Annotated in this window: 51 protein-coding genes and 1 tRNA gene (1 of these 52 only partly in view); 30 read left to right on the top strand and 22 right to left on the bottom strand. The window is 44.3% G+C overall.

The window, feature by feature from the left end; genetic code table 11:
- The first annotated feature begins 111 nt into the window (after window positions 1-111).
- The 5 genes from JQC93_RS06695 to JQC93_RS06715 all read left to right on the top strand — a co-directional run bounded on the left by JQC93_RS06695 (window position 112) and on the right by JQC93_RS06715 (window position 5,254).
- The gene (locus JQC93_RS06695; protein ID WP_205157697.1) at window positions 112-1,260 is read left to right on the top strand and encodes an extracellular solute-binding protein; all 1,149 of its coding nucleotides are present in this window, start codon (window positions 112-114) and stop codon (window positions 1,258-1,260) included.
- Entirely contained in the window at window positions 1,257-2,414 is a 1,158-nt protein-coding gene (locus JQC93_RS06700; RefSeq protein WP_205157698.1) for a CaiB/BaiF CoA transferase family protein, read from the top strand. The genes JQC93_RS06695 and JQC93_RS06700 overlap by 4 nt, the downstream gene beginning before the upstream one ends.
- On the top strand, window positions 2,411-3,544 hold the full coding sequence (locus JQC93_RS06705; protein WP_205157699.1) for a CaiB/BaiF CoA transferase family protein: 1,134 nt from the start codon (window positions 2,411-2,413) through the stop codon (window positions 3,542-3,544). The genes JQC93_RS06700 and JQC93_RS06705 overlap by 4 nt, the downstream gene beginning before the upstream one ends.
- A 34-nt stretch (window positions 3,545-3,578) precedes the next feature.
- Window positions 3,579-4,373 carry an enoyl-CoA hydratase/isomerase family protein gene (locus JQC93_RS06710; protein WP_205157700.1) on the top strand — a complete coding sequence of 265 codons (795 nt, stop codon included), beginning with the start codon at window positions 3,579-3,581 and terminating at the stop codon, window positions 4,371-4,373.
- 188 nt (window positions 4,374-4,561) lie between these two features.
- Window positions 4,562-5,254: a FadR/GntR family transcriptional regulator gene (locus tag JQC93_RS06715; protein WP_205157701.1), complete on the top strand. Its 693-nt coding sequence runs from the start codon at window positions 4,562-4,564 to the stop codon at window positions 5,252-5,254.
- Window positions 5,255-5,281: 27 nt separating this feature from the next.
- Here the strand turns inward: JQC93_RS06715 and JQC93_RS06720 are convergent, their stop codons facing one another.
- From JQC93_RS06720 to JQC93_RS06745, 6 genes are all read right to left on the bottom strand, one after another.
- Window positions 5,282-5,665 (bottom strand): cupin domain-containing protein, encoded by a 384-nt coding sequence (locus JQC93_RS06720; protein ID WP_205157702.1) that lies wholly within the window; start codon window positions 5,663-5,665, stop codon window positions 5,282-5,284.
- A 55-nt stretch (window positions 5,666-5,720) separates the two neighbouring features.
- On the bottom strand, window positions 5,721-6,698 hold the full coding sequence (locus JQC93_RS06725) for an ABC transporter permease (RefSeq protein WP_205157703.1): 978 nt from the start codon (window positions 6,696-6,698) through the stop codon (window positions 5,721-5,723).
- Window positions 6,699-6,735: 37 nt separating this feature from the next.
- Window positions 6,736-7,698, bottom strand: coding sequence for a sugar ABC transporter substrate-binding protein (locus JQC93_RS06730; RefSeq protein WP_205157704.1), 963 nt, complete (start codon window positions 7,696-7,698; stop codon window positions 6,736-6,738).
- 12 nt (window positions 7,699-7,710) lie between these two features.
- Entirely contained in the window at window positions 7,711-8,754 is a 1,044-nt protein-coding gene (locus JQC93_RS06735; protein WP_205157705.1) for an ABC transporter permease, read from the bottom strand.
- 9 nt (window positions 8,755-8,763) lie between these two features.
- A complete protein-coding gene (locus JQC93_RS06740; RefSeq protein WP_205157706.1) occupies window positions 8,764-10,335 on the bottom strand; it encodes a sugar ABC transporter ATP-binding protein in 1,572 nt (523 codons plus the stop codon).
- 130 nt (window positions 10,336-10,465) lie between these two features.
- Entirely contained in the window at window positions 10,466-11,917 is a 1,452-nt protein-coding gene (locus tag JQC93_RS06745; RefSeq protein WP_205157707.1) for an aldehyde dehydrogenase family protein, read from the bottom strand.
- An 825-nt stretch (window positions 11,918-12,742) separates the two neighbouring features.
- Between JQC93_RS06745 and JQC93_RS06750 the strand changes: the two genes are divergently transcribed.
- The 4 genes from JQC93_RS06750 (at window position 12,743) to JQC93_RS06765 (ending at window position 18,192) form a co-directional block, all read left to right on the top strand.
- Window positions 12,743-13,747, top strand: coding sequence for a TRAP transporter substrate-binding protein (locus JQC93_RS06750; RefSeq protein ID WP_205157708.1), 1,005 nt, complete (start codon window positions 12,743-12,745; stop codon window positions 13,745-13,747).
- An 84-nt stretch (window positions 13,748-13,831) separates the two neighbouring features.
- Entirely contained in the window at window positions 13,832-14,350 is a 519-nt protein-coding gene (locus JQC93_RS06755; RefSeq protein ID WP_205157709.1) for a TRAP transporter small permease, read from the top strand.
- Window positions 14,347-15,657, top strand: coding sequence for a TRAP transporter large permease (locus tag JQC93_RS06760; RefSeq protein ID WP_205157710.1), 1,311 nt, complete (start codon window positions 14,347-14,349; stop codon window positions 15,655-15,657). The genes JQC93_RS06755 and JQC93_RS06760 overlap by 4 nt, the downstream gene beginning before the upstream one ends.
- A 564-nt stretch (window positions 15,658-16,221) precedes the next feature.
- On the top strand, window positions 16,222-18,192 hold the full coding sequence (locus JQC93_RS06765) for a methyl-accepting chemotaxis protein (protein WP_205157711.1): 1,971 nt from the start codon (window positions 16,222-16,224) through the stop codon (window positions 18,190-18,192).
- A gap of 57 nt (window positions 18,193-18,249) precedes the next feature.
- Here JQC93_RS06765 and JQC93_RS06770 read toward each other — a convergent pair whose 3' ends face one another.
- A complete protein-coding gene (locus JQC93_RS06770) occupies window positions 18,250-19,242 on the bottom strand; it encodes a LacI family DNA-binding transcriptional regulator (protein WP_205157712.1) in 993 nt (330 codons plus the stop codon).
- A 349-nt stretch (window positions 19,243-19,591) separates the two neighbouring features.
- On the opposite strand from JQC93_RS06770, the gene JQC93_RS06775 reads away from it, so the two are divergent.
- From JQC93_RS06775 to JQC93_RS06805, 7 genes are all read left to right on the top strand, one after another.
- Window positions 19,592-20,647, top strand: a complete 1,056-nt coding sequence (locus JQC93_RS06775) for a sugar phosphate isomerase/epimerase family protein (RefSeq protein WP_205157713.1) — start codon at window positions 19,592-19,594, stop codon at window positions 20,645-20,647.
- Between the two features lie 11 nt (window positions 20,648-20,658).
- Complete coding sequence (locus JQC93_RS06780) at window positions 20,659-21,816, top strand: Gfo/Idh/MocA family protein (RefSeq protein ID WP_236009384.1); 1,158 nt, start codon at window positions 20,659-20,661, stop codon at window positions 21,814-21,816.
- Entirely contained in the window at window positions 21,817-23,361 is a 1,545-nt protein-coding gene (locus JQC93_RS06785; RefSeq protein WP_205157714.1) for a sugar ABC transporter ATP-binding protein, read from the top strand.
- 13 nt (window positions 23,362-23,374) lie between these two features.
- Window positions 23,375-24,379 carry an ABC transporter permease gene (locus JQC93_RS06790; protein ID WP_205157715.1) on the top strand — a complete coding sequence of 335 codons (1,005 nt, stop codon included), beginning with the start codon at window positions 23,375-23,377 and terminating at the stop codon, window positions 24,377-24,379.
- A gap of 37 nt (window positions 24,380-24,416) precedes the next feature.
- Window positions 24,417-25,391: a substrate-binding domain-containing protein gene (locus JQC93_RS06795; RefSeq protein ID WP_205157716.1), complete on the top strand. Its 975-nt coding sequence runs from the start codon at window positions 24,417-24,419 to the stop codon at window positions 25,389-25,391.
- Between the two features lie 635 nt (window positions 25,392-26,026).
- A complete protein-coding gene (locus tag JQC93_RS06800; protein ID WP_205157717.1) occupies window positions 26,027-26,974 on the top strand; it encodes a DUF4382 domain-containing protein in 948 nt (315 codons plus the stop codon).
- 207 nt (window positions 26,975-27,181) lie between these two features.
- Entirely contained in the window at window positions 27,182-27,967 is a 786-nt protein-coding gene (locus JQC93_RS06805; RefSeq protein WP_236009385.1) for a family 16 glycosylhydrolase, read from the top strand.
- Window positions 27,968-28,124: 157 nt separating this feature from the next.
- Here the strand turns inward: JQC93_RS06805 and JQC93_RS06810 are convergent, their stop codons facing one another.
- Entirely contained in the window at window positions 28,125-29,027 is a 903-nt protein-coding gene (locus tag JQC93_RS06810; protein ID WP_205157718.1) for a ParB/Srx family N-terminal domain-containing protein, read from the bottom strand.
- Window positions 29,028-29,229: 202 nt separating this feature from the next.
- Between JQC93_RS06810 and phnD the strand changes: the two genes are divergently transcribed.
- The 6 genes from phnD to JQC93_RS06840 all read left to right on the top strand — a co-directional run bounded on the left by phnD (window position 29,230) and on the right by JQC93_RS06840 (window position 33,456).
- Window positions 29,230-30,066 carry a phosphate/phosphite/phosphonate ABC transporter substrate-binding protein gene (gene phnD / locus JQC93_RS06815; RefSeq protein ID WP_205157719.1) on the top strand — a complete coding sequence of 279 codons (837 nt, stop codon included), beginning with the start codon at window positions 29,230-29,232 and terminating at the stop codon, window positions 30,064-30,066.
- A 9-nt stretch (window positions 30,067-30,075) separates the two neighbouring features.
- On the top strand, window positions 30,076-30,876 hold the full coding sequence (gene phnC / locus JQC93_RS06820; RefSeq protein WP_205157720.1) for a phosphonate ABC transporter ATP-binding protein: 801 nt from the start codon (window positions 30,076-30,078) through the stop codon (window positions 30,874-30,876).
- Entirely contained in the window at window positions 30,836-31,639 is an 804-nt protein-coding gene (gene phnE, locus JQC93_RS06825) for a phosphonate ABC transporter, permease protein PhnE (RefSeq protein ID WP_205157721.1), read from the top strand. Before phnC ends, phnE begins: the two co-directional genes overlap by 41 nt.
- Window positions 31,640-31,797: 158 nt before the next feature.
- Window positions 31,798-32,235 carry an antitoxin Xre/MbcA/ParS toxin-binding domain-containing protein gene (locus JQC93_RS06830; protein WP_205157722.1) on the top strand — a complete coding sequence of 146 codons (438 nt, stop codon included), beginning with the start codon at window positions 31,798-31,800 and terminating at the stop codon, window positions 32,233-32,235.
- A gap of 2 nt (window positions 32,236-32,237) precedes the next feature.
- Window positions 32,238-32,714 carry an RES family NAD+ phosphorylase gene (locus JQC93_RS06835; RefSeq protein WP_205157723.1) on the top strand — a complete coding sequence of 159 codons (477 nt, stop codon included), beginning with the start codon at window positions 32,238-32,240 and terminating at the stop codon, window positions 32,712-32,714.
- Between the two features lie 274 nt (window positions 32,715-32,988).
- Entirely contained in the window at window positions 32,989-33,456 is a 468-nt protein-coding gene (locus tag JQC93_RS06840; RefSeq protein ID WP_205157724.1) for a DUF3316 domain-containing protein, read from the top strand.
- A gap of 102 nt (window positions 33,457-33,558) precedes the next feature.
- Here JQC93_RS06840 and JQC93_RS06845 read toward each other — a convergent pair whose 3' ends face one another.
- The gene (locus JQC93_RS06845; protein ID WP_205157725.1) at window positions 33,559-34,461 is read right to left on the bottom strand and encodes a LysR family transcriptional regulator; all 903 of its coding nucleotides are present in this window, start codon (window positions 34,459-34,461) and stop codon (window positions 33,559-33,561) included.
- Between the two features lie 125 nt (window positions 34,462-34,586).
- Between JQC93_RS06845 and JQC93_RS06850 the strand changes: the two genes are divergently transcribed.
- The 6 genes from JQC93_RS06850 to JQC93_RS06875 all read left to right on the top strand — a co-directional run bounded on the left by JQC93_RS06850 (window position 34,587) and on the right by JQC93_RS06875 (window position 40,067).
- Window positions 34,587-35,000 (top strand): VOC family protein, encoded by a 414-nt coding sequence (locus JQC93_RS06850; protein ID WP_205157726.1) that lies wholly within the window; start codon window positions 34,587-34,589, stop codon window positions 34,998-35,000.
- Between the two features lie 30 nt (window positions 35,001-35,030).
- On the top strand, window positions 35,031-35,564 hold the full coding sequence (locus JQC93_RS06855; protein ID WP_205157727.1) for an NADPH-dependent FMN reductase: 534 nt from the start codon (window positions 35,031-35,033) through the stop codon (window positions 35,562-35,564).
- A gap of 58 nt (window positions 35,565-35,622) precedes the next feature.
- Window positions 35,623-37,020 carry an MATE family efflux transporter gene (locus tag JQC93_RS06860; RefSeq protein ID WP_205157728.1) on the top strand — a complete coding sequence of 466 codons (1,398 nt, stop codon included), beginning with the start codon at window positions 35,623-35,625 and terminating at the stop codon, window positions 37,018-37,020.
- Between the two features lie 285 nt (window positions 37,021-37,305).
- A complete protein-coding gene (pfkB, locus tag JQC93_RS06865) occupies window positions 37,306-38,259 on the top strand; it encodes a 1-phosphofructokinase (protein WP_205157729.1) in 954 nt (317 codons plus the stop codon).
- A 198-nt stretch (window positions 38,260-38,457) separates the two neighbouring features.
- Window positions 38,458-39,258, top strand: coding sequence for a class I SAM-dependent methyltransferase (locus JQC93_RS06870; RefSeq protein ID WP_205157730.1), 801 nt, complete (start codon window positions 38,458-38,460; stop codon window positions 39,256-39,258).
- Between the two features lie 524 nt (window positions 39,259-39,782).
- On the top strand, window positions 39,783-40,067 hold the full coding sequence (locus tag JQC93_RS06875; protein WP_205157731.1) for a hypothetical protein: 285 nt from the start codon (window positions 39,783-39,785) through the stop codon (window positions 40,065-40,067).
- On the opposite strand, the gene JQC93_RS06880 is transcribed toward JQC93_RS06875, so the two are convergent.
- The 9 genes from JQC93_RS06880 to JQC93_RS06920 all read right to left on the bottom strand — a co-directional run bounded on the left by JQC93_RS06880 (window position 40,047) and on the right by JQC93_RS06920 (window position 53,253).
- Entirely contained in the window at window positions 40,047-41,375 is a 1,329-nt protein-coding gene (locus JQC93_RS06880; RefSeq protein ID WP_205157732.1) for an McrC family protein, read from the bottom strand. The genes JQC93_RS06875 and JQC93_RS06880 overlap by 21 nt on opposite strands.
- A complete protein-coding gene (locus JQC93_RS06885) occupies window positions 41,375-44,071 on the bottom strand; it encodes an AAA family ATPase (RefSeq protein ID WP_205157733.1) in 2,697 nt (898 codons plus the stop codon). Before JQC93_RS06885 ends, JQC93_RS06880 begins: the two co-directional genes overlap by 1 nt.
- A gap of 60 nt (window positions 44,072-44,131) precedes the next feature.
- Entirely contained in the window at window positions 44,132-44,971 is an 840-nt protein-coding gene (locus tag JQC93_RS06890) for an HNH endonuclease (RefSeq protein WP_205157734.1), read from the bottom strand.
- Window positions 44,968-45,681, bottom strand: a complete 714-nt coding sequence (locus JQC93_RS06895; RefSeq protein WP_205157735.1) for an OmpA family protein — start codon at window positions 45,679-45,681, stop codon at window positions 44,968-44,970. The genes JQC93_RS06890 and JQC93_RS06895 overlap by 4 nt, the downstream gene beginning before the upstream one ends.
- Before the next feature lie 2 nt (window positions 45,682-45,683).
- Window positions 45,684-47,288 carry a hypothetical protein gene (locus tag JQC93_RS06900; protein ID WP_205157736.1) on the bottom strand — a complete coding sequence of 535 codons (1,605 nt, stop codon included), beginning with the start codon at window positions 47,286-47,288 and terminating at the stop codon, window positions 45,684-45,686.
- A 273-nt stretch (window positions 47,289-47,561) separates the two neighbouring features.
- Window positions 47,562-48,128, bottom strand: a complete 567-nt coding sequence (locus JQC93_RS06905) for a condensin complex protein MksE (protein ID WP_205157737.1) — start codon at window positions 48,126-48,128, stop codon at window positions 47,562-47,564.
- Window positions 48,125-49,537 carry a hypothetical protein gene (locus JQC93_RS06910; RefSeq protein WP_205157738.1) on the bottom strand — a complete coding sequence of 471 codons (1,413 nt, stop codon included), beginning with the start codon at window positions 49,535-49,537 and terminating at the stop codon, window positions 48,125-48,127. Before JQC93_RS06910 ends, JQC93_RS06905 begins: the two co-directional genes overlap by 4 nt.
- Window positions 49,530-52,469 (bottom strand): hypothetical protein, encoded by a 2,940-nt coding sequence (locus tag JQC93_RS06915; protein WP_205157739.1) that lies wholly within the window; start codon window positions 52,467-52,469, stop codon window positions 49,530-49,532. The genes JQC93_RS06910 and JQC93_RS06915 overlap by 8 nt, the downstream gene beginning before the upstream one ends.
- The gene (locus tag JQC93_RS06920) at window positions 52,462-53,253 is read right to left on the bottom strand and encodes a hypothetical protein (protein WP_205157740.1); all 792 of its coding nucleotides are present in this window, start codon (window positions 53,251-53,253) and stop codon (window positions 52,462-52,464) included. The genes JQC93_RS06915 and JQC93_RS06920 overlap by 8 nt, the downstream gene beginning before the upstream one ends.
- Before the next feature lie 206 nt (window positions 53,254-53,459).
- Between JQC93_RS06920 and JQC93_RS06925 the strand changes: the two genes are divergently transcribed.
- Window positions 53,460-54,320: a helix-turn-helix transcriptional regulator gene (locus JQC93_RS06925; RefSeq protein WP_205157741.1), complete on the top strand. Its 861-nt coding sequence runs from the start codon at window positions 53,460-53,462 to the stop codon at window positions 54,318-54,320.
- A gap of 360 nt (window positions 54,321-54,680) precedes the next feature.
- Here JQC93_RS06925 and JQC93_RS06930 read toward each other — a convergent pair.
- A tRNA-Ser gene (locus tag JQC93_RS06930) sits at window positions 54,681-54,768 on the bottom strand.
- Between the two features lie 190 nt (window positions 54,769-54,958).
- Between JQC93_RS06930 and JQC93_RS06935 the strand changes: the two genes are divergently transcribed.
- Complete coding sequence (locus JQC93_RS06935) at window positions 54,959-55,525, top strand: UPF0149 family protein (protein WP_205157742.1); 567 nt, start codon at window positions 54,959-54,961, stop codon at window positions 55,523-55,525.
- Between the two features lie 109 nt (window positions 55,526-55,634).
- Here the strand turns inward: JQC93_RS06935 and JQC93_RS06940 are convergent, their stop codons facing one another.
- From JQC93_RS06940 to ybgF, 3 genes are all read right to left on the bottom strand, one after another.
- Window positions 55,635-55,898, bottom strand: coding sequence for a DUF4282 domain-containing protein (locus JQC93_RS06940; protein ID WP_084887468.1), 264 nt, complete (start codon window positions 55,896-55,898; stop codon window positions 55,635-55,637).
- A gap of 249 nt (window positions 55,899-56,147) precedes the next feature.
- On the bottom strand, window positions 56,148-57,212 hold the full coding sequence (gene nadA / locus JQC93_RS06945) for a quinolinate synthase NadA (protein ID WP_205157743.1): 1,065 nt from the start codon (window positions 57,210-57,212) through the stop codon (window positions 56,148-56,150).
- 147 nt (window positions 57,213-57,359) lie between these two features.
- Window positions 57,360-57,671, bottom strand: the end of a protein-coding gene (gene ybgF, locus JQC93_RS06950) for a tol-pal system protein YbgF (protein WP_205157744.1). Its footprint extends 471 nt past the window's final position; 312 of the gene's 783 nt are visible here — the last part of the coding sequence; its start codon lies beyond the right edge, outside the window — the gene reads right to left on this strand; the stop codon is at window positions 57,360-57,362.

A 57,671-nucleotide genomic window follows, 5' to 3' on the forward strand; every position in this document is an offset into this window, starting at 1 on the left:
CTTCGCTTTGCCACGCCTATAAAATGAGCATATATTTTAAATTGGTACTACCAATTTAATCTTTCAAATTTTATTAGTCGTTAGAGAACGCTTCACCAAGGAAAAACTTATATGATCACTTTAAAAGGCATTACTTGGAACCACACTCGTGGCTTCACGCCTCTTGTCGCAACAGCACAGCGCTTTGAAGAACTGAACCCAAATGTACAAATCATTTGGGAGAAACGGTCGCTTCAAGCGTTTGCTGATGAACCCATTGACCAACTCGCAAAGCGATATGATTTGCTGATCATCGACCACCCTTGGGCAGGGTTTGCAGCTAAAACTGGAGTCATCGAAGCACTAGATAACCTTCTGCCCAGCGCATTTTTAAGTGATCAAGCAGACAACGCTGTAGGTTACTCCCATGAAAGTTACCGCTACAACAATCAGCAGTGGGCACTGGCTTTAGACGCCGCGACACCTGTTGCGTCGGCACGTATGGACCTACTTGCCGAAGAAAAAGTATCAATGCCACAAACTTGGGACGACCTGATGGTCTTGGCCAAACGAGGCAAAGTAGCCGTACCTTCGATACCTCAAGACACACTGATGAATTTCTACATGCTCTGCTGCACGTTGGGTGAGCCTCCCTGTCAATCTAATGAATTTGTGATCAGTGAAGAAACAGGAACGAAAGCGTTGCTGGCTTTACGCGAACTGTCTATTCATTTGGATCGCCGCTGTTTCGACTGGAATCCTATAAAAGTCTACGAGGCCATGACACTATGTGATGATTATGCGTATTGTCCTTTTGCATATGGGTACAGCAATTACGCCAAGCCAAATTACGCGCGAAAAACACTTAAGTTTTCCGATACTGTTGACCTCAATGGTTTAGGCCGCTTGATCACAACGATTGGTGGAACAGGCTTCGCTATTTCGTCCAACTGCCAACATAAGGAAGTCGCAGCCCAGTACGCAGAATTCACCGCAAACCCTGACATGCAAGCAGGGTTCTTCACTGAGTTTGGTGGCCAACCTGGGCATCGCAAAGCATGGGAAAGTACGTCGGCCAATGCGGTATCAGATCACTACTTTACTGACACATTGCCCACTTTAGAACGTGCATTCTTACGTCCAAGATACGCAGGCCATATGTATTTCCAAGACAATGCTGGCGCCCCAATTCGAGACTATTTAATGCACGGTGGGGATGTCGCGACCTTACTTGCTTTGCTTAACGACTTATATTTAACGTCAAAAGAGATCACACTATGAAGCTCCCCCTCGAAGGACTGACCGTTCTTGAGTTTAGCCAATATATGGCCGGCCCTTATGCAGGCTTGAGGTTGGCTGACCTGGGAGCGAGAGTTATAAAAGTCGAACGTCCCATTTTAGGTGATGCATGCCGATCGTTGGTCACCAAAAATATGAAAGTCGGTGATGACAGCGTGTTATTCCATACTGTTAATCGAAACAAAGAGTCCTTTCAAGCAAACTTAAAGGATCCTGATGATGTTGAGGTGATCAAGCGCCTCTTACCTAAAGTTGATGTAATCACACATAATTTTCGACCTGGAATTATAGAGAGGTTAGGGTTAGATTTTGACACCGTATCGCAAATTAACCCTCAGTTAATTTACGCGCAAATCAGCGGCTACGGTGACAGTGGTCCATGGAAACGAAAACCTGGACAAGACCTACTCGCACAATCCATGTCGGGGCTTACTTGGCTCAGCGGAAACAAAGACGACGATCCTATTCCTTTTGGGGCAGCGGTTGCCGATATGGTGTGTGGGTCAAATATGGTTCAAGCCATTCTGGCAGCACTGCTTCGACGTCGTAAAACGGGTCAAGGAGCCAAAGTTGATGTGAGTCTAATGGAATCTATACTCGATTTTCAGTTTGAGGGATTAACGGCTTATCTCAATGACGACAGCAACCCTAGCAATGAACTGCCAACACGCAGTGAAACCGCCAGTGCGCATGCTTACCTTGGTGCTCCTTATGGTATTTACCCAACCCAAAATGGATATATCGCGTTGGCGATGGGATCCATTGAGACGCTATCAAAACTGCTTGGTTTAAATGAACTCGCGGACTATTCGTCAAACAATCGCTACTACCTAGATAGAGACTCGGCGAAGTCCGTCATTGCCAAACACCTTGTGACTCAAACAACCGAGCATTGGATTGCCAAATTGGAGGCCGGTGAATACTGGTGTTCTGATGTTTTGACCTACAACCAACTCGTCGAGACCGATGGCTACAAGTCGCTTGAAATGGAGATGACCATTACTCGCCATGATGAGATCTCGTTAGTTACAACTCGTTGCCCAATTCGACTCAATGGCAACAAAATCTACCACCCAAAAGCAGCACCGATACTTGGTGACCACACCACCAACATCAAGCAGGAGTTTAACTTATGAATAAGCCTTTAGACGGTTATATTGTCGCCGATTTTAGCCAGCTCCTATCTGGCCCTGCGGCCACATTACGTTTAGCTGACTTGGGCGCCCGAGTCATTAAAATTGAGCACGCCGAGCAAGGGGATCTGTCGCGATCACTCTATGGCGAAAGTGTGCCACTTTGCGGTGACTCTGCATTTTTCCAAGCGATTAATCGCAACAAAGAAAGCGTAGCACTAAATCTAAAAAGCGCCCAAGGTAAAGCACAGGCTGAGGCCATCATAAAACAAAGTGATGTGGTCATTCACAATTTTCGACCGGGCGTCATGGATCGATTGGGACTGAGTTTCGATGCACTACGAGATCTCAACCCCAACATTGTAGTCGGCACCATTTCTGGATATGGCAATGAAGGTCCGTGGGCTAAAAAACCAGGCCAAGACTTACTCGTACAGTCTCTTTCAGGCTTTGTTTGGCAAACTGGAAGTGACACGCAGGGCCCAGTTCCGGTGGGGTTGGCTCTCGCTGACATGTTTGCAGGTTCCCAGTTAGTACAAGGCGTATTAGCCGCACTTATATCCAATCAAAGTACTCTTGTCGAAGTCAGCATGCTCGAAGCCATGCTTGATTTCCAGTTTGAGCCCCTCACTCTGTTTTACCAAGACGGTGGACAACCTGTTAAGCGTGGCAATGTAAACGGTGCGCACCCACTTGTTGCTGCTCCCTACGGTCTATATAAAACGCAATCAGGTTATTTGGCATTGGCAATGGGCTCGATCTCGGTTCTTGCCACGCTTTTAGGCAGTGATGAGCTGGCGAAATTCGATGACCCTACCTTGTGGTATCCACAGCGAGATGAGATTAAGCAGGTTCTGGTAGAGCTTTTAAAGACAAACACAACATCACATTGGCTGTCCATTTTGGAGCCTGCAGATATTTGGTGTGCAGAAATATTGAACTGGGAACAAATGGTCAATCACCCAGGGTTTAAAGTCCTTAACATGCTGCAAAGTGTCACCTCGGGTAATGGTCATGCTTATACCACAACCCGTTGTCCAATCCGCATCGATGATCAATTGCTCACATCGTTGAAAGGTGCCCCAACGCTTGGACAGCACAACCAAAAAGTCTCAGAGCAGTTTCACGCTTAGATAATGACCTCACCTTAAAAGAGAGCTTACGCAAATGACACAAGTGTATTATCAGCGACAACACAACGCGGGTGTGATCACCCTAAACCATGCACCTGCCAACGCTTATGACATAAATTTTCAATTACAGTTTTCACACGCAATTGAAGAAGCAAATAACGACCCGATGACTAACGCTGTGATCATCAGAAGTGGTTTAGCCAAGTTTTTCTGCGCTGGCGCTGATATCAAAGTATTTCAGACCAACACGCCAGAACAAAATCAAACCATGGTCGACCTTGCGCGACGCAATCTTGATGCTTTGGAAAACAGCGACAAAATCTACATTGCTCAGCTGGAAGGCCACACCATGGGTGGCGGCCTTGAAATCGCACTCGCATGTGATGTTCGCTTTGCCACGACAGCGTCATTTCTCATTGGGATGTCAGAGATAAAGTTAGGGTTGATTCCCGGTAATGGCGGTACTCAACGCTTAACCCGCTCAATTGGTGTTACAAGGGCTATGGATCTACTTTTGGGTGGAGATAATATTGCCTCACAAAAGGCATACCAACTAGGCTTAATCAATACACTCATTGATCAAACTGACGACCACCAAGCACTTGAACGCTACTGCTTAGAGTACGCAAACAAGCTTTCTGATGGCCCTTCACAAGCCATCGCAGCCACTAAGCGCTGCATCTATGCATCCGTCGACAAAACCATAGAAGATGGACTCGCAATGGAGCGAAATTTAGCCGATAAGCTAGCCCGCTCCGAAGACGCCAAAGAAGGGTTTTTAGCGTTTGTGCAAAAACGATCGCCAAACTACCGACAGAGCGAAACCTAATACGGCAATTCACGCACCAGTGGTGTATTCGAGGTTTGTGGCTAGTTTATAGATAGTGTCGATCATGATATGCTGATTTTGACATTACACTATTGATTCATAATCATAAATTAGTGTTGTGAGTGCGGCTAAATAAGTTGAACCACACTCCTACTCTTTAGCGCCCAAGTCAGTAAAAGGCACACACAATGAGCAAGACAACCGCAACCGTTACAGAAGACATCATTGACTCCATTGGCGAGCAAATCGTAAAAGGTGATTATCAACCTGGCGAAAAGCTCCCCAATGAACGTGATCTCGCGGACCATTTTGGGGTTGCTCGTGGGCGCATTAGAGAGGCATTGCGTGGATTGGCCATGGCTGGTCTTGTCGAGATAAAGCGAGGCAATGGTAGTTTTGTTAAACATGCGGATGAATGGGTTGACTCGACGACCGTACGATGGGCATTTAGCACGCCTGACGCCAGTATGGAAGAACTGCTGGTTGTACGTGATGTACTTGAGAAAGGCATTTATGAACAAGCGTATAACTATTGCAATAACATTGATTTAGACAATATTGGTCATCGCCTTGTCGAACTGCAAGATGCCATACCACAAGAACTGACCGTTTTTGCGGATGCCATCGACCGATTTGATCTGGAAATGGCAAGAATCTCGCGCAACACATTGTTTTTAAGACTTTTTCAGGCGCTATTGATTTTAAGACGCGATAAGGTAGAGCAGATCCTTGAAGTCGAAGGCAGTCGCGTACAAAGTTTGCGACTGCGTGAACGTATATACTCAAGTTTTAAAGACCGAAATAAGCAAAGCGCTATAGAAGCAATAGACGACTTCTTTGTGCAAGCTCGCAGCTTTGCTAAGCAACTTCCCAAGAATTAACGGTATAAGTCGTTTTGGTTTCTAAGGCTACGAGGCCACTTTGACAAATAGAATCTGGGTATGCACCTGATCATTTCGCCACGCATGAGGTGTTCCAGCCTCGAACGTGATGTAGTCTCCCGCCACAAAATGTTGTTGGCATAGCTCGTTATCAGGCTCTGAGCCACCAAGTAACACGCCACTCCCAGTAACGACTACCGCCAACCATTCGGCAGGGTCGGTGTGCAATGGGTAAGGCTGTGCTCCAGGCTCGATATCGAACATAAAAGAAAATAACCCTGACGCCTCAACCGCCCTACCTCGCCAGCCTTGAAAGTCTAAGGGTACGAATTCGCTATTTGGCTCGACAGTGATAAAGCTCGTCGCGTTTGGGGTATTGCCATTGAGTTTTGTCTTAATGTGATTACTCATCGTTGCTCCTTAGGTTGATAGTGTCGTTAAACGGATAAGGTATTTGCTTAACAGTCTATCGCTCGCGACCCAGCTTCATAGCGAGACCATTACCAATAAAAATTAGCGCTCCTTGTATGATCAATTGGTCATAAAAAGGGATCCCTAAAAGGTTTAAACCACTAGTAAGAATCGCCAAGATAGCAACCCCGAGGAGTGTTCGAAAAATAGAGCCCTCTCCTCCAAACATGCTGGTACCACCAAGCACAACCCCACCAATAATAATGAGTAGAATGGTATCTCCCACGCCAGGAATGGCATTCCCTAGATTAATAATGCTGATCATGCCCGCTATGCCTGCCAACAATCCGGCAAGCACATAAACCGACGCTTCGGTTCGCTCTGTTTTTATCCCTGTGTATCTCGCCGCTGAGCGATTCGCCCCCAATAGATATACATGACGTCCCCAACTGGTCATCCCCAAAATGGCAATCATTAACGCTGTGATCACAAAGGCAATCCAAGCAACGGCAGGAATACCAAATAGAGTCAAAAAGCTAAAATCCAAAATCGAATAGGGAGTACCTGTAATTGCGATCCCTTTAGACACCAAAAAGGCGATACCACGGGCAATTAATTGAGTTCCCATTGTGGTGATAAAAGGGTTCAGTTTGCAGTAACCTATCAAAAAACCGTTTAGGATCCCAAATCCAATCCCGACACCAATTGCCGTTAACGTTCCGAGAAAAACGCTGCCGGTTTGCGCCATTACAGTACCCGCAATGACCGCACTGGCCGAAACGACGGTGGCGATCGATAAATCAATTCCGCCCGTCAAAAACACAATGGTCATTCCAATCGCAGCAATCATAATCACCGAATTGGACACCATAATAGATTCGACATTTCCAGAGGTAAGGAAAAAAGGGGATAAGGATGAAAACCCCACAAGCAACAAAACAATGATTGGAATAGCTGGGTACTGCTTAAGATACCCATTGACACTCTGCATAGTCTTGCTCGTTCCTTGTTGATTCGGTGCAATATTTTCCATGATCTACCTCCGGAAATGATGAGTACTGAGGACTAAATTACTTAGCGCCCCAGATATTGGCTTTGTTTGCAGCAATGTTGTCGGTGGTATAGAAGTTACCAGGGATTACATTATTTACTTCTACCTGCTCCCCGTTAAGCAGCGCCGTAGCCACCTTAACCGTGGTAATTCCGGTCGTTTCCAAATCCATAACCACAATTCCATCAGCGCTGCCAGAGACTGTCGCTTGATACCCATCGTTGCTACCATTTACTCCGGTTACGACCACATGGCCATCACTGCCCGCAGGGACCATTTTATTTAGGTCGTTCAAAACTGTTTCGACACTAGGGATATGCGTATCCGTTGCCGCGAAAACGGCTTTAATATTTGGGTTGGCCTGAAATGCATTTTGTGTTGCAGAAAGGGCTCTAGCAGAATCCCAGTCGGTAGGCATAGCAACAACTTTTACGTTCTCAAGCTTGTTGATAGCATCATTAAACCCTTTACTGCGGTCGATACCGTTTTGATCGTTTAATGCACCAAGTAATTCTAGAATCACAACTTCTTCTGCACTGTCTTTGAATTGATTTGCCGTGTATTCACCCGCCAAGTATCCATCGGTGATGGAGTCTGGACCGACAAACGCATCAACTGCACGGCTGTTCGGCAAGGCGCGATCAAATGCAACAATAGGAATACCAGTTCGCTTTGCACCAATTAGCGCACGCTCAATAGTGTTTTGGTCTACAGCACACACCAATATCGCATCTACTTTTTGAGTCACTAAGGACTGAATTTGAGAGTTTTGCGCCTGTGCATCACCATCTGCCACCACTTCAATGACTTTATAACCTTGCCGTTCTGCTTCAGCTTTGATCGCGTCCGTCACACCTACACGGCTTTCAAATAATTGGTCTACTGATAAACCCAGAGTCATCTCTTTTGCAAACACCGGACTCGTTAAAACACTGAGTGATGTTGCGGCGAGAAGTCCAATAATCTTTATATTTGTTTTCATAGAAACCTCGTTTCACGTAGTAGGGAGGGTTTGCGACGCCGAGCGAATGCGCTTTGCTCGCTCCTGCAAAACCGATTGTTGTTGCCTAGTCACCGACAATTTGTCGATGATCACAGCAATTAGAAGCACCACACCTTTGACTATGTCGTACACATAAGGTGAGGCATTGAGTAAGTTCAATCCGTTGTCGATCAACACCAGGAAAACGGCTCCAATAACACTGCCCAGGACCGTACCTGTACCACCCGACAGTTTGGTTCCCCCAAGTACCACAGCAGCGATAACCGTAAATTCGATACCAATACCAATACCCGATTGCAGTCCCCCAACTCTGGCAAGCAAGATCAGTGCGGCAATACCCGTTGTGATCCCCGCGGTTAAGTAAGCCAAAATGGTGATTTTGCTGACTGGTAAATTGGTTTCTTGAGCCGATTGAGCCGAATTGCCTATGGCTCGGACGTACAGCCCAAAGCGAGTGCTGTTGAGTAAGTAAATACCCACAGCGGTGACCAGTAGCATTAGGAGTATGGGAACGGGTACTCCAAAGAGGCTTCCATTACCCAGAAACCCCATTTCTCTAGGGACGGGAATGTTTTTGGCCTCAGTCAGGTGAATGGCCATACCTCTGTACATGGTGTACGTGGCTAAAGTGGTAATTAGTGGGCTAATCTTAAATCGAACAATAAGAAAACCGTTTACATAGCCCAATAATGTGGCGCATAACATGGATACGCAAAATGCGACCAGGTATGAGTCCGTCAACAGCATCAGTTGGGCAAACAGAGCTGAAGTAAAAAATAGAATTGCACCGACCGATATATCGATTCCGGCGGTACAAATTACAAATGTCATCCCCACTGCCATAATTGCGGTGACACTCGCTTGAACCAATATCGATTGAAAATTTGCTCCTGATAAAAACGAGTCAGAAACAACGGACAGCACCATAGCCATAGCAAAAGTAGCGCAAGCAATGGGTAGCCAGGTGTATTGAGCTAACGCATTTTTGACGGTTTGTAATCGAGTCATATCGTTGATTGGCTTGTCTGGCTTCATCGTCTTCTCCTACAACGTGCTTGCTAAGGGTGAGTTAGCTGGTGACATTGGTTGGGTATTGCCACTGGTTGGTGTGTCGTAAGCCGAGCTTGCCGCAAGTGCAATGATTTTGACTGGATCAAACTCCTCCCGCTCAAACTCTCCTACGATATGACCGGTGCGCATCACTAAAATTCGATGGCTTAACTCGAGCAGTTCGGGTAAATCCGAAGAGACCAGCAACACTGAGACACCGGTTCGGGCAAGATCAGCAATTCGGTTGTGGATATCAAATTTCGCGCCGATATCGACCCCCTTTGTGGGCTCATCGAGAATGCACACGTTCGGTTGCGTTGCTAACCAACGAGCGAGTAATACTTTTTGTTGGTTACCACCGCTTAAGTTAGACACCGCAGAATCAATGCTCGGAATCATGATGTTTTGTTGCTCGGCAATCTGCGTGGCGTTGGTCTTTTCGTGTCTAAAGCCAAACCCTTTAATTGAGCGAGATACGAACTTTAATATATTAGCGGCGGAAAGGTTTTCCTTAACGGAGCGAACAGGAAACAGACCATGACTGCGTCTGTCTTCCGTAAGATAGCAAAGTCCCATTTGCATGCTTTTCTGGACAGTACGTTGCGACAGTTCGATACCGTCAACGCTGACTGAACCTGTAGAGTCGATCAAACCAAAGATCGCTTCTGCCGCTTCTGTTCGACCAGCACCCATTAAGCCAGCAATGCCAAGTACTTCCCCCTGACGAACGTCAAAAGAGATGTCGTTGAAGTAATATGAGCTGAGATTATTTACCGTCAATTTGGTGTTCGCTGAACACGGCGCTAAGTTAACCTTTGACTCTTCAAGTGTGCGACCGACCATTAACTGCTCCAGTTCGCGCCGCGACACTTTTTTCAAACTATCGTGACCGACTTGCGCTCCATCTCGCAAGCAGACAAATTTGTCGGCCATTCGATAGATCTCATCCATGAAATGGGAGATAAATATCATCGCTATGCCTTGCTGCTTTAGACGCAACATAAGCTCGAATAATCGCTCCCTTTCCGGTGCTGTTAACGATGTGGTTGGCTCATCCAATATCAATACGTTTTGGGCATGCAGCAGAGCCTTAGCGATTTCAACGATTTGTTGTTTACCCGCCCCTAAAGATTCCACTTTTTGCTCACTGTCTATATCGATACCTAGGCTATCGAGTTGCTGCTGCGCTATTGCGCGACATTCATTCCAATCAATACGAGTTGAGCTACCAGGTAAATCGCTGATGCATATATTTTGCTCTACAGTAAGTGAATCAAACAAACTAAGCTCTTGATGCACAGCACCGATACCGTGCTTACGTCCGTCAATTTTCTCGACGATATTACCTTTGACTTTAATGGTGCCATTGTTAGGTTCAAGCAAACCACAAAGCATGTTTTTAGTTGTAGATTTTCCCGCCCCATTTTCGCCAACAAGAGCAAGTATCTCTCCTGGATAAAGATCGAAGGAGACGTGGCTCACTACCGTTTTACCAGAAAAACTCTTCTCTAATTCACGCACGGTCAAGACCGGTTGGGAGCTTGAAGGTGTAGGTTCGTTTGTCACGGTAAAGTCTCCTTATCATACGGATTTTGGGCAAAGCTACGCCGTCAACCGTGCATACTGCAAAATTGAATAAGTGGATGATAATAACGACTGAGCGAGTGATTACTCGCTCAACAAATGACGATACTGTTTAGGCGTAATTCCAATAAACAGTGCGTTTTTGCAGGTAGTTTTCAATTCCATGAATGCCATCCTCACCACCTGTACCACTGCGTTTGTGCCCAGAGTGATACCCTTGCACATAGCCAACGATTTGAGTGTTCACAAATACCGTTCCCACTTCCATTCGCTTAAGAGCGTCCATAATGGTTGGAATATGTTGCGTATACAGATAACTCGACAGACCATCTTCACGATCGTTGGTAATGTCTAAGGCTTCTTCATAGTCCTTCACTCGAATAATAGGCATAACTGGAGCAAACATTTCTTCTTTAGCCACTGGCATTTCTCGTGTTACACCGGTTAGTACTGTTGGCTCAAACCAGTACCCTTTTTCAAACCCAGCACCTTGTGGTCGTTTGCCACCTATCGCAACACTTGCCCCCATATCTACAGACAGATTCACCATTGTTTCGACGCGGTCAATGCCTTGTGACGTTACGCTCGGCCCCATATTGACGCCGCTCATCGGGTCACCAAAGGTAATTTCACGTACTTTCTCTAACACTTTCTTTGTGAACTCTTCTGCAACGTCTTCATGGACAAGAACAAGTTCATTACAAATACACACTTGGCCGCAATTGGCATAGCGAGAAACCACAGCAGCTTCCGCTGCTTTGTCGATGTCAGCATCTTTAAGGACAATAAAGGCCGCCTTCCCACCAAGCTCAAGTACCAGTCCAGCAACGTTATCGGACGCAGCTTTATAGATAGCTTGACCAGCACGAGTACTTCCGGTTAGTGAAATAAGGCGAGTAAGTGGATGGGAAACCAATTGTGAACTGACCGAAATCCCCGCCCCGCTCACTAGATTGATGACACCTGGCGGTACTCCAACCTCGTCGACCACCTTACAGAATTCTGATGCCGTCACGGGTGTTGCTTCATGAGCCTTCAAAACCATAGTATTACCGGTAACTAGAGCAGGCCCGACTTTTCGACCAATGAGCGCTAGCGGATAATTGTATGCACATAGCCCTAAGCAGACGCCATATGGCACTTTGGTGATCATTAGTTGTTCATCGGTATTTTCGGATGGGAAAATTTCTCCTTGGATTCGACGCGCAGCTTCTGCGGAATAGGTAAGGTAATTAAGAGTGTCATCAAATTCTGCAAACGCTTCAGGGAGGGTTTTGCCCTGTTCAAGCACCAACAACCTCGCAAAATGCTCTCGCTTAGGCTTTAGTCCCTCAACGATTTTCATTATGTATTTTGCGCGTTCTATTGCAGGAAGCATCTGCCAACTGAGCTGCGCGTTTTTTGAACTTAACAAAGCTCGGTTGACGTCTTCTTCGGTGCAATCGGGAACGGTTGCCCACACCTCTTCGTTTGAAGGGTTCAAGACATCAAGTGTCGCGCTATTGGACGAGTTGACCCACTGACCATCGATGTAACAGGGGTAATGATTCACGTTAATTTGCATAAATTTTCTCTCTGTAAACGTAGAGTTTTATTTTTTTAGTGGTGCTAAAGCCGCTATTGGTGAACCTTTCATTATCAGTTAATACAAACTCAAACCAGGCCATTCCAACAACTAATTCAGAATAATTGGTACTACCAAAAACGAAAAATAATGCTTTAAAACATCATTTGTGAGTCTAGTATAAGCACAATATAGATTGAATTAGGTGATGAACCTCTTATTTGTGCTCTTTTTTTAGTCTAAAACTAAAAATTGGTAGCACCAATTAATTTAAGTATTCATGTGGAGTGATCATTATGAAGTGGTAGCGCTATAGATACTTAACTGGTTTAGACTAGTTAAGTTGGGAATTTATGGATAACCAAAACAACGACCGAAACGAGATATTGGTTAAACTATTTAGATAATTCATCGACATTTAAACTGCTATTGAACCTGCGTTTAGGGGATAAATAGAGGAGAGTTACAAGCCGCAAAGAATATATAATAAGACAAGATTGGGTCGGATTAATCCATGGCCAAGTCAACACGCTTTTCATGCAACTTCATTCATTCACCAAACAGAAAGCCGCTTTAACAGTACAAAATACCCCCAAATAGGCCAATAAATGAACATCAATCACACTTTTAGTTAACAATGTAACAACATATTACATTGTGTGATGTTCAACATTCTGCCAGCCCTACAAATCTGCCTATACTCATTTTGTGATTTAATATTACAAGAGAGTAGGCGCAGTAAATACAAAACAATATTTGCCTAGCTCTATAAATAACCGTTTCCCCCTACACATTGAAACAACACAACATAAACAAGGACTAGTCATGTTATTAGGTCAAAAAATCCGGAACATCCTTAAGACAACGGCAGTTGGCGCAACACTTATTGCAATAACCACAGCTTCAGCAGTCGTCAATGCACAAACCTTGCGTGGCGCTAGCATGTTTGATGACAAACATGCTTTTACTAAAACGTTAAACAAGTTTGGTGAGCTTGTTGATCAGTATTATGAAGGCGACGTTGAGTTTGATCTCAGGCTCAATGGTGAGCTAGGTGTTGAAAAAGACTATGTCACTTTCTTAAATCAAGGCGTTGCCATCGACTACACTATTCTTGCCCCTTCTAACATGGCCCGTTTCGCTCCATCAATCCCATTAATGGATATGCCGTTCCTATTCCGTGATTTAGACCACTGGAATACCGTTCTTTCAAGCAATACGCTAGCACCACTCGAGCAAGAGCTCTCAGATAAAGCAGATATTGTGATTGTCGGTTACGCAGGCGGTGGTACGCGTAACTTAATCTCCAACAAGCAAATCTCGAACATGCAGGAACTAGAAGATCACAAAATGCGAGTAATGGGTGCACCAATCCAAGCGCAAATTTTTGATGCTATTGGTGCAGCGCCTTCTGCCATTGCCTACAACGAAGTCTACAATGCAATTCAAACAGGTGTCGTAAGCGGTCTAGAAAACGAAGCTGCCAGTATCCAAAACCTTAAATTCTACGAAGTTGCACCACACGTTACTTTATCGAAGCACACCATCACCGTTCGCCCAATTGTGTTCAGTGGTAAAAGCTTCCGTAAATTGCCGCAAGATCTTCAAGCCGCGATCCTTAAAGCAGGTAAAGAAGCCGGTCAATTTGGGCGTGAGCTGGAATCTCGTGAAGATGGCATGAAGCTGCAACAAATGGCGGACGCAGGCCAAATTCAAGTCAGTGACTTTGAAGGTCGCGAGCAACTTCTAGATATCGTAAAACCGGTACAAGATAAGTTTGCTGCCAGCATCAATGCAACAGAGTTGCTTGAAGCGATTCGTCAGCAGTAACGCTATGCATTACTAAGCGCTACCCCCTTTGAGGCTATGAGGCTCAAAGGGGCACTACAATTCACGTCTACTTAGAGGTATGTCATGGTTAGACGTCAACTAGAACGGCTGTGCACGATATTGAGAGTTGCTATCGCAATATTAATGGGCTGTTTAATCATTCCTGTTGCAATGCAGGTCATTGCTCGCTACACCGGCGTTATCCCTGTCTATTTATGGACAGAGGAACTCGCCACATTCATTTTTGTCTGGATCGTAATGATCGGCTCAGTATTGGCAGTATGGGATAAGACCCATTTCGACGTCCATGTGCTCAAAGACAGTCACACACCCATTATTCTGTTTATGCAGCGCGCCATTGTGCATGTTTTGATAGGTCTATTTGGTGTTCTGTTTGCATGGTATGGCGTCGACTACGCCAAATTTGGCGGAATACAGCACTCGGTGATGATGAACGCCAATTTAATGATCACTCATATTACTATCCCTTTAGCCGGCTTTTTATGGGCTTTGTTTTCAGCCATGAACTTATTGGATGCGTTCAAAGAATATCGCGCCAGTAAAGACGCCAAATGCGAATCGACAAAAAGAGTCCTATCATGATTTTATCTACTGGTCTTGCCTGCTCTATTTTAGTAGGTGGCTTTATTCTTTTGGTGATTCTACGTGTGCCTGTTGCCTTTGCACTTGGTATTGCCACCATTCCAATTGTTGCCCTAGATATCCGATTAACCCCCTTTATTATTATCGACCGTATGTTCCAGTCGTATAATTCCTTTATCTTGTTGGCCGTGCCCTTTTTCCTGCTGGCAGCTAACCTAATGAACTCGGGAAAAATTACTAATAAACTGATTGACCTTGCCCGTGTGCTAACAGGGTGGATGCCTGGTGGCTTGGGCCACGTAAATGTGTCCGTTTCAATGCTGTTTGCCGGAATATCGGGCTCGTCCACCGCCGATGCTGCAGGGTGCGGAAAGATTTTGATCCCCGCAATGATTGAGGAAGGTTACGACCGACGTTTTGCCGTCGCCATTACCGCATGTTCAGCGGTTATGGGCGTGATTATCCCCCCAAGCATTTTGATGATTGTTTGGGGTGGCGTCATGCAGGTGTCTGTAGGCGCACTGTTTTTAGCCGGTGCCGTGCCTGGGTTTCTGATTGGATTTTCCTTAATGGCGACAGTGTATGGTTTTGCTAAGGTATACAACTACCCCATTACCTTAAAACCATCATTTGGCGCAATTTGGACCGCATTTCGTGGTGCCGCGTTGGCGATGTTGACCCCAGTATTTGTGATCTACGGGATCGTTGCAGGGATCGTGACGCCAACAGAGAGTGCCATCATTGCGGCCGCCTACTCGTTGTTTCTCGGTTTAGTCGTGTATCGCACCGTGAAACCCAAGGACGTCGGTCCAATTCTGTATGAGACTGGGCGCTTCGCCTCTATCTCGCTATTTGCAATCGGCACAGCTTCAGTATTTGGCTGGTTGTTGGCGTACTACAACGTTCCACGGTTAATCATTACCTTTATGACCGACATGGACTTTGGGATGATTGGCACCTGTTTAGTAATAGCCTTTCTTTTCTTGTTCTTTGGCCTATTTATTGATGCCATACCAACAATCATCATTTTAGGTACTGTGCTGCTTCCCGTGGCAACGGCTGCTGGGATACCGCCGGTGGTCTTTGCGATAATAGGCATTATTTCGTTAGCGTTTGGACTCGTCACCCCCCCCTATGGGCTCTGTTTGTTAATTTCGGCCTCCATAGGAGAAATCAACGTTGTAAAAGTAATGCGAGAAGTTGCGATAATTTTAGTTCCAATGCTACTCATTTTACTGTTGGTGATTTTGTTTCCACAAATAGCGTTGTGGTTACCCAATACATTAATGCCTAACGCGTTTAATTGATGCATGGAGGTCAGAGTCAAAGGCACGATTGTCCTAAATTAAACCTCTTCAGTTTTTGGCTCTGACCCCATACCTGTTGAACCGAGCAATTGAGCAATTGGGGTCAGAGTCAAAGACACGATTGTCCTAAATTAAACCTCGGTAGTTTTTTTGACTCTGACCCCTACCCACTGACCCCTACCCACCACCGCTGTTTTGGGGTCAGAGTCAAAGACGCGATTTTCATAAATTAAACCTCCGCAGTTTTTTTGACTCTGACCCCACCCACCTAGCTATAGCACTAGCCCTCAAGTGCATAGTTAGTCATGTAATCAATCTAAACAGTCACCAACAAGTAGCCCGTCAGCATCGTGCTTAACTAACCTTACTACTAAAGAGCTACGTGCTACATCACATAACTTAATTCGAGAATGAATCTAATTCGTAACAGAGTTTGCGTATTTCATGCTTAGTTGAGTAAGATCAAAAATGTCACAGTTATTATTAACAGAATAACGTACCAATTAGACTACTCCATAAGGACTGCTAAAATAGAGTCACTCCCAAAGCAAAAAGTGAATCAGTATGCAGCTAAGTGTCAAACAAAAGCTTCTATGTATCTTGGTACCGGTAACTCTGGCACTGATATTTTTAGCAAACCGTCAAATCGTTCAGTCTTACCACGCCAAAGAAACTGCCAGCGATATCACTCAGTTTGTCGAGTTGTCTGCAATAAATAGCCGATTGGTTCACGAACTGCAAAAAGAGCGCGGCATGTCAGCGGGTTATTTAGGCTCTAAAGGGAGCAACTTTGCAGCGGAACTCAAAGCACAATACCAAGCAACCGATCAACGCTTTAGGGAGTTCGATAACTATCTGGGCAGCAACAAGCTTGCGCTTCAAGCCTTCCCTGATCTTTGGAATATTGTAGATAAAGCAAACGCTAGACTCGCAGGGCTCAGCAATATGCGCCAGCAAATCCAATCGCTCAGCGCTCCACTCAATACTGCACTGTCTTTCTATACGTCAGCCAACGCCGACCTTCTGTCTATTCCTGGTCAGGCCGTACAAATTTCTGAAGTCGCTGACATCAGCCGCTCTTTAGCGGCATACTACGAATTTCTACAAGGCAAAGAGCGAGCAGGAATAGAAAGAGCGGTACTGAGCAACACGTTCGGGGCTGGTGCTTTCTCGGACGGTATGTTCCGTAAATTTATTACCTTGGTGAGTGAACAAAACAGCTATCTCAACACCTTTGAAGTTTACGCATCTGAACACGCCAAACAGATTTATCAAACCACAGAGAAATCCAATGAGTTTGCTTTAGTTGAACGTTATAGAGCTCATGCCTTTAATAATCAGCTCGATCAAGATTCAAAATCATGGTTTAGTGCGGCAACCAACAGAATTAACCTACTTAAAGACGTAGAAGAACAGCTGACACAAGAGATTTTGACTCTATCTCGATCCATAGTGGAGGCCGAAACACGCTCATTTTGGGTTTACTTAATACTGACTATATTAATGCTTAGCGTGGTGGTCGCGACGAGCTGGTTGTTGTTAAAAGGCATAAACCTACAAGTTGAACTGCTCAACACCACCATGAAACGTGCATCCTCCAAAGATCTCTCTTCGCGTTGTGATGTTGTCGCAAACGATGAGCTAGGCAGCATATCTAACAATCTCAATACTATGTTGAATGAGTTGACTACAGCTGTGCATGTCATTGGTAGCTCAAGTGAGCAACTTGCCGCAGCCTCAGAAGAGTCGACGGCAACCATCAACCAAAACTCGGTGAACTTGGAACAGCAACGACAAGAAGTCCTTCAAGTTGTCACAGCTATGGAAGAGATGCGAGCCTCTGTTCAAGAGGTTGCACAGAACATTCAAAATACGTCCGATGAAGCAGAAGCGGCTAACGTACAAATTGCAGAATGCAGCAAGATTGTCGATGTCTCTACACAGTCCTTTGAAAAGACCACCACTCAAATTCACGCGGTTTCTGAGACCATCAGCTCATTGCACCAAAGCAGCAGCAGTATTTCGAGTGTTGTTGACGTTATCCAAGGCATTGCAGAACAAACTAACCTTCTCGCACTTAATGCCGCCATTGAAGCCGCCCGCGCGGGAGAGCAAGGCCGTGGGTTTGCGGTTGTCGCGGATGAGGTACGGTCACTTGCGCAGCGTACACAGCAGTCGACACAAGAGATTGAAGTCATGGTGAACCAACTTCAGCTAAACAGTAACAGTGCGTTTGAGCAGATTAACGACGCCCACCAACATGTGACCCAAAGTGTCGCACAAGCGGGTGAAGTGAAACAGCAATTGGCCACAACGGTCAGCTCAATAGACAGCATACACACCATGGCGCTTCAGATTGCGACTGCCGCTGACGAGCAAGTGACGGTAAGTGCCGATATCGCGGAACGTGCCCATGCGATTGGTGACAGTGTTGAACAGACAACTGAAAGTGGCAAACAAATAGCCATAGCCGCGCAAGAGCAAACCGGGTTAGCGGATAAACTGCAGCAATTGGCTCGTCAATTTACTACGTAGTTGAAGGTCTAAAAAGGTTGTCCAAGAATGCATTTTTTTGGGCAACCTCATACCACCCTAGCCTCGTCGATTAGCCGTTGAACTACTGCGAACCAGTAGTTGAGTAGGAATAACATTATCCTGTGGAACGGTATCGCCTCTTAGCAGCTTGGCCAACACCATCATTGCGGTTTCTCCTATCTGCTTTTGTGGCTGGCGTACAGTAGTTAATTGCGGTGTGGTGTATTCTGCAAATAACAAATCGTCAAACCCCACTATCGACAACTCTTTTGGTACATCAATTCCCATCTCGATCGCCGCTCTCATTGCGCCAAGTGCCATCATGTCATTGAAGCAAAACAGCGCCGTCATGTCATATTGATTGTGAAGTCTTTGAAAGGCAGAGTAGCCAGAATGAAAACTAAAATCTCCCGATTCAAAACAGAGATTATCTACCCCTTCACCTGCCTCTAGTTTTGCGTCAATAAAACCTTGCTTTCGATCTTCGCAAATCGGGTTCTCCATCGGTCCCGTTATGCAGCCTACGTGGGTGTGCCCAAGCTCTAACAGATACTCTATAGCTCGCTTTGCTGATCCTGCGTTATCGACTCTCACTGTTGGGATGGGGAACCCAGTAAAGTACTCGCATGCCATTACCATTGGGATCGTCGAATCATCTTTAATGCTAGTAGGCAGCTCTGCGGTAAGACTGATGATGCCGTCGGCTTGCTTGGTGCGAACAAGGTTAATGTAGTCTTCGGCCTGTTTGACCGTGTGCACAGAATCACCAAGCAGCACTTTAAAGCCTTGTTTCTCAGCGACCAATTGTATGCCTCGCACAATGTCGGCAAAAAACATGTTTGCGATATCAGGCAGAATAACAACCACAATCTTTGATTCACGAGTTCGTAAGTTTCGCGCGATAGCATTAGGGGTAAAACCACACTCAGCGACCGCAAGCTCGACTTTTTTACGATTTTTTGCTGATACTTTCTCTGGTGTAACCATCGCTCTGGAAACCGTCGCAGTAGAGACCCCTGCAAGCTTGGCAACATCTTTTATAGTAGGCATCACTTCCCTCAACGCTCTGTTTAAGCACTCAGTATACTGCATCTCACAGCTTGTAATCGATTACAGAATTACAAAATTTGGTTTTATTCTTATGAAAATTAGTAATTAGATCGTTGGTCAAATTATCGGTCGAAGTTTCGCCAAGAAGACCGATCCACTTCACAAAACAACCTTTACCGCCCTAAAAGAGTGCATTTAGTGGACTACTTTTTCTTTATCGAACATTTAGTGAACAATTAATACACAGTTTTATTACTTCGTTTTTTGCACCTACGTAGTGATTCTTACAACAAAAAAAGTAATCGATTACAAAAATGCAGATAACCATAAGATGGCACAAGGAAAACGTATGAAAACGATAAAAGGCCCAGCTCTATTTCTTGCCCAATTTGCTTCAGATGATGCTCCGTTTAATTCGTTAGAGAACATCAGTCGATGGGCCGCTAGCCTAGGCTACAAAGGCGTTCAGATACCCACTTGGGATAAACGTCTATTTGACCTAGAAAAAGCCGCCACCGACATCGACTACTGCCGCAGCATTAAAACCATGCTGGCTAATAACGGGGTCGAAATTACCGAGTTGAGCACACACCTTCAAGGCCAGTTGGTCGCCGTGCACCCTGCTTACGATGAGGTGTTCGATGGCTTTGCACCTGCTGAAGTACAAAACAACCCATCTGCCCGTCAAGAATGGGCCGTCAATCAACTGTTGTTGTCTGCAAAAGCGTCCAGAAACCTTGGTTTGACAGCACATGTAACCTTTTCAGGAGCACTGCTGTGGCCTTTTCTTTACCCCTGGCCACAACGGCCAGCAGGGCTAGTTGAAGAAGGATTTGCAGAGCTAGGTCGTCGATGGCTTCCCATTCTGGATGCGTTTGACGAAGCAGGCGTCGATGTGTGTTATGAAATTCACCCAGGAGAAGATTTGCACGATGGCATAACCTTCGAGATGTTTTTAGCGCAGGTCAACAATCACCCTCGCGCCAATATCCTCTATGACCCAAGCCATTTCTTGCTACAGCAGCTCGATTACCTAGATTTTATCGACCGATACCACGATCGAATCCGCATGTTTCATGTCAAAGATGCCGAGTTTAACGCCACCGGGCAACAAGGCGTCTATGGTGGCTATCAAAGCTGGGTGGATCGCGCTGGACGTTTTCGCTCGTTAGGCGACGGACAAGTCGACTTCAACGGCATCTTTTCGAAATTGTCACAATACAACTTTGACGGCTGGGCAGTTGTTGAGTGGGAATGCTGTCTAAAACACCCTGAATCTGGCGCTGCAGAAGGGGCTCAATTTGTGTCAAAGCACATCATTAATGTTACTGACAAGGCGTTTGATGATTTTGCCGATGCCGAGACCGATGCAGAGGCTAATTTACGCATTCTTGGACTGAAATAAGGAGCGACATTATGAGTAAACTCAAGCTCGGTATGGTAGGTGGTGGTCAAGGTGCATTTATTGGTGGGGTGCATCGCATAGCCTCTCGCATCGATGGTCGATATGAATTAGTCGCTGGTGCGTTAAGCTCCGATCCAGAGCGCGCCACGCAATCAGGGTTAGAACTAGGACTGTCACTCGATCGCATTTACAGCGATTTTCACGACATGGCGCAAAAGGAAGCACAACGTGCCGACGGTATTGATGCCGTCGCCATTGTGACGCCAAACCACATGCACTATCCCGTGGCGAAAGCCTTTCTCGAAGCTGGCATCCATGTTATTTGCGATAAGCCCCTTACCTCTAACCTCGAGCATGCCATAGAGCTTCAAGAGATAGCGTCACGCTGTGACTGTCTATTTGTATTAACGCACAATTATACCGCCTACCCTTTAGTACGGCAGGCAAAACAGATTGTTGCTCAGGGTGACATTGGAGACATTCGACTCATCCAAGTTGAGTACCCACAAGACTGGCTCACCACCGATTCAGAGCATGATGGAAACAAACAAGCTGAATGGCGAACCGACCCTGCGCGCTCAGGGCCCGCAGGATGCTTAGGTGATATTGGAACCCATGCCTATAATCTCGCTTGCTTTGTGAGTGGACTTAAACTTGAGCAAGTCAGTGCAGAACTCTCCACATTTGTCGAAGGTCGACAACTTGATGACAACGTACACGCGATGCTGAGGTTTGAAAACAGCGTTAAAGGCATGCTGTGGAGTAGCCAAGTCGCTCCAGGTAACGAAAATGGTCTAAAAATTAGAATTTATGGCCAAACAGGTGGGCTCGAATGGTCACAAGAGTACCCAAATCAATTGCAATTCAGTCCATTTGGCAAACCTACCCAAACGCTAACGCGCGCAGGTAATGGCTACCCAGATTCCTTAGCGCATTTGGTTAGAACTCCTGGTGGGCATCCCGAAGGCTATCTAGAAGGGTTTGCAAATCTCTATTACGAGGCCGCTGACTGCATTATACAGGTTAACGACGGTGCATCTTGTCGCGAGGTTATGAATGTTAGCCAGTTACCCAAGATTGCCGATGGTGTAGACGGGATGAAATTCATAACAGCCGTTATCGCCTCGTCCGATGCCAACGGTCAATGGATATCGATAGAGGATATCTAAATGAATGATTTCCATACGTTACCACTGCTGCAGCTTAAAGAGATAAAAAAGGACTTTTCAGGAGTACAAGTTCTTCATGGTATTAACGTGGATGTTCATGCTGGAGAAGTACTGGGAATTCTTGGTGAAAATGGTGCGGGTAAATCTACTTTGCTTAAAATTATCAACGGCATCTACCACGCAAGTAGTGGTGAGATCGTCATTGAGGGAAAGCCGGTAAAGATCCGCACCCCATCCGATGCTAAGGGTTATGGCATCGCAATGATCCCCCAAGAATTCAACCTTGTTTCTAGTCTTAATGTCTTCGAGAACATTTTCTTAGGGCAAGAGACGCACAAAGGATTACTGCTGAACAAAAAGTCGATGCGTGACCGAACTGTGGTTCTTTTGTCGATGCTCGACACCACTCTAGACCCCGATTCACTCATTGAAGATCTGAGTGTTGCAGAGAAACAGATGGTCGAGATCGCAAAAGCATTGGTGTACGACGCAAGGCTTCTAATTATGGATGAACCCACTACGGTGCTGACCAACTTAGAAGTCGACGTGCTGTTCAACTTAATCGAAAAGCTTAAATCCCAAGGTGTCACCATTTTGTTTATTTCTCACAAGCTCAAGGAAGTGAAGCGTTTGTGCGATCGTTTGCTGATATTACGCGATGGTCATGTGGTCTCACTGGATGAGGTTGCACACATGAACGAGCAAGAAATGGCGTCAAAAATGGTGGGAAGAGAGCTCAATCAAATATTCCCCCTCAAATCTACCCCCAGTGAGCAAGTCGCATTGCAGGTGAGCCACTTATCGGTGAAATCGTTGGTGAAGGAAATCAGTTTTTGCGTCCGTAAAGGCGAAGTCCTTGGCTTTGCTGGTCTGGTGGGAAGTGGTCGAACAGAAATCGCAGAAGCGATAATGGGGATCAGAAAAAAACAGACAGGTACGGTTGAGGTGTTTGGTAAAACAGTCCATATCAACAACGTGAAACAAGCTGTAGACCAAGGGCTTGCTTACTTAAGCGAAGATCGCCAAGGAAGTGGGCTCATCTTAGGCTTTGATTTAGTCGAAAACGTCAGTTTGGTCTCGCTGCCTCGCTACACCAAGGGGCTGATTAATCACAAACAAACCGCCAACCAAACCCAACATTATGTCGACAAGTTTGGTATTAAAACAAGTACCTTAAACACTGAACTTCAGTACTTAAGCGGTGGAAATCAGCAAAAGGTCTACCTGTCTAAATGGATGGATACTGAACCCGAAATTTTAATTTTGGATGAGCCAACGCGCGGCGTTGACGTCAATACCAAAAAAGACATCTATCACTTTATTCAGTCACTCACCGAAAGCGGTTTAGCGGTCATTGTTATTTCCTCCGAAATGGAAGAATTAATTGGATTAGCCCACCGAGTGCTCGTGATGCGTGAGGGTGAGTTACAGGGAGAACTCGAAGGCCAAGCCATTACCGAGCAAGACATTATGTTTCTTGCCGCAGGGGTTACGGCGGACAACACCACAACTAAGCAAGCTCCTAGCGAAATGATCAGCGTATGAGTGAGGGAACATTATGAACAGCAAATCATTGTCCAATAAGCCAACCCCATCGACACCATCACTGGTCTCAACCTCATGGGTAAGAAAACTTAACTTTGGCACACTTGCCCCACTGATCGCGCTGGTTGTTTTAGTGATACTTTCCGCACTTGCCAGTGAACACTTTTTGATGCCTCGCAACATAACCAATGTTCTAAGACAGGTCTCTTATACCGGCATTATAGCGTTAGGAATGACCTTTGTGATCATCGCCGGCGGAATCGACTTGTCTGTGGGCTCTATGCTCGCGCTGGTTGGAGTACTGGTTATTATGCTTCTCAACTACCTTGGTGACGGTTGGAGCGCGGTATTTATTGCAATCGCTGGTGCCATGGTCTTGGGGTCGATATTTGGTGCAATAAATGGCCTCCTGACGACCAAGGGTAAAATAGCCTCCTTTGTGGCGACCCTCGCCACTATGTCAATCTTCCGATCACTCACATTGTATGTCAGTGATGCCGGAGAAATGGTCTCTCAAAATCAGCATTACCCCGACGTTGGCACGGGCTATTTTCTTGGTTTACCCGTGCCGGTATGGGTCTTTTTACTTCTGGCGATTGTGGGTCATATCTTACTAAAACACACCGCATTTGGACGACACGTTTGTGCTGTAGGGTCCAACCCAAAAGTGGCGGCGTACTCGGCGATAAATGTTCAACGCGTTTATTTTATGACCTTTGTCATCCTAGGATTCACTGTCGGTGTGTCAGCAGTCATGTTGTCATCTCGACTCAATTCCGTTAGCCCCGGTGATGCGGGACTGTTCTACGAGCTAGACGCAATAGCGGCCGTTGTTATCGGCGGAACTGCCTTGTCTGGCGGAAAAGGAACACTCTGGGGAACCGTTGTGGGTGCCATTATTCTTGGCATCATCAATAACATGCTCAATCTTTTAGGGGTTAGCCCCTATCTACAAGGAACCGTGAAAGGCTTAGTGATATTGATTGCAGTGTTAATGCAGTTTAAACGCTCTAATTGAGCCCATCACGTTTACTCATATTGAAGGAGAACGACGAATGCAACTTTTACGCAAAATGGCTCAATTAGGGCTGGGATTAGTATTGATAGCGTTTTTATCAACCTCCCAAGCCTTTGCCAAAACTTATAAAATCGGTGTGTCGGTACCATCGGCCGACCATGGATGGACTGCGGGTCTACTATGGTGGGCTGAAAAAGCAGTCGCTGATTTTGAGAAAACGGAACAAGACATAGAGTTTTATGTCGTCGCGGCAAGTTCGGGGTCTAAACAAGTGGGTGACGTTGAAGATCTTATGATCCGCGGCATTGATGCACTGGTCATCCTCCCTCACAACCCAGCAACATTACAAAAAGTGATTGAAGAAGCATACTCAACAGGCGTCTACACCGTTGTTGTTGACCGTGAGCTGGCAACCCCAGCGCAAGACGTCTTTATCGCCGGTGACAATGCAGGATTAGGCAGTGTGAGTGGTAAATGGTTGGCTGAAGAAATGGATGGCAAAGGTAAAATTGTGGTGTTAGAAGGCATGTCCATTCCTATCAACAAGCAACGTGTCGATGCCTTTAACACTGAAGTCGCAAAATATAAAGGTATGGAGATACTCGACAGTCAGCCTGCGGATTGGTCTACCCAAAAAGCGCTCGCCGTCATGGAAAATATGTTGCAACGTCACTCGAAAATCGACGCTGTGTGGTGCCAAGATGACGATATGCTTAAGGGCGTAATGCAAGCGATTAAAGAGTCTGGTCGAACCGACATAAAAACCGTACTCGGTGGAGCCGGTTCAAAAGACATCATGAAGATGGTTATGGATGGCGATCAGGTAGTAAGAGCGACGGTTACCTATCCGCCTAGCATGGTAGCATCGGGCATTGCACTTGCGGTTACTGGTGTAAAGGGCGACAAACTTGGCAACATGTATCACACCGTTCCATCGCGTGTGATTTTAGCGGCAGAGCTTGTGGATAGCAGCAACGTGGGAGATTTCTATACTCCAGACGCGGCGTACTAGTCGAGCACGGCTCTAATTAACCAAGCCCAAATAGCGACCATTTGGGCTTTTTTTATTGCTTGCGTACACTCATTCAAACCGTTTTCGTATTTTACGAAATAGTAAGTCGACTGTGTTATTGGTCGTCGACATCATTCCTTTCCTTATGAGCAATCATTACTTCGGTGTTAGTGAAAGCATAATAGGTATTTAATATGCCTTAGATGAGAAAGCTAGAACCAATTAAGCCGCGCGTTATGTGGTTCCTATTCTCTCAGCGACATACTATGCAGCTCGGTAAAGAATACACCTACATCGAGGTTAAAGAAGGTTTACCCATCCGGAAGGAAATTTTAGGGTAATTTACAGATTAAAATGGAGCGGAGAAAAAGAGAACTATTGGCTGAATGAGATTATTAATACAGTAATTCGGGAAATTTTGGCTAATAGTTAGTCACGCGATTGTCCAAAAAGCGAAAACTTGGATAGTGCTTTAGGTGCCTGTGTCAGCAACATATCTAGACTGATTGTCTTTCAATCTATTGTGTGAAGTCTTGGACAAGGTTAGGTCAAAGTTGACCCTCTTGCGCGCTCTGAAACTTAACTGTGGATTTAGTCTGCTAAGCTAATAGGATGAATAACCAAAGGTCTACACCATGTTGACTAAACATCCAATTGCACTATTAACCCTTCCCATAGTTCTTACCGCCTGCGGTGGAGAGTCCAGTACTCAAGACACACAGACTGCAAAAGTGTCTTTCGCCATCACTGACGCCCCTGTATTAACCGCAACAGAGGTCGTGGTCGCTTATGACGCCATAGAGATAAAGCATCAAAATGGAGAGCGCTATTATTTCGAATTAGATGATACCAATAATAGCGGGAGCTACTTAAGCGTAAACCTACTTGACTACCAAGGTGATGACGCTCTGCCTATTTTGTCTAATGAGCCCATAGCCGTCGGAACCTATAAAGAAGTGATCCTGCATACACTGTCTCAGCACTCTTATGTCGTCGATAATGGACAACACGATCTAAAAATACCAAGCAACAAGCTCAAGTTAGGCGGTTTTGAAGTCACTCAAGAAGCCGTTCAATCTTTCACTATTGATTTTAATTTACAAAAGTCGTTGGTGCTAAGAGGAAATTCTAGTTCGAACAACGGATACAACCTAAAACCTCATGGCGTCAGTATTGTTGATAACAGTGCAGTGGCGACGCTTACTGGTAATGTGGAATCAGATCTCTGGAGCGCTGGGGATTGCGCGCTTGAAGACGGCAATGTGGTGTATCTATACAAAGGGCACAATCACATCTTGGCCGACTTGGTGGACAATCTCGATCCAACAGACTCAGAGTATGTTGCCAACCCTAACCTGCCTTCACAGTATGTTGCACCTTTCTCCTCCGTCTATATTGATGAAATAGGAAACTACACCTTCGGTTTTGTACCTGCTGGCGATTACAGCGTCGCTTTTTCATGCAGCGCGAACGATGATCCTATTCAATATGACGAAATCGCTATTCCAAACCCAGAGGGGCAACTTAAAGAGATCACCTTGGTAGCAGGTGAAACATTAACCGCTGACTTCATCACTCAGTAACCTTTTGGCGTCAGAGTCAATTGACTCTGACCCCCTTGAAATTCTTTCACGGACAGATCGTATATCGTGAGATCCGTCGACATTTTGTGTCGACATACTAATCCGCGTCAAAACTTTTCACTGCATATCACCACTATTGCCTCAGTTCGAATTAACCTGCTGACAGTATTGCCCTTTTTGGACAGTTATTCTTACGAGGTACTTCTATTGAAGATTAAGACTATTGCACTCGCGACTATGGCGATTTCAGTCTCCCACACAGCTTATGCCGACCAAACACCGAATCAGGACACACTGTTAGAACAAGGCTCAAAAAACAGTTCCTCAGTCCAGCTTTATGGTGCAGAGGTATACAGCCATGAAAAAGTGCTGTTTGGCAAATTCGTTATTCGCATGAAGATGGTGTCCCACCCAGGCGTCGTATCGTCATTTTTTACCTATGACAATGAATCTTGGCAAGGCACTGTCCCTTGGCGTGAAATTGATATTGAAGCGCTAGGCAAAACGCCCAACACGCTTCAAACCAACTTGATCACAGGAATGGCGAATCAACGTGTTCACTCTGAACGCACTGAGACAATTCCCAACTTAAACGACTTTCACGAGTACACGCTCACCTGGACGCCAGATGAGATCACTTGGCTTTTTAATGGCGAAATGCTTCATCAAGAGTTGGCCAGCAGTTCGCAGCAAGTCATTGATATGCGCGATTCTCCACAAAGCTATCGCATGAACATCTGGATATCTGAAGCGATTGGGTGGGTTGGAAAGTTCGATACCTCTACTCTGCCATTAACCCAAGAAGTGGATTGGATAGAGTACTACCGCTATGACGATGGTGAATTTGTCCTTGACTGGCGCGATGATTTCAACTCGTTTGACTCAAAACGCTGGGGTAAAGGTGACTGGACGTTTGAATCCAATTTGGTGACTTTTTCGCAAAACAACGCTTATATTGAAAACGACAAGCTCATCTTAAAACTCTCAAAATAGTCTTTAGGTGACACTTACTAACGAGCAAATACGTAAAGGCCGGTGTACCGCGACTCTCCAAAAGGCAAAGGAAGAATTGCAGAACAACCGGCTCATTGGTTTGCTCTGTGGGCGTTGCCGCTCAATAGCATTTCCTGTAGCGTCGATAATTTATATATTACTGGCGCACTTTATAGTCGAGCATGTACGTCACTTTGCCAGTGTCACGAAACAGTTTATCGAGACCTTTTTGATCAAAGGCATCGAACTGCCCCATCTCTTTCGTCGATTTGTTAGATTCACCCACATTGTCAGTGTTCATCGCCAAGATATGCTCGCTTACTTGAGTGATAGCGGTGCGATACCCTTCTGCTGTCATTAAATCGAACTCAGAAACATCGATAGCTTTACGAACTTCCTTAGACCAGTAGAACTCCAAAAATGGCACTGGAGAGGATGGTTTGTTCCAACCTACATCACGCGAGAAATACATCATAGAACGATAATGGTCATTCTGGAAATGCTCTATTCCGAGCGTTGATGGAAGCTGTGAATGGGCAATAGACTCTCCATGACTGTCATACAACCAGGTGTTGCCATCGGCGATCATCGCCTCCCAAAATTGCTCCATCGATGCTAAGTCGCGATAGTCTTTGTCTACAACGACATGAACACCAAAGTCGTCGCCGCCACTAGGCATGTGCCAAAACACGTTAAACGTATGGTGTCCGTCGGTGAGATAGTATTGACCGTTGGGCGCAATGACGACTGTTTTCATGTCTTTTGTACGAGCCCCGATAGGCTCTTTACATTCAAAGGTCGTTAAGTCTTTTGGGTTCGACTGCTCCGAATACGACGTCAGTCCCTTTTGTCCATTGGCTTCACATACTTCATCAAACATCTTTTTCGTATCGTGCTCAAAACGCCCTAGTTTATAGAACACCTGATCGTAGCCAACCGATGGTTGAGTTGGATGAACGTCACTAAGAGAAACGCGAATAACGTCCCCTTGAGAAACAGTGCCTGCGTGAACGACTGATGATGAAAGTAAAAGACCGACTGTAAGCCAAAGTTTGTACATAAAATAAGTAATCCAAAAGTTAAGTTTGGAAGCAATGTAGAGTGGCTATATGACAATTAGGTGTCATTTTTCTTAAATATTGCCTACAAACCTTTGTTTTACAATCTCTTACATTGTGTCATTGGAGTGTCATTATTGGCGAGCTCAGCTGTCATATTGAGGCTATAGATTCCTAGCCATCGTTAATTGAGGAATCACAGACATGAAACACTCCCTTTTGAAAACTACGGCATTGACCGCGGCACTTACTGCAACTACTGCCTTTGCAGCATGCCCAGATACACTTCGATTCGCAGACACTGGTATCGAAGGCACCGAAGAGCTGCAAATGACCTACCAGCAGTTTGTCGAAGAAGTACAAGATCGTTTAGGCGTCAACGTCGAGTTTTTCCCTGTTGGCAACCGCACAACGGCCATCAATGCATTGCGTTTTAATCAAGTCGATATCGTATTGGCAGGGCCATCTGAATATGTATTGATGAGCGAGCACGTCGAAGATATTAAGCCAATCAGTGCGGTTGTGCGTCCAGAATATTACTCGGTGTTTATTGCGCCAACCGACAGTGACATTCAATCTATCGACGACTTAAAGGGCAAACACATTGCCATGAAAGATCATGGTTCAACCACTGGCCATATCATGCCGATGTACATGCTCCACCAACAAGGTATTGATCTTGATAGAGACGTCCGCATCAGTTTGCTCGACGGCGCAAGAATGCAAGCATTAGCGTCTGGAGAAGTTGATGCTGTTGGTACAGGTGTTCGAGACTTTGCCCCGTTTGTTGCACAGCAAGGCGAAGGTAAATATCAGATTGTTGCTCAGAGTCAAACCATGCCAGGCGACCCATTTGTTGCGGGCCCACACATTGCACAGCAATGCGTCGACTTTATTCAAGAAAAGTTCATGCAAGATGCCGATGGCCTTCTACAAGCTATTTTAGCCCCAGGCAAGCGTGACAAGTACGAAGGCGCACAAATGATCTCGGTGGATGACGCAGTGTATGACGTTGTTCGCGAATCGTACTCGCTACTTTAGGATCACCCCATGCGTCTTGATGTTATTGATTTAAAAAAGACCTATGACGATGGTACGCGTGCACTCAATGGGCTCAACTTCAGTGTTGAGCCCGGTGAGGGCGTGATCATTTTGGGTCATAACGGCTGCGGTAAATCCAGCCTAATGAAATGCTTAACCGGCATCACACCAATCACCTCGGGCAAAATCGTCTTAGACGGTACCGACTTAACGACAGCACCTAAGCGTGAACTGCGCTCGTTACGTCAACGTGTTGGCTGCGTGTTTCAAAAGTTCAACATGGTGGGCAACTTAAGCGTCTTACAAAATGTTCTTTTTGGCATGTTGGGTCGCGAAGGCTATTGGGCCTGTAATTCGCTCACTGCCTCACAAGCGAATCGACTTCAAGCGCTCGATGCCCTCGACCGTGTCGGACTTTCGCATCTAGCGGGTCGTCGAACAGACACTTTATCAGGTGGCCAGCAACAGCGTGTCGCCATCGCACGCATGCTAATGCAAGATGCCGAGGTTGTGTTTGCTGACGAGCCTGTTGCCAGTTTGGATCCTAAAGCCGGTCATGAAGTGATGGAATTACTTTGGTCAGTGATCAAAGAGCGAAACATGTCAGTTATCTGCGTACTTCATCAACTCGAGTTTGCTCGAGAGTTTGGTGAGCGATTTATCGGCCTTAATTCGGGCGAGTTGGTGTTCGATGCACCTGCAAGCTCCCTGTCCAATGCCGACATAGAACACCTTTATCAAATATCTCCTCCAACTGTGGCGACTAAACATGAACAACACATCAATACACACTCACTCGCTACCGCCTAGGCTAGAGTCCCCATCCATTACTACATGGATCATTGCCATTGTGTTTGTGGCACTGTTTTTAAATGGCTTTGCGTCGGCCAATATTACGGGCGATCGACTATTTAATGGCGCCTCAAATCTTGGGGTGTTCATTGGTGATGCCTTTCCACCTAATCTGAACCGAGTCGATGTCATCGCGAAAGCAATGCTCGAAACATTTCAGATGGCGATTGTAGGCGTTGTATTTGGCGTGATTTTAAGCTTGCCAATGGCTTTACTTTGCGCCAATAACACCAGCCCACATCCAGTAATTCGGTTTATTGCTATAAACTTAGTGTCTGCATTTCGTACTATTCCTGATTTAGTGTGGGCTTTGGTTTTTGTGATTGCGGTTGGCCTAGGTCCACTGGCCGGTATTCTTGCCATTGTTATGGACACCATTGGTTTTTGCGCACGCTTTTTTGCCGAACGTATTGAAGAAATCGATCCAGGCCCAAGCCATGCACTTAACGCAATAGGCGCTAAAAGAAGCAGCGTGGTACTAGGAGCCGTTATCCCTGAATGTGGGCCTTCTTTTGTTGCGACTAGCCTTTTTTCGGTTGAAAAGGCAGTTCGAAGTGCAGTAGTACTCGGATTAGTGGGTGCTGGTGGCATTGGCGTAGAGCTATCAGCATCAATGAATCTATTTCGATACGATCAAGCGTTAACGGTAATCATTGCAATTTTAGTCGTTGTGATTTGCGTTGAGCGTGTCTCTGGGATGATTCGTAAAAAAATCATGTAATCCGGTTAGATACAGCTAGATTTATGGTCAAAATTACCTTTATTTGGTGTTAACAAGCGAAGCCTATTCGTCATTATAACGAATAGGCTTCGTTAAATTGACGAATCATCAAGCGTTACTCTATAATCATTAAGTACTCTTGTGATAGGAACGCCACCATGATCACCGCGCCCACTCAGCATAAACCCTCAGATCAACTTAACGCCATTTTTCCTGAGTTCGATTTATTAACCACTTCAGGCTATTTCAAAGCGGTTAATCAAGGTGTGAGCGGTCAGCACCTTAAAAGTGTCGTCTCGATTATCGCTGATAGAGACATTTTCGCTAAAGTGATTGGCAAAGATAAATCCAACCTAAGCCGTAGCTACCGGGTAAACAAATTGCCTTCATTAATTGGCGATAGTGTGCTCGATACGGTGCGCATTTATATGCAAGCAAGTGATATATACGGCTCTTTAGATCTCGCTAGAGAGTGGTTGAGTATGCCTATTCCTGCTTTAGGTGGCGAGCTACCCATTGAGCTCATCGATACCCCTGCTGGACGAGAACTGGTGCGTCAGACTCTAAGAAAAATAGAGTATGGTGAATACTCCTAATCATGAACTTATATCGAGTCACTAACAGTAAGTTTGCCAACAACTTCAGTGGACGTGGGGCCAGTTTTGACGATGGCGCTCGCTGGAACAGTGCCGGGAACCCCGTTATATACTTCGCATTAGACATGGGTACTGCCTTAGTAGAAGCCGCCAATTACCACCCTACTCCACGGTTGGTTCCGCGAACGCACTGTAAAGCGATCTACACGGTTCCAAACTTAGTACCAATTCACCGCTTAGATACCAACGACCTACCAGACGACTGGCAATCCGTGCCTTATCCTGCAAGTACGCAGCGTATTGGCGATCAGTTTTTGCAGGCTAAACAAGCGTTGTTGTTGATTGTTCCAAGCGTGGCTATTGGGTTGTCTGAGTCGAGTGTAGCCATTGCCAACCCATTGCACCCTGATATCAACGAAATTAAACTGATTGAATGCTTTTCGCCGGTCTATTCTGAGCGAATGTTCAGTGGGCTATAATCACAACTCACTCTCGGCCAATGCTCCCACTTTTCTCTCAGGATCTTTTGCGGCCTAACCTGCCAAAATTACTTACCTATTGCTGACCCGCGAGACATACCTAAACCGCACCATTGCGTCTAATTTATGTGACCAACTGAAGCACGTTAACAACGTAAAACAATGTAAACACCCTAACAAAAACGTGATCTAGATCCTATATTTCTAGCTCGTGATTACGCAGTACACGATTTTCGCCTGAGTTGGGCGGCTAGGTAAATACAAGGAACACGTTATGAAAACACTACTAAACGTTGGGCTGCTAATGACGATTGCGATGAGTGGAGCAGCAATGGCTGACCAATATCGCACCTCAAACACCCACCAGTCTGCACTGTACACAAGTGACCCAGCATCCAGTGAAGCGGAAGCGGCGAATATGGCCAACTCCTATGCTGATTCCCTGCAGAGCATGAGCGCCATTGAGTTGAGCCATAAGCTTCCTACTCCCCACAGACGCGTTGACAAGCGCTCGCTGGGATTAGACTCAACAGAGGTTGAAGTCGTTAGCCAACAAAATGATGACGGCAGTACCGACTATTTTGGTCAGGTTGTGGTGAAGTACAGTTACGAATACCGCAGTAGTAAAGGAAGCCGTGGCGGTGCCAGCGCTGCAAGCGTGTCAGCAGCGGATGAAGAAAGTTCAGTGTCGACACCTGATTCTGGGTCTGATTCGTCACCCGATACTGACTTAGCTCTTTAACCTTATTCAACACGTTAACTCGAAGCGCGCATCAATGCGCGCTTTTACTATATCTCGTGTTGTCATGCTGCCTAGACAATATTCAATGGCACTGCAGTTACATTAATCGTTGCCAAGTTTTTGGAATATAAAATCAATAAAGGTTCGAACTTTCGCGGAAAGGTGCTGCCTGCTGGGGTAGACCACAAAGATATCCAACTTGTGTTTGGGGTAGTCCTTAAACAGTTCCACCAACTCCCCCCTTTGCAACTCACCGTCTAAATGAAAACTTGGCAGTCGTACAATTCCCAAACCAGATTTACACATTTGCAACTCCATTTCGGGGCTATTCGTTTGTACAACGCTATCTACCTTTACTTGTAATTGTTCACCTTGTTTGTCTTCAAACTCCCACAGTTCGGGGTTTGCCGATAAACTATAGGTGATCGCTTTGTGACCCGATAAATCCGCTGGATGTTGCGGCTCTCCGTGTATCGTTAAGTAGGCCGGCGATGCCAAAACAAGACCATTTGAGCGTAATAATCGACGGCTGATCAAGCTAGAATCGTCCAGCGAACTTGCCGCGCGTATTGCGATATCTACGCCTTCATCTATCAGGTCGATCTTTTTATCACTGAGCTCGATTTGCAATTCGACTTTAGGGAATTGAATTGAAAACTCACTGAGTAAGGGTTTAAGTTTGGCCAAACTAAAACCTATTGGTGCACTCACTCTAAGTTTTCCTTGTGGCTCGCGCTGACTGCCCGTCACCTGCTCTATGGCATCTCTGGCATCATGCACGATTTGCTCACAACGGCGTAAAAACACGTCACCTTCCGGGGTCAGTTTTAGACTTCGCGTAGTACGTTGCATAAGTCTCACCCCTAGCCTTTCCTCTAATTTGCTGATTTCTTTACTGATATAAGATGTAGAGTGGCCAGTCGACGAAGCCGCCTTTGTAAAGCTACCTTGCTTATTCACTTCCACGAAGATCTCAAACCCATCCATTAACTGAGAATCAAACATCCCGCCCCCTATTACGAGCCATATGGAAACAATTATTCCACAATCACCCCATTAATCAATGGATGGAAAAGGATTAATCTAATAATCAACAACACAAACATACGTAAAATTGGAAAGGGATCACCATGCAAAACATAACACGAGTAAATCATATTGGACTTCGCGTAGATAATTTTGAGCGCTCTAGAGATTTCTACTCTCAATTGGGCTTTAAATACATAACAGGACCAGGTGGACCAGAGCCGGTCGCAATCATCGAACATCCCGCTGGCATCAATATCAATCTGATCCTCAACGCTAACCAAGAAGAATCGCACAATGTATTGATGGATGTTGATATTAAACACACGGGATATACCCACGTGGCGCTAGAGGTAGACAATGCATCTTTAATGCTAGAGCAGCTTGACTCGCTAAATATTCCATTGAGCGGTGGCCCGATGAAACACCCAACAGGTACTTCATTCTTTATTCGAGATCCAGACGGCAATGTAATTGAATTCATTGAATATGTCGGCCTTGATGCATTTAGTCACTAATACACCTCACTTAAAGAAATGGAGAACACAATGAATATTCTTGCCTTTGGCGCTAGCAACAGCACTCAATCTATCAATAAGACAGTGGCACTGTACGCCGCCAACCAAGTCCATAATAGCCAAATTACTCTCGTTGATTTAGCCGACTACGATCTGCCTCTATACAGTATTGACAGAGAAAACAGTCACGGAATCCCAGAAAAAGCACAGCAACTATTCACCATGATTGGTCGTTCGGATGCTGTTGTTATTTCGTATGCAGAACACAACGGTTCCTATACAGCCGCATACAAAAATGTGTTTGACTGGATGTCACGAATTGATCAGAAAGTCTTTCAAGACAAATCGATGGTGCTTTTTGCAACCTCACCTGGCCCTGGAGGGGCTCAAAACGTACTTGCTTCCGCCGTTCAATCCGCTCCCTACTTTGGTGGGAACGTGTTGGCATCTCTGTCGATCCCCAGTTTCTTTGACAATTTTTCCCAAGGTACGCCCGTATCTCAGAAAGTTAGGGATGATATTCAGTTCACAATGGCCCCACTTTTAGACGTCTCGCTCGCGTAATACTCCCTAGGAATATCACTTTTAGGCTCATATAAATCACTCGGTTAAGGATAGCCCAATGAACGACTCTCCATTACTTAATAAACCCGTCGGCCAAACACTCAGAACAATGGCTATCCCAGCCGCGTTTGGCATGCTGATGACTTTTATGTTTCAGCTAGTTGATACCTACTTCATTGGTATGCTAGGTGTCGATCAACTTGCTGCGATGAGTTTCTCTTTTCCCGTATACATTCTTATTGTTAGTTTCTTTATGGGGACAGCAGCAGGCGTCTCATCAACGGTGGGTCGAGCATTGGGGGCAAACAACCCCCCCAAAGCACAACGCCTTGTGGGTGTCGCCATGACGTCCTTCATGATCATAACCGTTGTGATAGGCATGCTAGGCCTTTATGTAGATAATGGATTGTTTTCGCTACTCGGCGCAAAACAGGAGGCACTCTTTTATGTAAAGCAGTACATGACGCCTTTATTTTTGGGAATGTTTCTGCTGGTTGGAGGCCTGATAGCGAACTCAGCGCTCATGGCTAAAGGGATAATGATCCCGTCCACTGCGGTCATGGTACTTGGTGGTATTGTAAATGTCGTCTTCGACTACTTATTGATTTTTGGTCATGGCCCCTTTCCGACCTTAGGGCTTCAAGGTGCTGCTGTTGCCACTGTGCTTTCTTGGTTGACAATATTGGTATTAATGACCGCTCTACTCTACCGCGCCGAACTGCTGTCGTTTTCCTTTCTAGGTAACCTTAAACAAGCCTCGGAAGACTTTAGTCAGATCATGCTCATTTCCACACCAGCAATTGCTGCGCAAGTGCTTAATCCCATTGCTATTGCGGTGATCACACGTTCAGTCTCGCAGTACGGAGATAATGCTGTCGCCGCTTTCGGGATTGTCTCTCGAATTGAATCACTCGCTTTAGTCGGCATTTTAGCACTAAGTGTCATACTAACCCCCTTTATTGCACAAAACGTGGGAGCAAAAGCGAACCATCGTGTTAACCAAAGTATCGCGATTAGTGGGCGAATTACGGTTTATTGGGGGATTGGTGTCTTCTTGATGTTAGCGCTATTTTCAGCCTATATCTTTAACCCATTTAGCCAAAACCCGACGTTGACTACGATAGGCCAAAACTACTTCTACATTGTGGGATTGACCTACCCAGCTTTTGGTCTCGCGCTCATTACAAGCTCTATATTCAATGGTGCGCAACTACCAAAACGCTCGATGGCAATTACAATGGTGAAGTCAATCATATTGACTATTCCTATGGTACTCTTTGCGGCTCAATTTAGCTTAGAATCCATTTGGATTGGGATTGCTTTGGCAAATATATTAGGAGCACTATATGCTCGCAAGCAATTGATTCAATGGCAAAAGCAATCTGGCGATTCAACTCCAAACTCTATGATTGTGAAAGATTATATCAATGACTTTGGCCAGCTTCGGTGGTATTAAAATTGGCAACGGTACTGTGAAAGGTACCATCAATCCTACTGCCTCTCAAAATGCCTTCATCTAAATTCACTATGCATTCGGTACATATTTGAAATGCGAATTGAGACACGGCATATGAGGGAGAGAACTAAGATTTACCCAAAAACTCAGTCAGTGTGTTGATGATCAATAAGTGGTATTCATACTGAGGCAACTCCGAAACTGTAATACTTCCAATTATTAAAAAAGTTCTCTATGTTGTCATTATCCCTTCGCCCAATCCAATAACAAAACGTAAGGAAAACTGTGTTGCAAAACGTAGCAGTAATATCGCTCAATCCTGCACTGGATTTAACTGGCGACCTTGAGGTTCTTAAGCCAGGCCAAGTAAATAAAGCTCTGTCGGCAACTCTAATGCCGGCAGGCAAAGGAGTTAACGTCGCCAAGGTGCTCAGCGACCTTGGTGCCGGTGTCACTTTGTGTGGCTTTTTAGGCCGCGACAATAAAGGCGATTTTGAGCGCTACTTTATCGAAAATGGCATTGATAATCAGTGCATACTGGTTAATGGTAGCACCCGCACCAACATCAAAATCGTCGATGCTCAGCAGTCGGTTACAGACATTAACTTTCAAGGTTTTGGAGTCACAGACAAAGATGTTGAGCGACTAGAACAGCAGCTTTTCTCGCTAGCAAAACAGGTCAACTATTTTGTATTTTCTGGCAGTTTACCAATGGGTATGTCTCCCAAGATAGCGGCGAACTGGATCGCCAAACTTAAGCGACTTGGCAAATCCGTTGTTTTAGACAGCAGTGGCGAGATGTTAACAAAAGGCGTCAGCGCACTACCATCCATGATTAAGCCTAATGAACACGAGCTCGCTGAGCTCAGTATTGGTCTGGATCTCACCACTGATGCTACTGATCTAATAACTCAGTGCAGCACCGCGGCTCAAGCTTTACAAAGCGATGGCATTGAATGCATTGTGGTCTCTTTAGGGGAAAATGGGCTCATTTGGATTGAGAGCAATAAACGTATGCACGCAACGCCACTCACAATAAATGTTACAAGCACTGTTGGGGCGGGAGACAGCGTGGTTGCGGGTTATGTGTGGGCCAAATTGAACGGTTATAGCCCCGAAAAGTCAGCGGCTTTTTGCACTGCGATGGGCACCTACGCTGTCACTCAGGTGGGCGTTGGAGTGAGCTCAGTGTCTGATATTACGGCTATGTCTGAGTCTGTAATCGTTCGATCATTATGATGTGAAGTGCTAAATGTCTCAGAACGCAAAACGTGTTTTCAGGCACATGTATATGCCGACGAATAATCAATTGCGTACGGTGCAATTCGCGATTTATCGAAATTGGGCTAGTCTTTAAGACTTTACTTAAATGGTTGGACGATCAGGCTAGTACTAGGCAAACCAAACTTTACTCAATCCCACTCGCTGGAGCGCACTATGAGCTCAAACTTTAAGCCCCAAACAGGCGCAACCAATGGGAGACTTTGGGGGTCTTCAGCCGTAGATTGGTCGAACATTCAGGAACAAACCTGTGCTGCCGTATATCACGCTGTTTTTGAGCACCTAAACATTGGTCACGGTACGGCTTACCTTGATATTGGTTGCGGCTCAGGCCTTGCGACACAATATGCCTCAGCCCGAGGCGCTAAAGTCAGTGGTGTGGATGCCGCTGAAAAACTGATAGAAATTGCGCAGCAGCGAACACCATCAGGTGATTTCCACATCTCTGATATAGAAAACTTACCTTTTGACGATAGTGGCTTTTCGTGTGTAACCGGTTTTAACTCCTTCCAATACGCTGGCAACCCAACAGCCGCTCTATTAGAAGCAAAACGCGTTGCATTGCATAATGCACAAATCGTCATTATGACTTGGGGCGAACCAGAGAATATGGAAGCCGCTGATTTAGTCGCAGCACTAAAGCCCTTATTACCCACGCCACCCCCAGGTACGCCCGGCCCCTTTGCATTGTCGAACAAAGATTTACTCAAGGGTTTTGTCTCGGATGCTGGATTAACGCCAATTGACATCTTTGATGTCGATTCGCCGTGGCTGTATCCCGATCTCGACACCGCTATACGCGGTTTACGCTCGTCCGGAGTTGCCGTAAAGGCCATTGAGAACTCAAGCCTAGAGGCTGTGAACCAAGCGCATCATGCCGCGTTACAACCATATGTTAAAGCAGATGGTAGCTTAGAGATTGGCGCGACTTTTCGATGTTTAGTCGCCAAACCATAATGCAGCTTTTTCGGTCCACAAAGGCTACATTCAGCTCAATGATGAGCGCAGTACTTATGGTGAGGCTTACAATTCTTTAATTGCTATGTTACTACCATTTTCAACCAGTTAAGCGAACTTTTCATGAATCTTAAAACGTGTCTCGATACGGGTGATTCGTCATAAATCCCCATGCAGACAAGCTCAAACTTCGAGTAGACAGTCTAAGTATTTTTTGTACTCGTATTTGAACGTGGAGTAAATACAGATTTTTGTTCAGATATGAAAAAGGCCTGATAAATCAGAACTTTTAAAATGTGGCGGTGAGTGAGACAGCTGGCTTTGAGTGCTAACTCACTTTTTTACATGGAAATTTAATTAAACTTTACGTGTGGTATTACTCCAGGTATTACTTAGTGAAATCCATTAAATTTGAGAACGCTACAATTAGGCCATTCTTTTCCGTCAACTATAATCTGGCGGCTCTCAAGCAACGACCATAATCTTAGCTGCACTAAAACACCTTACAAGCATGGAGACTTGACATGGACGACACCGAACTAGACAAAAAACTAAAATCCGTTGGCAAAGCCGCTTTTGTATCCAACTATGATCTTTTCCAAAATTTTACTGCTGGAAGGATTTCCCGCGCAGATGCCATTGAAACCCTTGTAAGGCAAAAAGTCAGCAATGAAGCTGGTGCAGCCATTCGAATCGGGAACGCAAAGTTGATCTTTGAAAACGGCAGAGAGCTCGATGCACTTGATTTAGTAGTTCAGTCTAACCGACTAAATAACGATATACGTGATTTAGCTCGAAAGCTCAGGTAGCACCATTTCAATACCCAACAAATCGCACTTGTCGCTTGATAGATCATAAGGAAGAACCCTTACCGACAGGTTCTCATCAAATCTAAATGATGGCAGAGACTCACTAAAGTGCTCGTATGCTGGGTAAATAAGATATACCACGCCTTTACCACCCAAATACTTATGACCATAAGCAAACATCTGATACATATCAGATTGGCTAATGTCATACTTCTGCTTTGCCGTAGCTTGCTTTTCTTTGATTCTCTTCCACTTTGTATCGGCTACATAAAGCGGCTCGTGCGATTTCATTTCGCTAACCACTATATCAGGCTTGAGCCTAAACCACTCTTGAGGCTTTCCTGAACGGGGGGTATGCTCGACTAATGAGCAACTGCTTGCTTGAGTTTTCAATTTAAGAGAAGGTTGTAGTGACTTCCTTAGCCTAATCGCAACATATCGCTCAAAGAGACTTTCCATCGGGAAAAGCATCGAGATGCCATTATACCCCCCTGATAGTGATACAGGTGATTGGTAACTCAAAATTAATTCACACCATGACCTCACAGTACAATAGTGAACGAGAGAACGCTCCTTAGACCACTGGCGAAAATCCAGTGCATAGTTTCCTGAGTGCGGAATATCATCAAGTGCGAATTGCAATTCACTTCCTAAGCGTAAATTATCACTATTTTTCGACCACTTCATCACCTGACTCAATGCAGAGCGTATCAATCTATTTTCTGCTCTGTTTGGAGAAAATTCATCGTAAGCAATGTGAAAGCTATTTAAGCAACCCGGTCGTTGGTTTATTTGCTTTGATGTTTGTAGCTGACCTTTTAAGTAAGGTTTACGAGCTTGAGCTCTTGTGTACTGGCTTCGAATCCCTTTCTTAATGACATCCGAGACATCTTTCAAGAAATAACCAATCAGTATTTCAAACAATGGTCTGTTTAACGTTTGTAGCGAAGAGTTTTCAAACCTATGCATGTTAAGTTTATGGACCGTTGAAAGCATCTTGAGGAGCACTTTCGTGGCGGTTTGGTTATCTTCCTTCTCTGATATTTTAGGAAGAATTTCAATCCGGGTGCCGCAAGGCGTTTCTAATACCCCAACATAATTGATAACTTGCAGAGCAATTGAACGACCTTGCTTTTTGACCTTTATGAGATCGACTGACTCTTGATTATTACTCTGTCCATTGGCCAACAACCACTCAAACGCTTTACTCGGTATTGACTGGCAATCAATACTCGACTTATCACCACCATTGAGTAACAAGTCGAACTCACGGACAGCAATCACAGAGCCATGATTCCTATTAAACATTAAGAATAGATACCAATATATGCAGCGGTAGCGTTAAAGGCTTTATCGTTTCTAACATAAGGCTGTATGCCCGTTTGATCCCAATCATCGCCCATTAACTGAGCGACTTCGTTCGCGTCAAATTGCTCAACAACAAAGCGCAAACTCTCATCGGCTTTAAGGTGATCACCCAGAACAATTGCTACTCGTTCCCAGTCTTCAAAGAAATATTCTTCCAGCAATGGAAGGATCTGTAATTCAAAAATTTCAGCCAGATGTTCAATCGACGGGGTATCTTTTAGTGATAAAAAGAAGCTGTGACCTATCGTGTGCTCACGGTCGTACAGTAGCTCTATTCGCTTATTGATGACTCGAACCGTCTGCTCAATATCAATACCATCTATTAGTGGAATCTCTGCAAGCAGTTCATAGTTCGTCATCATTTCTTCAAACTGGAAACGGCGACGCAGCGCAATGTCTAGTTGAGCCAACGACTTATCAGCCGTGTTCATCGTGCCAATGATGTGCAGGTTATCAGGAACTGAGAAGGTCTCTTTAGAATATGGCAATTTAACCGATAGCGCCTCTTTACCACCCGCCCTCTTGCTTGGCTCAATCAAAGTGATTAACTCTCCGAATATGTTGGAAATGTTACCTCGGTTGATTTCATCAATGATCAGCACCCTCTTGTCTGAAGAGGCTTGATTTGATACGGATATTCCCTTGCTAACAATTCCTTCCACTAACGACCCGAGAACATTAGGGTAGCCATTTACTAGGAACTTCTCCATTAAGGTGTCTACGTTATCAAACACCCTTTTATGTTTAATATCGTCAACAGAAACATCACCAGAACGAACCAAATCACAAAGCTCGTCAACAATCGATTTGGGCATTGGAAGCTCAGAACCATTCGGCTTTCGAATAGTAATCAGCTCATCAGAAATTGATTCAATCTGATACTTACCTACCGTGCGGCCCGGTGCAACGTTATCTGAATCACCACTACCTTGTAATATAGCTCGAAGTTTTTCTGTATCAATGGTCGTGTCATACAATCGATACAAAGTCATTTGAGACAGGTTTTTCTTGAATAATTCATCAACTGGTAATGATGGTTCGTATACTCTGTGCCACGTAACTTTCCTTGCTTGAGAATAACTAACATCATCAACCGAAGAGTTATCTAAGTAGTAATCACTGGTTATTTCTGCAATAGCACGAAACTTACGATTACCGTCCGAGACAACAATCAAATCACCTATACTCACCGTATTCTTGAATGTGTTGACCGATGTTACTTGATAGTTATTACTTTCATTTTCAATATTTACGCCATTATCACGATACGTCTGGGCTACTTGCTTACGATCATTTGCATGAGTGAAATCTATATCATCACCATAACCTAGCAACACACAGCCATTATCAATACATTGCTGATAGATAAAGGCATCATCACCAGCGGTATCACCTAACGACATCTTCCAGATTTTACGGCCACTAATATCAACATGATCTTGAGCCGCTTTGATAGTCGGTTTCGCACGAGCAGATTCGCATAAGCGCTTGAAGATACCATCTTCGATTTCATAGTTAACCTGATTATTTTCAGTAGTCGCTTTCAGTCCTTCCACAAAATCTTCATAACTAAAACTTTGGTGAAAAGTAACAAAGCCAATGCGATTACTGTTTAATAATTCATCGAATCGCTTCTTGATGGCAGCTCGATCATCGTTATTTTGATGGTAAAACTCAGGGTCAACAATCTCTAAGGCTTTATTGATCGTGTTATAGGTTTTGCCAGTACCTGGAGGCCCGTACAGAATTGTATTTAGCGTTTGGTTTACGTCGTTAATCTTCACTTCATACCCCTGTCCAGGTTCTTTTATCTCATTAGGCTCTTCAGAGCTTTCTTGACCCCACCTTAAGCTTAATGGCTCAACGTAATAATCCAGCTCTTTTGTCCCATACTCTTTTTCAAACTGAGTTCGTATCTCTAACAATCGATTATCGACATCAAGAGGTGACATTTTTCTAGACTGAGATGGCGTAATATTCAAAAACGTCTCAAGCAATGACTGTCTATGTCCGCCACCGAAAATTCGCTCCTGCTCTTCAGGATAAAATAGATATAAAATCATGTGGCGGAATTGTCGTTTGTCATTTCCAGGAATGTCATTTAACCAGCTTGAAAACTCTGTGCGACTCGCTAGCAAAGTTGCTCTTTCATCTTTGCTCAACTTAAAAAACTTTTCTAGTAAGCGAATAAAGTAAACCAGCTCTCGCCATCGGCCTGTTTGATATGCAGCTCCAGTTTTGCCTATTCCTGTCAATGCCTCGTCAGATAAGTATTTTTCTCTTACCCCATTCTTAAACTCAAAACCGCTCCAGGAAAAAACACGTTCAATACTAGTGCGTTTAGAAATTGGCCCTGTACTACTAGGACATAAAAACATCAACCACAGCATTTCTGCCGCCAGTACTTTTGCTTCAGGTGAAGCTCTACCAAGCTGAGTTTCTAGCTTAGCTAAAAAGTCGCCTTCACCTTCCTCAAGGTTTTCAACAAAAAACTGAATGAGTTCATGGCAGGTTGCTGAATTCCAGACTGCGTGATCTGTAAAAAGTGATTGGCCTTGAATAAAACAAATCTCTTTAAACTCAGTCGCGTTTTCTAGTAAAAAGAATGAATTATTAGCACCGCAATAAATAGCCAATTTTGTTCCTTAATTTTAGTATCACATGAAATTCAAATGCACTTTAGTTTTATTGATGACTCAACAATTACGCTTTTCTTTCAGATAGCTCAATTCTTCAGCTTTTGGCTTCAAGTGGTTATGTTTAGGCTGCTTGCCGTGGCATTCAACACAAAGCGCCATCAAGTTAGCTGGGTGGTTATTGGATTTCACCCCATCAATATGATGGCTATGAAGAAGCGTCTTCCAGCCATTAAGCTGTACTCCACATTCCTCACAACAATAGTTTTGACTTAGCTTGTAAACTTCACTAACTGCTTTCCAATCTTCTGAATAAGCGAAACTACTAAATTCGGCATGCCGAAGAGGAAGGTGCTCATCGGGAAAGTCATGCTGTTTTTTAAGAAATTCAGACAGATTAAACTCACGTTGCGCCTGTTTTTTCTGTTCCGTATTTCGCGCTTGAACATAAGGCATGTAGTTCAGTTTACGAAGACAATTACCACACACAGCTAGAGCAGCTTCGTCAGTCTTATTTTTGTCGTCACATACGGGCATTTTCCCATCGATATATCTAAGGGCAACAAAACGACCAAAGCGCTCATCGTTTTTTTCATCACGAACAGTGTCACAATCTGTTAAGTGATATTTAGTTGCATTATTGAGCGGATCAAGAACTGCGGAAGATAGATCTGATTGCTCTTTAATATAGACAACAACACCATGCCCATCATAAGCAAGTAAATGACCATTTAAACAGATCTCTTGGTCGAAGTCTGTCACCAAATCAGGAGCACTTCTGCGTTGTTTATATCTTTGATAATCTACCGGATATAAGCTCACTGAAAACTGGCTTTTCCGTTCCGAGACACTTTCATCTATCAACTTATTAAACTTACTTAGTTCAACATTTAGCTTCATTGGGCTTCCAGAATATCTTTCATGATGATGTCAGAGTCAGCAATAACTTGAAATGAAATGCGGCGAGAACGCTCTTTATCTTCTGTATTGTTTTCAGAAAAAATTAAATTTGACGGGCCGTAGCCAATAGCGGATAACTTTCCTCGTAGCCAATATAGGTGCTTGTTAAGGGGAGCTTCCTTAGCGATTATGTAATCAAAAAGCCTAGTCGACCGCCTTTGTGATAGATTCATATTTTTGTAATAGGCATTTAGTTCTGAATCATCATTATTCCACCCTGAAGAGGTATGACCTTCTATTTGAATCGCCTTAATCTCTTTTCTATAAGGCTCTAACACATTCAAATATCGTGGAAAAAACTCATCTAAAACCAAAGTTAATTGACCAGGTAAAGCAGAGTAGCCAGGTGTAAATTTATACCTATCGGCATTGAAATCAATACTCAACGGCCTTTGCTCATCGAAACTGATTTCCCACCGCTTAAAGTCATCTTTAAACTCTACTTCCAATGCTCTATGAATTTCTAATTGCTTTTCACTTATTTTAACGGCAATACGCTCTATCGCTCGCTTTTCTATGTCGGTTCTGTTCATCAACGCGACACTGATTAGCAAAAATATCACCATAAGCCCAGCCATAAGGTCGGTGACAGATAACCAATGCCCCTCGTCGGTAGAAACCGTCTTTGATTGAAAAAGCTCACCGTGCATGATCAACTTACCTCTTCTGGTACTTCTTTAGGCTGGAGGTCCCGCAACTCTTTGTTCAGTCGTAACGCCGACTTTGAAAACTCTTCGGTTATATCGAGTAAGCCTCTACCTAAATGATTCAAGACTTGCTCTAATTCAAATTGAATATTTTGTTGGAACACAGTTGAACTTTTGATCAAGTCACTTTCGATCGTTTTCTGCACTTGGAGTGAACTCTTCATTTGCTTTGACAAACTATCATCAATTTTCTTATCTATTGCATCATGAGCGCTGGTCAACAACTTACCTGTTTTATCTAATTGTTCTCGGTGCTTGTCTATTAAGCTCTCATTCACATTTGATAAGGTTTTTGATATATCTAGCACATCCTCTTTAGTACCTTTAAGTAGACTGTTTAATGTACCTTCTAGCTGGCCTATCGAATCTTGCATTATTGTTTGTATATTTTCTGCTGAGCTAGCTAAGTGGTTGGTCATAGATTCTATTTGACCAGAGGCATTGCTTAAATCACTGCCTATTCCGCTAGAAGCATCAACCAGCTTTTCACTCATTGCCAACGCTTTCTCTTGAAGTTCAGTCGAAGCTTTAAGCACTCCTTTTTCAAGGCTTTCGCAAGTGTTAAGGACTGATTTCTCCATTCTCATACCAAGTTGGTCTAGCCGCTGCTGTATTTCTGGCATTGCTTCAATTGCTTTATCACGCATACTGCTAAAGGCTGATAAACGCAGATCTAGATCTAATATCTGCTGATTCCACATATCTGCCGTTTGAGTGAACTGTTTCATTGTGTTTGGAATCGATTGAGTATGATCACTAATACTTTCTACGCTTTGCTCCGTTGCAGCCAGACTTTCCACTGTCAGCTCAAATGCGTTAGTCAATTGCTCGATTTGAATTGTATATTGCCGTTGCCATTCAAGCATTTTGACAACAGAATCATCCAATCGCTTAAAGTTGGAACCAAACTGCCCCATTAAACCCTGATTAAAGCTTTCGATTGAACTTTGCAGCGACAATGCGACTTGCTGCGAGGTTTGCGAGGAAACTTTAGACGCGAAATTATTAATCTCGTCGGTTAAATGGGATAAACTAATTTTACTTTGTAGATTTCCGTCTACCGAAACCGACTTAGTCATCCTAATTTCGTTTAGTAAATCAGTGAGTAGCTTTTGGTTATCTTGATGTCTACCTTTTGCAGCTGAGTTTGCCCTCTCTGACTCAGACAGCTGAGAAAGTAGTACTTTTTGCATATCATCAGGGGTCAATTGCGACAGAGCCATATGGTGTTCAGGCAACCAACGGGTCTTGAACATCATGGAAAACATCATACCGACGATGCTAGACCAAAACGCAAGCGTTAAACCACTTAGCAATATTGAAATACTGTTATTTAGATCTTCGGTATCAAAATTTAATAAGCCTAGAGCAATCCCCAAAAAGGTACACAATACACCTCCTGAAGTTAACAAACTCGGTATAGATCCAATTTTGCTAGAAGAGGGATTGTTTTTGCATAGCGCTACACCTTTTCGGTAGCCTATGAACAAAGTACAAACAGATAAAAACAAAACTAGGTAATTGAGATTTGCAATCCAATCAAAGTCCATATATATCGACCAACTTATTTTCTATTTAATATAATTTTTAGTGTGTAACTGATGAAAATCTCTGCTCGGTTCGCTAACCGAAACAGTAATTCGTCAAGATGCTTTAAAAAACTCAAAATTTCTCTTATCCACTTAAAAGTCCCTTTCGCCAATTCTCGACAACTGTAAATGCAACTAGGTTAGCATTTTACTACTTTTGAGACTGTTAGTTAATTCATAGAGTTAGATCACAGTCATGAATCAAGCCTATTAGTATCAATAGCATGAATCGTATTACTCTTGCTCTTGTGAGTATTTCTCAACATGTAAATTCAAGAAATGCATTCCAGCTGAACTTAGAACGTAATGTTTATCACCACACGGGAAAAGGAAATTTCGATCCGCAAGATAATTTATGGCCTTATCCCAGGTTTCCATTCCAAGCGCCTGTCGAATATCATCGTAAATAGCGTGCTCTGCTATTTCTTCTAGTGCCGAGCGACCAAGTCCAATCACTGGCGTGGTGAGGTCATCTAAGTCAAAGCCCTTGTCTACCCAGTAACGGGCAATAATTAATAGCATGGCCTGGATTTTGGTGGCATTAGTGTCTGCGTCTTCTTCTGTTTCACTGCGGCTGATATAGAAAAACTCCCCTTCTACATTGAAATTGAGCGTGAAACCAATGTGCAGATAGAGCTGTGTAAAGTGCTCTAAGTTATTATAAAGTTCGGTATAGAGCGGACTTTCAATAAAACGTTGCTGGTAAAGGTCATAACCCTGCTTGGTGATCACCTTACCATTGACAAATGTCGTGTATATCTGTTGGCTTTTCACCATGTTTATTTGAGAAAATGGCGTCATGGATTAGTTACTCGCTCTGTTCGAATTTTACGGTATAGATAAATAGTGTCACTTTGGGCGATGCGTTGGCGGAAATTAGTCATTTTAAGTCTGTGTCCATCAAGCATCGCTTCACTGCGTAATAGGAAGTTAAGCCCTTCCAACAGGTCAACAAAATGATATTCAACCAGGTGTTCTTTGAGGCGCCTATGAAGTGAGAGCGTGAGGTCTTGATATTCGGCCATTTTCATCTGTTTCACCAATTCAAAGATCTGCTCTGCGCGAGCGAGCCTTCGTTCGGTGAAATCATCTTTAGTGCTAACTAACTCTACATAACGGCTCTTATCTAGCAGGCCTTTATCCGCAACGCGTGCATCTATATCACTTACTACATTGTTGAGGTAGGCTTCTGAACTACTGATACGAAGCACTTTGGGCCTAGCTTGCTGCATCAACCCCATAAAGGTGCCATTATCACGAGCAAATTGCCCATCTATCTGGCTGCGTTTTAGGTTGTGCTTAGTAGCATCTAGTTCTTTGACTAAATCACCAAATGCCGTTTCAATGGCATTAAACTGTCGGAGGCGTTTTTTGGATCGTGCCAAAAACTGGTCTACTGATTGTGATACTTTACTGATCTGTTTGTGAAAACTGTTAAAGCTCACCTCATACCTTAACATCGCATTCGCTCGCTGGTGGTCTTGATGGCGCTCAAACTGACTGCGTAAACTTTGCAGACATTCAAACAAATTCGGTCCATCTTTCAACCGACTTTTCTCATCCAAAAATTGCCGCGTGGGCAATATGTGCCTTGATAGCAATAGCGATATTTTTTCTATCGACTCTTGCTGGAGGACCGAGAAAACTTGTGGATTATCCGATTTGGCAGCAAGTTCACTCGCATCACTGAGCTCCTTATTGATCGTTTGCATTTTTACCAAGTTCAAGCGGATGCTGTTAAGCAGTTCACTCAATTGATGAAATAACTCGTCAATTAACTCCTTGAAATCTAAGTCACTATCGCTATACAGCATCGAAGCCGATTGCAGCTTTTCTAGGAGTATACGTATACCCCCGAGCTGGATTTTAAGTGCTACATCGGTAAGGTCTTGAAATAGGCTGCGATCAAACAGACGAAATACCCCGATCACGGCGCGATCAAAGATCAGGCGACTTTCACCACCGAACTCATCTTTGTCGACTAAGATATGGGTCGCTAACAAGTTATCGGTAGAAAAGGCTGTACGTAATTGTTTCTGTTTATCTTTGCTTTGCCCTTGTATGTATCGGTGCAATCTAGAGATGAAGGTCGCTTCTCTTACATAAGGCTCACCACCCTCATCCATTGTGCGGATCACATCCCTCATTATAGTGTGATGTTCGAGCATAATGGCAAACGTGGGAATAGTCAGAAGTCTTTTATCACTCATCTGCCTCTCCAAACATATCGAGTTGCTCTCTATCCAGCGCACTTCCTTTTATCACAAAGCTTTCTGGAATGCCGGTATAAGCAATGGTTCGAGCTTCATCGTAGGGTTTTGAAGTGCGCATCGAATCCAAACGAAAATGTTGACCAAACTTAAAGATGATCTCACTGGATGCCGAGTTAGTAGAAGCACTTAAAACTCGAAAGCCTGCTTTTTTCATATTTGGCAACAGCCAATCAAATTGTGAACTATCCACCGAAGCACCTTCATCTATCACTAGTGGAAATTGGGTTGCACAAGCGCTATTTCTTAATCGGCTCAACAAAATTTCCACTAGCTTGATATTGATCAGCATGATAGTAGAGGTGGACTGTGACTTGCTCTCCCAACCATTTTGACCACGCTTTTTAACTCTATAGCTAATGCCAGAGACGATCTGCTCCATGGTCAGCAGCGCGGCTTTGCCTTCTGGAAAAAACTTTTTGCTAAAAGCTTTGAGGCGTTCAATAAACTGCTCCGAGGCTTTTTGATCTGAGTGCGTATCAAAAAACTCGATTTCCCTCACTAGGTCGTCAAATCGCGCCTCAACTTTGATTTTGGCTTCAACTTGTGACAAGTCATTGATCTCTAACCCTTCAAACGCACGGTTAATGCTCTGTTCAAACTGGGCAACTAATTCCCGATTATTTTTTAGTTCATTGATGATGGCGTGAACAGTGTGTTTATGTTCAATAAAGTTTTTGCGCAGAATATCAAACTCATCACCTAAGCCTTGATAGCGAATTTGGAGTTGGTGAAATGCGTGTTCTAGAAGCTCATCATCTAGGTGAGAGAGCATCAACTTATCGTCATTTTCTAGCACTTGTTCTCTGACAAAACCTTGGATTTTTTCGGTTACCTCTGTCTTTGCTTGACGCTTTTTGTATAGAGCATCTATTCGAGCTCGTAATGTTTCTTCCGACAGGTCGATAGATTGATCGGGTAAAACTGAGAAATCACTGACGGGTAGATGATACGCCTGAAGTTCCGCTTTGACTCTAACGCTAGATCCAGCTAATTTTTCTAACTGTTCTTTTTTCTCGGTTAGTTTGTTAGCTTGTGCGTCAAACGAGTGCTTTTCTTGTACCCACAGATCATTTTGTGCGTCGAACTGTTTTTGTAACGACTCACGCGCTTCTTTGGCTTCCGCTAGTTCTTTATTAATCTCTTGAAGCTGCTCTGCATTGTTTGTGTATGCTTTTAGCAAGTTGATTTCATTTTCAGTACGTTTGATTTCGGTTTTAAGCGCGGAAATTTCTTTAATTCGCTCAAGGCGAGATTGATTACCCATTGCACTGAGTTCAGCGACTCGCTTGTGTTTTTGCTCTAAGGCCTCTTGTACGTTAGATAACCGCGTTTGGTCAGATTCTCGATTGATGTTTTGGATGGACTCTAACGTTAAGTCCCAAAGTGCGTAGTGCTGCTGTTTTTCTTCTATTAAATCGGTAAATGACTCAATTGCCTGCCTCTCAGATGAGGATAACACTCTCGCGGGATTAGACTCCGCTAACTCCTCATTAACCGCTGCTAACTTCATCCAAACACTTTCAGTTAACTGGTTAAACAGCTTGAATTGTTGTGCATTGACCGAGGCTTGATAGCGAGCTTTAGCCTCGCTAAGGTTGGAAATTTCTTGCTTGAGGGTTTCCAATTCAATTTGCAGAGCCTCTGCATCTTCCTTTAGTCTTAACGCTTCCTTTCTATCATTCAGGTGTTCACGGTGGCCTGAAATAATGTCGTCTATCGTCTCACTTTCATCGTAGATGGTTATGATAAGATCCGTCTCTTGCACAATATCATCGAGTTTCTTCTGCTGACGAACGAGTACTTTAACCCCACCTTTCAGTGCCTTTTGTTTATCGACTGTGTCATCACACGCTTTTTTGGCCGACCGTACTTTTCCTTTCTGTAACGTTAACTGTGTCTCTTCTTGCTCAAGAGCTTGGTTTTCTTGATTGATTCGGCTGTCAAGCATCATAGCGTACTGCATCAACGCATCTTCAGCATTTTTATTGCTCACCAATTGTTGATGACTGATGGCAAGCTTTTCGTACCCAGGTCTTAGGCTTTCAATCTTTTTGAGTATTTGTTCACGACTTGACAACATGTCGTTATGATTAATAAAGGCATCAATATCAAAATTGAGCTCGTCTTTGCGCTCCTTCTTTCTCGAATCAATGATATTGGCCACAGCCAAACGAACCGTGTCCGACCCCGTTTTCATGTCAAATAGCAAACGGACGAGTGCGCGAAAGGCATGAACATCTGCATCCTTGGTTGAGCTAAGGGGAAATAAACAAAAACGCATCGCATCAATATCGAGTAGTTGATTCGCATAGATCACTTCCTTAATCGCGGAAGAGCGTACCAATGATTTAAAGTGCTTATCTTCACGCTTTAAAAAAGCCTGCACTTTGCTGGGTGATAAATCATCCACTCGGCCACCAATACCATCATCCCCAACGTTGTCATCCCAAAAAAGATGACGTATTTGCGCATATCGAAGGGATGTGAACATACGACGATAATCGAGCTTATCAGAGTTACCACGATAGAGAATCTGACAATGGGGCATTGGCCCGCCTAAATAGTTATCGCACTCTAAAATCAAAAAGCTGGTGCTGCTAGGGAAGTAATGCTCAAAACACTCATCATTGGTGTAAAAGTTTCCTTCTTTATCTGAAAAGCCAAACTTATTTTTTGAATCTTTAAAGTTCTCTTCTGGCAGTAAAAAGAGTCGAATGGCGTTCAGAATGGAAGTTTTACCGATGTTCCCGCCACCAATAAGAATCCCGCCGTCACGCAGGTCAATTTCTGCAATTGCAACGCCGGCACAATCTACTGCAACCAAGCGCGATATACTGATTAGTAGGTTATCTATTGGATTGTTAAACATCGGTGGAGTCCTGTCGTATTTCGGGTAAAAGAGCCTCTTGCTCTAGGAATAAGCGGGTTTTGTTCATAAGATCGGCTTCAGAGTTTAAGCCAAGATTTCGAGCCAGCTCTATCGCCTTAGCTAAGTGAGCTGCACTTTTGGGATTGAGTTTGAATTTGTTTTGAAATAAGCCCCAATCTACTGGAGCAAGCCATTCACATTGAGGAAGTGACTTTTTAAGAGTTCCGTACACAGTCAGGCCCCCCAATTCAACGTCTTGAGCACAATAAATCTCATCATAAGTAGATAAAAATGGCCTATTCAGATAGTGGCATATTTGGTTGCCTGCACCAAAAATGATGTCTGAACTTTCAGCTAGTGATGGATGACCAATGAGCTCTAGGAACTCTCGATATCGATAGAAATTCTCAATGTTCTCTATTAGGACTGCTCGTTTACCCATGAGCTTTCCATGGGTTTTGTAACCGTTGCTATCAGATACAACAACAAAAGGGATCTGCGATTTAGTGGAGCTGTTCAAAACTAAGACATGAGCGAAATTACTCGGAAAATCATGTGAACGCCCCAAGCTTGATGCTTCGACTCTATTGCCTACCTCTGGTTCAAAGAGTGCGTGATGCCGTTCTTCATCGAGTATCTCCATTTGATAGCCACTCTTGAGACGAGTTGCACGATAAATTTTCCGCCATTCATTGGAGTCTGAGAATGGCAAAGACTTGAGGAAGTGCTCTAAGTTGATAGTATCGCCCTGTGAGATTTTATTGAGATATCGGTTAAGTTTCATTTCAGTCTGTCCAAATCCATCAGAGACATAACTCTAATCATCATAAAAACTTAATAAAACAGGTTATTCGACTGATTTAGACGCTATGTTCATTTTTATGCGTACTTTATTGACTAATAGTTCAACAGGTCAATAATATGACGTCAATAGCGACAGGTAAATACTGATTACATACACACGTCGCATAACTAGACAGGACTAACATAATGAGTAAATGGCCAATACGCTGGGATCTGCTGTTCCGCTACAGAATGATAGAAATCATTGCACTATGGGAAGGGCGACTAACTACCAACCATTTGATTCAGAGCTTTGGTATTGGCAGACAGCAAGCTTCGAAAGACATCAACACCTATCTAGCCGATATTGCCCCTGGAAATCTTGTTTATGATAAACAGCTGAAAGGCTACAAGCCCAGTGATAGCTTTAGCCCGAAAGTAACAAAGGGTCATGCTGATGAATATTTGCACATTCTTTCGAGAAGTGAAGATATGACCGTTACATTTAAAGAACTCGATATGGGGTTTGAAAGTGTCTCAATGATTCGCCCTATTACTCGTAATATATCATCACAAGTCTTGCGTCCATTGGTTCAAGCTATCAGAGAGGAAAAACGTGTCGATATAAGCTACACATCGCTCAAAGACGGCATTGAAGTTGAGCGGATTATCTCTCCTCATACCCTGATTTGCACACCTCTACGCTGGCATGTTCGAGCCTATTGTGAGCATGCGAAAGATTATCGTGATTTTGTGCTCAGCCGCATAAGTGGCATTCCATGCCTTGAAGCTAAAAATGTGATAGGAAAGGCCAACGATGACCTATGGAATACTTACCTTACGATTGTGTTGATACCGGACCCAAGACTGACAAAAACTCAAGCCGCTGTCATTGCCCATGATTACGGTATGACAGCAGGTTCACTCGAAATACCGACTAATGCAGCATTGGTTCGTTATGTTCTTGATACCTATAATATCGACATCAATGTACTGGATTCAAACCCTAGAGGTCAGCAAATCATTGTAGGGAATTTTGAGGTTCTGAAGCCGTATTTGGTTTTCTGACGGGGGTTTTGCCGCATGGCCTTGCCTTGCCGTTTGATAATTGGCCATTTTGCTCCCTCAAGTAATACCTGGCACGAGCATAAACATTGGGAAATCTAGGTATTACTTATGGCCTAATAACTATTTAACTTACATTAAGTTATAGATCATGCTGATGGAAAAAAACAACAAAGTAATACATGAAGTTATGCTCTAAAGTAGTACTAGTATTAGTACGTGAGCCTGGGTATTACTTTAGGTATTACGAAAAACAAACGCTTTTGTGGAACATTATGTAACGCTACAAGATAGTAACTGATTGATTTTTTATAATCTTCTGATATGAAAAAAGACGTCCTGAGACGCCTTTAAACTTGAATGTGGCGGTGAGTGAGAGATTCGAACTCTCGATACGTTTCCGTATACACACTTTCCAGGCGTGCGCCTTCAGCCACTCGGCCAACTCACCGTAATTGATAGCGTTAGCTTGGCTAACGGAGCGTTAATCTAAAGATTTAGAGCTCAATGGTCAAGTGTAAATGCGCGAAAAGCTGTACTTTGCGGCTTGAGTGTTCATTTATTAGCTGTTTTGGCGAATTTTGTGCGAAATAGCCCTAATAACTGATAGAATCAGCGCAAACAATTTGCAGGATTTTATCGTGGATTTACCTAGTTTACTGGCTCTTCCGGAGCTGCAGAATACCGTACTTAACGAAGCCAAAACTCGTGGTTTTGTATGCTCTATGGCGGCAGCGCCTCATGTATTGTCTCCTGAAGAGTGGCTACCTTTCTTGTGGGGCGGCGCTGAGACAGCACCGTTTTCTAGTGCAGAGCAACTAGAACACTATGCAGAAGCGGTGATTGGGATTTGGAATGCGTATCGCCCTGCTCTTCTTGATGGTAACTGGGAATGGCCAGCAGAAGCATCAATCGATGATGAAGAGATTGTGAATCAGTATGCTCGAGACTTTTGTGAAGGCATTTTGCAAGGCTGGCAATTGGCCAGAGACGATTGGGAAACGTTGATGCCAGAGCACAGCGAAGATAACGCTCTGCTTGGCGGTGTTCTACTTTCTATAAGCATGTTATTTGACCCAGAAACTGCGATGGAAACATTGAAAGATCAAGGCGCTGAAGGACTTGACCAGTTTGAGGAGATCTTCAATGCCATCCCTGTAATGCTGTGTGGACTCACTCAAAAAGGCGTTATGCTCGCAGAGCAGTAAATACTGTCTAGCAATACAAAAAATAAAGCCCCTAGCCATACTGGTTAGGGGCTTTTTCTATTATACCAATAGAAGTAATTAGCTATGCAGGTAATTGCTTTGGTTGGAATTATGCGTCATGCTTTTCGCGCAGCGCTTGTAAATTCTCGTTGATCTTAAATATCACAATCATCAATTCGCACCAGATACGTGCGGCCAACATACCACCGACAATAGTCAATAGACCCATAATGACCGACTCTGCTGTAACTCCGTAATAGCCTGCGAACATCGTAGTAAGACCGGTGATGATAGACGCTGCAATAAGCAGCCAATATAAAATGGTCACCAATTTTGGTGTAAGCATTGAGTCAAAGGTAAAAATAGATTTCATAGTTCATTTCCAAATTATTGATTTTTATTTAAATAGCCAAGCAACGTATTCACTTTTATTGAAACGATGCCGCCCAATAATAGGCGTATTTTAAAGCACCCTTCAATCGCGTAAGTGTTACAAAATACGTCGACTAATTCTACATAAGCTATTGAATTAATATGGTTTTATGAAACTAATTGTTCTTACCTTTCAATCAAAAAAGCCCCGTGTTATAGCGAGGCTTTGTAAGGATTACCGGCTCTAGCGCTAGGCGTTGCCTTTTACCTTAATGTTTAATTCTTCCGCAAATTTGAGCATGCGATCGAGAGGAATAAGCGATTTAACGCGGACTTCTTCGTCGACAAAAATTTCGTGGTCTGCACCACCGTTTTCTAGCGCGTTCTCAATGGCTGCCAATCCATTCATTGCCATCCAAGGGCAATGTGCGCAGCTGCGACAGGTTGCACCCGCTCCGGCCGTTGGAGCTTCGATGAGCTCTTTCTCAGGGACTAGTTGCTGCATTTTAAAGAAAATGCCTTTGTCTGTGGCGACTATCAGTTGTTTGTTAGGCAGCTCTTTTGCGGCCTTAATTAACTGACTGGTTGAGCCAACAGCGTCGGCGAGTTCAACAACACTGGCTGGAGACTCTGGGTGCACCAAAATCGCAGCGTCTGGGTAGAGCGATTTCATGTCGCTGAGTGCTTTAGACGAAAACTCATCGTGGACCACACATTCACCATTCCACAGTAGCATTTCAGCGCCAGTTTGATTTTGAATGTAAGAGCCTAAATGACGATCCGGCCCCCAAATGATTTGTTTATCTTCGGCGTCCAAGTGTTCGACGATTTCTAGCGCGATGCTTGAAGTAACAACCCAATCGGCACGCGCTTTAACCGCTGCAGAGGTATTGGCGTAAACAACGACAGTATGGTCTGGGTGCTCATCACAAAAACGACTGAACTCGTCTGCAGGACATCCAAGGTCAAGTGAACACTCCGCATCGAGTGTCGGCATAAGGATACGTTTTTGCGGGGTGAGAATCTTTGCTGATTCCCCCATAAAGCGTACGCCAGCAATCACTAAGGTACTTGCGTCGTGGCGATTACCAAACTTGGCCATTTCTAACGAGTCACCAACAAAACCACCCGTCTCTTCTGCCAAAGCTTGAATTTCAGGGTCGGTGTAGTAGTGCGCAATCAGTACCGCGTCCTTCTCTTTGAGAAGTCGTTTAACATTAGCAAGATGCTGAGCCTTTTGCTCATCACTCAGTGGTACTGGCTTTGGAGGAAATGGATATACGGGTGATTCAACGATGTCGAGAATGTGGCTCATGAGAGGGCTCTGATACCTGTTACTGTATTAGCGTAAGTGTACCGCAATAAAGTTTTGGAGTTAATACTTTCTTCTAGATGCTATAAAGCCAGATTTCTACATAGGTTATGCAGTCGTCTGGCTTTATTCGTACCTAAAACCTTGATGCTAGTTCAACGCTTGCATACGCTCGCCAGCCTTGGTAGCCGATGCGCTGCCTTGATACTCATCCAACACTTGTTGGTAATACTGCTTCGCGGCAGTCACGTTACCGTTACGCGCCGCTATTTCACCTAATTTAACCAAGGCATCAGCGCGTTTATTCGAATCTTGATTCGAAACAACAATGGCAAATGCTTTAGCCGAGTCTATGTCTTCTTTTTTAGTGAAATAGAGCTGACCTAACCAATAGTTTGAGTTCGCGGAGTAAACAGATTGAGGGTAATCTTTGTTAAACGCTTCAAAAGCGGTTAGCGCGGC

The organism is Vibrio ulleungensis (assembly GCF_016900875.1).
Taxonomy (GTDB): Bacteria; Pseudomonadota; Gammaproteobacteria; order Enterobacterales; family Vibrionaceae; genus Vibrio; species Vibrio ulleungensis.

Bases quoted from the DNA above. Each gene is read 5' to 3' on its own strand.
- JQC93_RS06735 (WP_205157705.1), bottom strand. From the start codon at position 8,754: ATGAAGCCAGACAAGCCAATCAACGATATGACTCGATTACAAACCGTC.
- JQC93_RS06725 (WP_205157703.1), bottom strand. From the start codon at position 6,698: ATGGAAAATATTGCACCGAATCAACAAGGAACGAGCAAGACTATGCAG.
- JQC93_RS06845 (WP_205157725.1), bottom strand. From the start codon at position 34,461: ATGTTTGATTCTCAGTTAATGGATGGGTTTGAGATCTTCGTGGAAGTG.
- JQC93_RS06755 (WP_205157709.1), top strand. From the start codon at position 13,832: ATGGTTAGACGTCAACTAGAACGGCTGTGCACGATATTGAGAGTTGCT.
- JQC93_RS06880 (WP_205157732.1), bottom strand. From the start codon at position 41,375: ATGTTTAATAGGAATCATGGCTCTGTGATTGCTGTCCGTGAGTTCGAC.
- JQC93_RS06830 (WP_205157722.1), top strand. From the start codon at position 31,798: ATGATCACCGCGCCCACTCAGCATAAACCCTCAGATCAACTTAACGCC.
- JQC93_RS06840 (WP_205157724.1), top strand. From the start codon at position 32,989: ATGAAAACACTACTAAACGTTGGGCTGCTAATGACGATTGCGATGAGT.
- JQC93_RS06855 (WP_205157727.1), top strand. From the start codon at position 35,031: ATGAATATTCTTGCCTTTGGCGCTAGCAACAGCACTCAATCTATCAAT.
- JQC93_RS06715 (WP_205157701.1), top strand. From the start codon at position 4,562: ATGAGCAAGACAACCGCAACCGTTACAGAAGACATCATTGACTCCATT.
- JQC93_RS06910 (WP_205157738.1), bottom strand. From the start codon at position 49,537: ATGAGTGATAAAAGACTTCTGACTATTCCCACGTTTGCCATTATGCTC.
- JQC93_RS06895 (WP_205157735.1), bottom strand. From the start codon at position 45,681: ATGCACGGTGAGCTTTTTCAATCAAAGACGGTTTCTACCGACGAGGGG.
- JQC93_RS06750 (WP_205157708.1), top strand. From the start codon at position 12,743: ATGTTATTAGGTCAAAAAATCCGGAACATCCTTAAGACAACGGCAGTT.
- JQC93_RS06915 (WP_205157739.1), bottom strand. From the start codon at position 52,469: ATGTTTAACAATCCAATAGATAACCTACTAATCAGTATATCGCGCTTG.
- JQC93_RS06710 (WP_205157700.1), top strand. From the start codon at position 3,579: ATGACACAAGTGTATTATCAGCGACAACACAACGCGGGTGTGATCACC.
- JQC93_RS06920 (WP_205157740.1), bottom strand. From the start codon at position 53,253: ATGAAACTTAACCGATATCTCAATAAAATCTCACAGGGCGATACTATC.
- JQC93_RS06695 (WP_205157697.1), top strand. From the start codon at position 112: ATGATCACTTTAAAAGGCATTACTTGGAACCACACTCGTGGCTTCACG.
- JQC93_RS06705 (WP_205157699.1), top strand. From the start codon at position 2,411: ATGAATAAGCCTTTAGACGGTTATATTGTCGCCGATTTTAGCCAGCTC.
- JQC93_RS06795 (WP_205157716.1), top strand. From the start codon at position 24,417: ATGCAACTTTTACGCAAAATGGCTCAATTAGGGCTGGGATTAGTATTG.
- JQC93_RS06870 (WP_205157730.1), top strand. From the start codon at position 38,458: ATGAGCTCAAACTTTAAGCCCCAAACAGGCGCAACCAATGGGAGACTT.
- JQC93_RS06730 (WP_205157704.1), bottom strand. From the start codon at position 7,698: ATGAAAACAAATATAAAGATTATTGGACTTCTCGCCGCAACATCACTC.
- JQC93_RS06890 (WP_205157734.1), bottom strand. From the start codon at position 44,971: ATGAAGCTAAATGTTGAACTAAGTAAGTTTAATAAGTTGATAGATGAA.
- JQC93_RS06785 (WP_205157714.1), top strand. From the start codon at position 21,817: ATGAATGATTTCCATACGTTACCACTGCTGCAGCTTAAAGAGATAAAA.
- phnE (WP_205157721.1), top strand. From the start codon at position 30,836: ATGAACAACACATCAATACACACTCACTCGCTACCGCCTAGGCTAGAG.
- nadA (WP_205157743.1), bottom strand. From the start codon at position 57,212: ATGAGCCACATTCTCGACATCGTTGAATCACCCGTATATCCATTTCCT.
- phnC (WP_205157720.1), top strand. From the start codon at position 30,076: ATGCGTCTTGATGTTATTGATTTAAAAAAGACCTATGACGATGGTACG.
- JQC93_RS06900 (WP_205157736.1), bottom strand. From the start codon at position 47,288: ATGGACTTTGATTGGATTGCAAATCTCAATTACCTAGTTTTGTTTTTA.
- JQC93_RS06875 (WP_205157731.1), top strand. From the start codon at position 39,783: ATGGACGACACCGAACTAGACAAAAAACTAAAATCCGTTGGCAAAGCC.
- JQC93_RS06770 (WP_205157712.1), bottom strand. From the start codon at position 19,242: ATGCCTACTATAAAAGATGTTGCCAAGCTTGCAGGGGTCTCTACTGCG.
- JQC93_RS06745 (WP_205157707.1), bottom strand. From the start codon at position 11,917: ATGCAAATTAACGTGAATCATTACCCCTGTTACATCGATGGTCAGTGG.
- JQC93_RS06775 (WP_205157713.1), top strand. From the start codon at position 19,592: ATGAAAACGATAAAAGGCCCAGCTCTATTTCTTGCCCAATTTGCTTCA.
- JQC93_RS06760 (WP_205157710.1), top strand. From the start codon at position 14,347: ATGATTTTATCTACTGGTCTTGCCTGCTCTATTTTAGTAGGTGGCTTT.
- JQC93_RS06850 (WP_205157726.1), top strand. From the start codon at position 34,587: ATGCAAAACATAACACGAGTAAATCATATTGGACTTCGCGTAGATAAT.
- JQC93_RS06800 (WP_205157717.1), top strand. From the start codon at position 26,027: ATGTTGACTAAACATCCAATTGCACTATTAACCCTTCCCATAGTTCTT.
- JQC93_RS06700 (WP_205157698.1), top strand. From the start codon at position 1,257: ATGAAGCTCCCCCTCGAAGGACTGACCGTTCTTGAGTTTAGCCAATAT.
- JQC93_RS06940 (WP_084887468.1), bottom strand. From the start codon at position 55,898: ATGAAATCTATTTTTACCTTTGACTCAATGCTTACACCAAAATTGGTG.
- JQC93_RS06780 (WP_236009384.1), top strand. From the start codon at position 20,659: ATGAGTAAACTCAAGCTCGGTATGGTAGGTGGTGGTCAAGGTGCATTT.
- JQC93_RS06925 (WP_205157741.1), top strand. From the start codon at position 53,460: ATGAGTAAATGGCCAATACGCTGGGATCTGCTGTTCCGCTACAGAATG.
- phnD (WP_205157719.1), top strand. From the start codon at position 29,230: ATGAAACACTCCCTTTTGAAAACTACGGCATTGACCGCGGCACTTACT.
- JQC93_RS06810 (WP_205157718.1), bottom strand. From the start codon at position 29,027: ATGTACAAACTTTGGCTTACAGTCGGTCTTTTACTTTCATCATCAGTC.
- JQC93_RS06765 (WP_205157711.1), top strand. From the start codon at position 16,222: ATGCAGCTAAGTGTCAAACAAAAGCTTCTATGTATCTTGGTACCGGTA.
- JQC93_RS06720 (WP_205157702.1), bottom strand. From the start codon at position 5,665: ATGAGTAATCACATTAAGACAAAACTCAATGGCAATACCCCAAACGCG.
- JQC93_RS06790 (WP_205157715.1), top strand. From the start codon at position 23,375: ATGAACAGCAAATCATTGTCCAATAAGCCAACCCCATCGACACCATCA.
- JQC93_RS06835 (WP_205157723.1), top strand. From the start codon at position 32,238: ATGAACTTATATCGAGTCACTAACAGTAAGTTTGCCAACAACTTCAGT.
- JQC93_RS06905 (WP_205157737.1), bottom strand. From the start codon at position 48,128: ATGACGCCATTTTCTCAAATAAACATGGTGAAAAGCCAACAGATATAC.
- JQC93_RS06860 (WP_205157728.1), top strand. From the start codon at position 35,623: ATGAACGACTCTCCATTACTTAATAAACCCGTCGGCCAAACACTCAGA.